Source organism: Mesorhizobium sp. M1169 (assembly GCF_040318345.1).
GTDB lineage: Bacteria > Pseudomonadota > Alphaproteobacteria > Rhizobiales > Rhizobiaceae > Mesorhizobium.
On the sequence record NZ_JAMYME010000045.1, the window covers coordinates 1 to 48,477 of the forward strand.

The 48,477-nt window shown below is 61.8% G+C and carries 41 protein-coding genes and 2 pseudogenes; 17 read left to right on the plus strand and 26 right to left on the minus strand.

All coding sequences use genetic code 11. From position 1 onward, the window contains the following. Window positions 1-921: 921 nt before the first annotated feature. Together NKH41_RS28780 and NKH41_RS28785 are read left to right on the plus strand one after the other, a co-directional pair. Window positions 922-2,127, plus strand: coding sequence for a methyltransferase domain-containing protein (locus NKH41_RS28780; protein WP_352773592.1), 1,206 nt, complete (start codon window positions 922-924; stop codon window positions 2,125-2,127). 7 nt (window positions 2,128-2,134) lie between these two features. Continuing rightward, on the plus strand, window positions 2,135-3,646 hold the full coding sequence (locus NKH41_RS28785) for a hypothetical protein (protein WP_352780038.1): 1,512 nt from the start codon (window positions 2,135-2,137) through the stop codon (window positions 3,644-3,646). Between the two features lie 141 nt (window positions 3,647-3,787). Here NKH41_RS28785 and NKH41_RS28790 read toward each other — a convergent pair whose 3' ends face one another. From NKH41_RS28790 to NKH41_RS28810, 5 genes are all read right to left on the minus strand, one after another. Beyond that, window positions 3,788-4,519, minus strand: coding sequence for a TylF/MycF/NovP-related O-methyltransferase (locus tag NKH41_RS28790; RefSeq protein WP_352935173.1), 732 nt, complete (start codon window positions 4,517-4,519; stop codon window positions 3,788-3,790). A gap of 666 nt (window positions 4,520-5,185) precedes the next feature. Then, the gene (locus NKH41_RS34275; protein WP_352977186.1) at window positions 5,186-5,440 is read right to left on the minus strand and encodes a DUF6894 family protein; all 255 of its coding nucleotides are present in this window, start codon (window positions 5,438-5,440) and stop codon (window positions 5,186-5,188) included. A 215-nt stretch (window positions 5,441-5,655) separates the two neighbouring features. Beyond that, window positions 5,656-5,880: a hypothetical protein gene (locus NKH41_RS28800; RefSeq protein ID WP_352502409.1), complete on the minus strand. Its 225-nt coding sequence runs from the start codon at window positions 5,878-5,880 to the stop codon at window positions 5,656-5,658. Between the two features lie 261 nt (window positions 5,881-6,141). After that, window positions 6,142-6,453, minus strand: coding sequence for a hypothetical protein (locus NKH41_RS28805; RefSeq protein WP_352772213.1), 312 nt, complete (start codon window positions 6,451-6,453; stop codon window positions 6,142-6,144). A gap of 239 nt (window positions 6,454-6,692) precedes the next feature. After that, a complete protein-coding gene (locus NKH41_RS28810) occupies window positions 6,693-7,175 on the minus strand; it encodes a hypothetical protein (protein ID WP_352935176.1) in 483 nt (160 codons plus the stop codon). Window positions 7,176-7,442: 267 nt separating this feature from the next. Between NKH41_RS28810 and NKH41_RS28815 the strand changes: the two genes are divergently transcribed. After that, on the plus strand, window positions 7,443-8,456 hold the full coding sequence (locus NKH41_RS28815) for a methyltransferase family protein (protein WP_352780045.1): 1,014 nt from the start codon (window positions 7,443-7,445) through the stop codon (window positions 8,454-8,456). Between the two features lie 32 nt (window positions 8,457-8,488). Here the strand turns inward: NKH41_RS28815 and NKH41_RS28820 are convergent, their stop codons facing one another. After that, window positions 8,489-8,791 carry a DUF982 domain-containing protein gene (locus tag NKH41_RS28820; protein ID WP_352772218.1) on the minus strand — a complete coding sequence of 101 codons (303 nt, stop codon included), beginning with the start codon at window positions 8,789-8,791 and terminating at the stop codon, window positions 8,489-8,491. A gap of 255 nt (window positions 8,792-9,046) precedes the next feature. Here NKH41_RS28820 and NKH41_RS28825 point away from each other — a divergent pair, with 255 nt between their 5' ends. The 4 genes from NKH41_RS28825 to otsB all read left to right on the plus strand — a co-directional run bounded on the left by NKH41_RS28825 (window position 9,047) and on the right by otsB (window position 15,037). Continuing rightward, window positions 9,047-10,108 carry a glycosyltransferase family 4 protein gene (locus NKH41_RS28825; RefSeq protein WP_352772208.1) on the plus strand — a complete coding sequence of 354 codons (1,062 nt, stop codon included), beginning with the start codon at window positions 9,047-9,049 and terminating at the stop codon, window positions 10,106-10,108. Between the two features lie 47 nt (window positions 10,109-10,155). Beyond that, window positions 10,156-12,318 (plus strand): amylo-alpha-1,6-glucosidase, encoded by a 2,163-nt coding sequence (locus tag NKH41_RS28830; protein ID WP_352540550.1) that lies wholly within the window; start codon window positions 10,156-10,158, stop codon window positions 12,316-12,318. 179 nt (window positions 12,319-12,497) lie between these two features. After that, a complete protein-coding gene (locus NKH41_RS28835) occupies window positions 12,498-14,279 on the plus strand; it encodes an alpha,alpha-trehalose-phosphate synthase (UDP-forming) (RefSeq protein WP_023674969.1) in 1,782 nt (593 codons plus the stop codon). Next, on the plus strand, window positions 14,276-15,037 hold the full coding sequence (otsB, locus tag NKH41_RS28840; protein WP_031211298.1) for a trehalose-phosphatase: 762 nt from the start codon (window positions 14,276-14,278) through the stop codon (window positions 15,035-15,037). Before NKH41_RS28835 ends, otsB begins: the two co-directional genes overlap by 4 nt. Before the next feature lie 17 nt (window positions 15,038-15,054). Here the strand turns inward: otsB and NKH41_RS28845 are convergent. Continuing rightward, window positions 15,055-15,264, minus strand: a pseudogene (locus NKH41_RS28845) (ABC transporter ATP-binding protein); the annotation flags it as partial. Here NKH41_RS28845 and NKH41_RS28850 point away from each other — a divergent pair. Beyond that, window positions 15,260-15,652, plus strand: coding sequence for an MmcQ/YjbR family DNA-binding protein (locus NKH41_RS28850; protein ID WP_352613817.1), 393 nt, complete (start codon window positions 15,260-15,262; stop codon window positions 15,650-15,652). The pseudogene NKH41_RS28845 and the gene NKH41_RS28850 overlap by 5 nt on opposite strands. A gap of 194 nt (window positions 15,653-15,846) precedes the next feature. Then, window positions 15,847-17,305, plus strand: a pseudogene (locus NKH41_RS28855) (NCS1 family nucleobase:cation symporter-1). Window positions 17,306-17,334: 29 nt separating this feature from the next. Here NKH41_RS28855 and NKH41_RS28860 read toward each other — a convergent pair. The 5 genes from NKH41_RS28860 to tpiA all read right to left on the minus strand — a co-directional run bounded on the left by NKH41_RS28860 (window position 17,335) and on the right by tpiA (window position 22,366). Beyond that, entirely contained in the window at window positions 17,335-17,874 is a 540-nt protein-coding gene (locus NKH41_RS28860) for a DUF1697 domain-containing protein (protein WP_352502402.1), read from the minus strand. 11 nt (window positions 17,875-17,885) lie between these two features. Beyond that, window positions 17,886-19,514, minus strand: coding sequence for a CTP synthase (pyrG, locus tag NKH41_RS28865; RefSeq protein ID WP_352448839.1), 1,629 nt, complete (start codon window positions 19,512-19,514; stop codon window positions 17,886-17,888). A 147-nt stretch (window positions 19,515-19,661) separates the two neighbouring features. Beyond that, a complete protein-coding gene (locus tag NKH41_RS28870; RefSeq protein WP_352502401.1) occupies window positions 19,662-20,783 on the minus strand; it encodes a L,D-transpeptidase in 1,122 nt (373 codons plus the stop codon). A 199-nt stretch (window positions 20,784-20,982) separates the two neighbouring features. After that, on the minus strand, window positions 20,983-21,435 hold the full coding sequence (gene secG / locus NKH41_RS28875; protein WP_352540554.1) for a preprotein translocase subunit SecG: 453 nt from the start codon (window positions 21,433-21,435) through the stop codon (window positions 20,983-20,985). Between the two features lie 163 nt (window positions 21,436-21,598). After that, complete coding sequence (gene tpiA, locus NKH41_RS28880) at window positions 21,599-22,366, minus strand: triose-phosphate isomerase (protein ID WP_352613710.1); 768 nt, start codon at window positions 22,364-22,366, stop codon at window positions 21,599-21,601. Between the two features lie 142 nt (window positions 22,367-22,508). Between tpiA and NKH41_RS28885 the strand changes: the two genes are divergently transcribed. Genes NKH41_RS28885 through NKH41_RS28905 form a run of 5 tightly spaced genes read left to right on the plus strand, consistent with a single transcriptional unit; the run spans window position 22,509 to window position 27,939 of the window. Further along, window positions 22,509-24,401, plus strand: a complete 1,893-nt coding sequence (locus tag NKH41_RS28885; RefSeq protein WP_352772201.1) for a SurA N-terminal domain-containing protein — start codon at window positions 22,509-22,511, stop codon at window positions 24,399-24,401. Next, window positions 24,398-25,408, plus strand: coding sequence for an anthranilate phosphoribosyltransferase (gene trpD, locus NKH41_RS28890; protein ID WP_352616138.1), 1,011 nt, complete (start codon window positions 24,398-24,400; stop codon window positions 25,406-25,408). Before NKH41_RS28885 ends, trpD begins: the two co-directional genes overlap by 4 nt. A 4-nt stretch (window positions 25,409-25,412) precedes the next feature. Next, on the plus strand, window positions 25,413-26,225 hold the full coding sequence (trpC, locus tag NKH41_RS28895) for an indole-3-glycerol phosphate synthase TrpC (protein WP_352772199.1): 813 nt from the start codon (window positions 25,413-25,415) through the stop codon (window positions 26,223-26,225). Window positions 26,226-26,227: 2 nt separating this feature from the next. Further along, window positions 26,228-26,734, plus strand: coding sequence for a cyclic pyranopterin monophosphate synthase MoaC (gene moaC, locus NKH41_RS28900; protein ID WP_352474267.1), 507 nt, complete (start codon window positions 26,228-26,230; stop codon window positions 26,732-26,734). After that, on the plus strand, window positions 26,734-27,939 hold the full coding sequence (locus tag NKH41_RS28905) for a molybdopterin molybdotransferase MoeA (protein WP_352772198.1): 1,206 nt from the start codon (window positions 26,734-26,736) through the stop codon (window positions 27,937-27,939). The genes moaC and NKH41_RS28905 overlap by 1 nt, the downstream gene beginning before the upstream one ends. Window positions 27,940-27,946: 7 nt before the next feature. Here NKH41_RS28905 and NKH41_RS28910 read toward each other — a convergent pair whose 3' ends face one another. Further along, window positions 27,947-28,777 (minus strand): hormone-sensitive lipase, encoded by an 831-nt coding sequence (locus NKH41_RS28910; RefSeq protein ID WP_352540558.1) that lies wholly within the window; start codon window positions 28,775-28,777, stop codon window positions 27,947-27,949. Window positions 28,778-28,872: 95 nt separating this feature from the next. Then, entirely contained in the window at window positions 28,873-30,120 is a 1,248-nt protein-coding gene (gene kynU / locus NKH41_RS28915; RefSeq protein WP_352540559.1) for a kynureninase, read from the minus strand. Between the two features lie 447 nt (window positions 30,121-30,567). Between kynU and lexA the strand changes: the two genes are divergently transcribed. After that, window positions 30,568-31,302 (plus strand): transcriptional repressor LexA, encoded by a 735-nt coding sequence (gene lexA, locus NKH41_RS28920; RefSeq protein ID WP_023674949.1) that lies wholly within the window; start codon window positions 30,568-30,570, stop codon window positions 31,300-31,302. On the opposite strand, the gene NKH41_RS28925 is transcribed toward lexA, so the two are convergent. After that, a complete protein-coding gene (locus NKH41_RS28925) occupies window positions 31,296-33,761 on the minus strand; it encodes a ComEC/Rec2 family competence protein (protein ID WP_352772193.1) in 2,466 nt (821 codons plus the stop codon). The two genes, lexA and NKH41_RS28925, sit on opposite strands and share 7 nt — an antisense overlap. 96 nt (window positions 33,762-33,857) lie before the next feature. Between NKH41_RS28925 and gltX the strand changes: the two genes are divergently transcribed. Both gltX and gltA read left to right on the plus strand, forming a co-directional pair. Beyond that, window positions 33,858-35,279, plus strand: a complete 1,422-nt coding sequence (gltX, locus tag NKH41_RS28930; RefSeq protein ID WP_352474272.1) for a glutamate--tRNA ligase — start codon at window positions 33,858-33,860, stop codon at window positions 35,277-35,279. Window positions 35,280-35,457: 178 nt separating this feature from the next. Next, window positions 35,458-36,786, plus strand: a complete 1,329-nt coding sequence (gltA, locus tag NKH41_RS28935) for a citrate synthase (RefSeq protein WP_023674946.1) — start codon at window positions 35,458-35,460, stop codon at window positions 36,784-36,786. A gap of 104 nt (window positions 36,787-36,890) precedes the next feature. Here the strand turns inward: gltA and lpxB are convergent, their stop codons facing one another. From lpxB to pyrH, 11 genes are all read right to left on the minus strand, one after another. Continuing rightward, complete coding sequence (gene lpxB, locus NKH41_RS28940; protein WP_352935184.1) at window positions 36,891-38,057, minus strand: lipid-A-disaccharide synthase; 1,167 nt, start codon at window positions 38,055-38,057, stop codon at window positions 36,891-36,893. After that, window positions 38,047-38,949 carry an LpxI family protein gene (locus NKH41_RS28945; RefSeq protein WP_352772188.1) on the minus strand — a complete coding sequence of 301 codons (903 nt, stop codon included), beginning with the start codon at window positions 38,947-38,949 and terminating at the stop codon, window positions 38,047-38,049. Before NKH41_RS28945 ends, lpxB begins: the two co-directional genes overlap by 11 nt. Window positions 38,950-38,955: 6 nt before the next feature. Beyond that, window positions 38,956-39,789: an acyl-ACP--UDP-N-acetylglucosamine O-acyltransferase gene (gene lpxA, locus NKH41_RS28950; protein ID WP_352474276.1), complete on the minus strand. Its 834-nt coding sequence runs from the start codon at window positions 39,787-39,789 to the stop codon at window positions 38,956-38,958. Window positions 39,790-39,802: 13 nt separating this feature from the next. Next, entirely contained in the window at window positions 39,803-40,267 is a 465-nt protein-coding gene (gene fabZ, locus NKH41_RS28955) for a 3-hydroxyacyl-ACP dehydratase FabZ (protein ID WP_352502391.1), read from the minus strand. After that, window positions 40,260-41,318, minus strand: a complete 1,059-nt coding sequence (gene lpxD / locus NKH41_RS28960) for a UDP-3-O-(3-hydroxymyristoyl)glucosamine N-acyltransferase (RefSeq protein WP_352772185.1) — start codon at window positions 41,316-41,318, stop codon at window positions 40,260-40,262. Before lpxD ends, fabZ begins: the two co-directional genes overlap by 8 nt. Before the next feature lie 179 nt (window positions 41,319-41,497). Next, the gene (gene bamA, locus NKH41_RS28965) at window positions 41,498-43,861 is read right to left on the minus strand and encodes an outer membrane protein assembly factor BamA (protein ID WP_352474279.1); all 2,364 of its coding nucleotides are present in this window, start codon (window positions 43,859-43,861) and stop codon (window positions 41,498-41,500) included. A gap of 217 nt (window positions 43,862-44,078) precedes the next feature. Next, the gene (gene rseP / locus NKH41_RS28970; RefSeq protein ID WP_352772183.1) at window positions 44,079-45,221 is read right to left on the minus strand and encodes an RIP metalloprotease RseP; all 1,143 of its coding nucleotides are present in this window, start codon (window positions 45,219-45,221) and stop codon (window positions 44,079-44,081) included. A 104-nt stretch (window positions 45,222-45,325) separates the two neighbouring features. Further along, window positions 45,326-46,159, minus strand: a complete 834-nt coding sequence (locus NKH41_RS28975) for a phosphatidate cytidylyltransferase (RefSeq protein ID WP_352772181.1) — start codon at window positions 46,157-46,159, stop codon at window positions 45,326-45,328. A 3-nt stretch (window positions 46,160-46,162) separates the two neighbouring features. Then, window positions 46,163-46,885, minus strand: coding sequence for an isoprenyl transferase (locus NKH41_RS28980; RefSeq protein ID WP_023674936.1), 723 nt, complete (start codon window positions 46,883-46,885; stop codon window positions 46,163-46,165). A 32-nt stretch (window positions 46,886-46,917) separates the two neighbouring features. Further along, complete coding sequence (frr, locus tag NKH41_RS28985) at window positions 46,918-47,472, minus strand: ribosome recycling factor (protein WP_084640965.1); 555 nt, start codon at window positions 47,470-47,472, stop codon at window positions 46,918-46,920. Window positions 47,473-47,564: 92 nt separating this feature from the next. Next, window positions 47,565-48,287 carry a UMP kinase gene (pyrH, locus tag NKH41_RS28990; protein ID WP_023674934.1) on the minus strand — a complete coding sequence of 241 codons (723 nt, stop codon included), beginning with the start codon at window positions 48,285-48,287 and terminating at the stop codon, window positions 47,565-47,567. Between the last annotated feature and the right edge of the window lie 190 nt (window positions 48,288-48,477).

Sequence of the window (48,477 nt, forward strand, 5' to 3'; positions counted from 1 at the left end):
CACAAGAAGGAGAGCCTGAGGGCCTTGGCCGCCTGAGCACCGTCATGTGTCCGCCGCTCCGCTAAACACGGGGGCTGCGCGGCGGCCACGCCGACGTCACCGCAATGCCACGCCATTTTGCAGAACTTGACGCACACAACTAGGCCACCCCATGTATCAGGGTATGGCGAGAGGCTGGACGCTCCGATCTGCATGTCCAAAGCTTGCAGTTTCTGGTTCTGAGATGGGGTGGTGTGGCAGGGGACGTGGAGATAATCTCCACGCCCCTATGCCGATTCGGCGATTCGATGAATGACTGCATTGGGAAAATACGCCAGAACAGGGCTACGGCACCCTTCATGATCGAGTTCGCTTCCGCCAAACGGATCGATGTGACGTAGACCCCATCGATGCGAAAGTGCCGAAATAACATCTGTTGAAACGATTGCAGCGTTTGTGAAAGCAATTCGGGCCTTCTGCCGCATATCAGAGTTACGTCGATGGCAGGCGATTTTCTGAGAACATGAACCACAACTTTTTTTCACTAGCCGCGCGGGTCTGGCTTCCTTGACGGGGAGCGGGCGCTGGTCTTGGGCCGGGCAGATATCCGCCCAAAATTGACACTGCCCAGAAAACCCTGAAAACGCAATCGCGAGAAAGGAACAGAAAGGAACTCCCATGGACCGCAACTTCACTCGCGCTCGTTCCAAAGCCTGAAGGCAGATGGTCCAACGGCCCCGGTCGCGAAGTTTCTCGCATCCTAACCCAGATACTCAGGACCAATGTCGCCCGTATTGCTAAAAACCGCTTCCTGTGTCGGTTCTGCACGAGTTCGTTAGCCGGCCTGTTGCGAAATTGCTATTTTAGTGGAACATTCACTTCGGCAATTGGCAATTGGGGGGCCGAACCCGTTTTCCAAGTTCGCGGCGGCCGGTGGGGCAAATGCATGTCACGCAGTTTCTGATCGAGATGCTTACCGTGTTGGGTGCTGCACGGCAGGATGCCGACTATGCCGACTTCCGCAACGATAGCGTCTTCAACGACAAGATAGCGGGTAAGACCTTTATTGATATTGGCAGTCACCATGGCGAACTGTGTCTCGAGGCGCTTCGCCGCGGCGCGACGCGGGCTGTCGGAGTTGAACTCATTCGTGAGAATGTACTGATTGCTCGGCAAAAAGCAGAGCAGACGGGACTCTCGCCTGAATACCTGGAAGCGGATTTCGAGCGGATCGGAGATCTTGGAAGCTTCGATGTCGTCGCCTGCCTGAACGTCTTGCCACAACTGTTCGACCCGATCCATGCCTTGCGACGAATGGCGGCGATGGCGCGCGAACGTCTGGTTCTCGAATTGCCGAACCAGCCCAGCAAGTTGTTTTCGCGCTTTCGGACGCCCGGTCCCGCTATCGACGTTCCCTGGGCCAGGAGGATGCACGAAGTCGCCGGGCGCACCTTTCTACCGAACGTCGCCGCGATGGAAGGGATCTTCAATCAGCACATGGCGACATTCGAGCCTGTTCAAATTGTCCCGTCGAAGCCGCGAAACAGTTTTCTGGTGGTTGCTACCAAAAGACGTATCAAGCATCTGACCGTTGTGGCCGGACCGACCAGTTCCGGAAAAAGTACGTTCAAGAATCGGCTCATCAGCGATCAAGCGTTTCGTGTGTCCTTGGGTTTGCCCGAGGGAGTAACCGCGCAAGCCGACGCGAACGAGATAAGGCGGCTGCCAGATGGCCGGCTCGATCATGTCGTTTTGCACTATGATTTCTTTCGGCCTTATGATCGCGCGCTTGGAACCTATGAGCGCGATCCGGCGGCGGAATTCATTCGCTGCGCCGAACACCTCTCGATATTCACGATGATGACGCCCAAGGCGCGTATCCGTTCGCAGCTGGCCGTCAATGAGTTGAACAAGAAACGGATGAAACCGGACGCCAAGGTGCGCTACGAAGGCCTTTACGTCCGGTATGATTCCCCTGACTTCCTGGCAAGCTGGTACGACAAATGGTTCCGGTTCTGCGCCACCCTGGACCACAATCGACATCGGCTCGCTCGAAACGACGGAAACTACGAATTTTTCGACAGTGCGGATTGGCAACGGATTCACGCGGCAAATTATGGCGAAATCGACGATCTCAAGCCCGCCTAGAAACCACTTGTTGCCTTCCGACGTCTTCGACAAGAAGAAGGTCGCCATCTTTCTGCCGCGGGACACTGGGCTTGCCGAAGCGATCCGGGGTGCTGGTGCGCGCGATGTCGCAATCTATGGCAACGGTCCGGCATCACCTGACCAACTTCGTCTGACGTATCGAACCGCCAAAGATGTCGGTCGCAACAATGCGGATATCGTGCTGCTCGAGGGCCGGTCCGCCATGGCGCTGCGCTCGAAGGATCTAAAGCATATAGGGGGGGCAAGGCTCTTGCTCGTAAGGGCCAGCGCACGTTCGTTTCTCGCCGGGCTTCTGTTGCTAAATCATTTGCGGCGTGGGCGGCTCGCCTGGCGCGGGCAGGTAATGATGCCACCTGCCGCTAGCTGCCACAGGTCGCGCTGGCTTGTCTTCGAGAACGTCGCGCGCAAGCAGCGTAGCGCCAAATACTATGCCGCGCTTGGCCGCGGTATCGTGGACATGTTCAGTTCCGTCGCGGACCTTCGCTACAGCACGCTGCGGTCGGCGCAAAAGATCAGGGATCCGTCGACTTCAGGCGATATCGATCTGCTGGTCCACAATGACGATGCCGGCGAACTGGTGCGGCGAATGACGGAGCGTTTTGGCACGATCCCCCTCGACGTCTATACGCCGTTTAGCGTGCCGGGCCATTCGGATGGCAATGTCGCTTATCTGCCCCCTGCCCGCGCCCTGGACTTGCTTTCGCGGCGCGAGCGGGGCGAATGGGGCGAATGGCATCCGTGTCCAGCCGACGCGCTGTTGAGCTATTGCTATCATTTGCTTTTTCACAGGCAGCCAGGAGTGCTGGGCAAGGATGAAACCCTACTGCCGAAAACCTGGGACGATGAAGCACGGTTTGCCGAGCTCATGCGGCTTTGCGACAAGGCAGGCGTCGCTCGGGTTCGGACGTTGAGCGACATGGAAGCGCTATTGCGGCGCGAGAAATGGTTCCCCGAAAGCGAAACGATCAATTTCGTGGCAAGATCGAACGAATTCGTCCGGTCGAGATATGCGGTCAGGTCATCCTACTTGCCAGGCCTGGCCGTGTTCATCGTCCGCGAAGCCGCGCTGAAATACGAGCTGGTTGGTCCGATCGAAACGATACTTACCGCGGAAGGCTTCGACATCAAGCTGTCCGAAATGATACCCGTGGAACGGAGGATAGAAATTGCTTCGCTCTTTCGTGGCGGCAACTGGGCATCGTCGCAAGACAGCGAACCGGCTGGCGTGCCAGCCCATTTCATCGTCACGTTTGATCCCAACCCATTGCCGATGCCCGAGCAGGTGGAAATCGGACGCGCCTTTGTCGATAACAAACGTCTTTTGCTGAAGAAAAAATTAAGAAAACGGACCGCGCAACTCGCAGACAAGAAGCGTCTGAACGCTCTGCACTCGAGCGACAATTCGCTGCAGGCGCTCGACTATGTCAGGCTGCTTTGCCCCGATCGCTACGATGAATTCGAAGCGCTGGTTCTAAGTCCGTCCGTGCCGGGACGGTAAGACTGCGATGCGAGTTCGCGGTACGCGCACTGAGGGTTGTCGGCTGAACCGTCCTGCCTCAGTTGGAGCCTCCAATAAACGCGATCCGCGGCCCACAGCCACCGTCAGCAATTGCCGTGACGCAGCCGCGGCCATCCAGCGCTAGCTTGCCTTTACGACAATTGCCTGTCCCGTCGGAAGTTCGATGATGCCTTCCGGGCGATTTTCGAAGAATTGGTCAAAGGCCTTTCGGGCTCCAGGACAGAGCGCAGAGCCGTAGTCATCGCATATGATCAGGCCATGCGCGCACACTCGATCGTAGAAGAAGGCAAGCGCATCACGTGTCGGCTCGTATAGATCGACGTCGATATGGACCAGGGCGAAACGCCGGTCGGCGACGCCTGAAAGAGTTTCCGGTATCCATCCAACATGAACCGTGGTGTTGCCGAAGCCTGAAATATTCTCTCTGGCTACCTTCTCGTCGGTGATGAGATCGCCGGACTTCCATGACGTTCGGCCGTTTCGCTTGCGATCCTCTGCGGTCGGTTCCGAGAGGCCGGCGAACGAGTCGAAAAGGTGGTATTGCCGTGGCCGAAGATCGCTCATCAGCATGAATATCGTCGATCGGCCTTGTCTTACGCCGCATTCGGCCACATCGCCGTCGATACGTTCGATCGAGCGCAAGCAGCTTTGCAGGACGAAAGCTCGCGGATCTGGAATCCCGCGGATATTTTTGACCCGCTCTAGCGCCTTGCGGAAAAATGGCTGGTCCTTCCAGACCATATGGCTGGAATAGACATAAAAGCCGTATTTGTCGGCCTTCTTCTGAGATATCTTGTACCAAGCCACGCCTCTACGTTTTTTTGAAATAAAGGCAAGTGCCGCGTCTCTCAATTTCATCTGTATCCTCCAGCATTCGGTATGTGTTCATGAGACGGCAGAGAGAAACTCTGCCGTCATCAGTCGTGAAATGAAGTCGAGTTCCGGCTGAAGGACGTGGTCTTATCCCGCAACGAAGCGCTTCCGGTGCTCGTAATAAGCCAAGATCGTGAATGGAACTCCCATGCGCTGCGACTCAAGATCACGGCCACGTGCCTAGGCCAGTCTGGACATTGGCCGATTGCCTGCGGGAGTTAGCACACTGCCCAACTCGATCTGCGCGCCGCGAAGGATGCGCGGCACTTCCTCATCAGATATTTGCCCACAGCAAGGCAACGCCCTGCAGCAGATGCACCGCAAAAAGCCTTGTCGCAGTTAGAGCTGCAGAAAGCCCGACTAGGAGCCTCAGTCATCGTGATCGGGATCAGTCTCGCCGCGCCGCATTGGTCAGTCCCTGCCCCCGAGCTCCTGGAACGCTACGGTGGTCCCTGGGCCGACACACGGGTGCATAAATCGTGCCCCGTCGGCAAGGCAAGCCATATTTGTTCTTGCTTTGTGCCGGCAGCTATGCTACTAATTTGGCTATGGTGCTGATTTGCACCAACGACCGTCTTGCCGCGACATGCGGTTTTTCAGCCAGGCTCGATCAAAGCTCGCCCGCATCGCGGGGCCTTCGGCGAATCACGGCCGAGTGCCGGCCTTTTCGGCAGCTTCCGAGAATGGAAATCGGAAAAGCAGCTTCCGGTTCTCGTCGCAGATTTCGAAGGAAAGACCTGTCAGGACCGGGCTGCCGCTGAGCAGGCCCTCGGCCAGGATTTCCTTGGCCGAGGCCATTGCGTTATCCTGAGCCGCGGACAAACCGTCCAACTCCTGACCCTCGAAATCTTCCGTCAAGCGGCCCTCATTGTTTCGGAAATGGAAAAAATATCTCGGCATGGCTGCTCCGGTCGGTCGGTTTCTCTAATGCATGTCGCGCAAAACTGTGCAGCGGTTTTGCGGCAACGACATGCACAAAAACAGGCACTTACAGCGCATCGCATGAGGCCGATCGACGCGATGCGCTTTAGTGGCGAGCGCCTCAGGAACAGCGTCGGATTTGTGCACGACAGCACCGTGCGATTTTGGCGTTGGGATTCATGGCGTTTAGGCCTTCATGCGTCAGGTCGATCGAACAGCACCCCCAGCCCGTGTTCGAACGCACATGCCGCAATCATGTCGTCCAGGACTTTTCCGGAGGCCGGGCAATTCGGCATGACAGCCCTGATCGCGATCTCAGCCGCTGCGGTGGAAACCGCATCGTGGCGCCTCTTCCTGGTCTCCATGTATTGCTCGAGCAGAATTTTCAGGCGCCGCGCGGCAATCTCGTCAACGACCATCGTTCTCCCTCGATTCGGCACAATCCGTCTTCCGGGTCTGTCCTCCGGATGAAGGTCCGCTGCCATTGGGTAGCAGCGGACCACTCGGCTGGGTGAGCCAATGACCCGAGGCGGGGGTGTCTCGGACCGACACCACAATAGCTTCGGCAGGCCACTCGTTCCACAGACCGCTGTCGTTGGTAATTTTCGTACACTGAGCATTGCCGCAGACAGTCTGCGACCGTGGGATTTTTGCGTTATGCCCGTAGCCTGATAACCGGATCAGCTTCGGCTTCGATCGACATAGCTGTAGATGCCCGCGCCGATCGCGACCGCTCCTACAGTGATCAGAATCGATGGCACACCCATTAACGTGGCGATGATCCCCCAGACAATGGCGACGGCAATTGCGCCGGCCGTTCCCAGCACCAGTCTAAGCCGTTTCGACATTTTCCGTTTCCCCCAAAGTGCATCTTCCTTTTTCTGGTCGAAATACCGCAATGCGGCAGCATTGTCTGCGCTTTGTTCAACTTTTTTCGCCGCCCTGAGCCCGACCGCTGAGGCGTAAGCGATCCGTATGCGGCCTTGTTGCAAATACCCGCTCGACAATCAGGAAGCTTGGGCGCGAGCCCGAGAAGCGAGGCGTCAGAAAGCGAGGTATCTATGCAAAATTTTCGGAATTTACTCCGGTTCTCGATCATGGCCATGGCGGCCACGACAACCGCAATAGTGATCACCGGCCTTACCCCCGAGACGACCGAAGCGAATTTGATTTGCCATAGGTTGGTCTGCAAGAAGGCGAGCAATGAACACAGTGCTTTCGGCACCAAATATCAGCGCAAATGCACCTGCGAAAATACAAACGAGGGCGCCAACAACCATCGCTCGCCACACAACCTCAACAACAGGCCCATCGGTGGCTCAAGCAGCAGCAGTGGTTCGAGCGGCACCAGCAGTTCGAGCGGCAGCAGCGGTTCGAGCGGTAGCAGCGGATCGAGCGGCACCAGCGGTTCCAGCGGCACCAGCGGTTCGAGCGGAAGCAGCGGTTCGAGAGGCACCAGCAGTTCAAGCGGCAGCAGCGGTTCGAGCGGCAGCAGCGGTTCGAGTGGCACCAGCTGTTCAAGCGGCGTCATTGACGGAACAAGCAGCGGCGGCTCAAGCGGATCGAGCAGTAGCAGCGGATCCAGCGGCGGCAACGACGGGACAAGCAGCAGCGGATCCAACGGCAGCGGTGGAGTGTAGCGGCTGCTCAAGTGGCACCAGCGGCGGCGGGTGGGCACACTACGTGACCCGTCGCGGCCGCCGACGACGATCAACCCTCATGCAACGGGAGTAGCAGCTTGACGCTCCAACCGAAATCCGCGACCGCGCCCCTCACCGGCCTTGCAGGACTGTTTGGTCTTGCGCTGGCCGTCGGAGTGCTCGTCAACAGAAGCTGGCCTGTACATTTGCAGGCCATGACTGTCATTGCAGCTACCGCGGCAGCGATGATCGCGGTCGACACGGCCTATTTCCAGACGTTCCGGAGGCGTTCGACGGGATTGCAGGCGAAGCCGATGCGAGTGCTTGAAGTCGAGCGCGTCGTGCGCAAGCTCATCGGCTTCATCGTCACGCTCACGACCATTGCCGCAGTCTACTGGATAGCGCCGGAATACCGGCGCGGGTTTTACGCCCCCTACTGGGCGGCGCTTTACGACACCTTGCCGGCGCTGCTCGTCGCCGCGCCGTTTTATGTTGCCTATGTCGACCGCCGGCAGACCGATCCGGAAGATTCATATGCCGAAATCGGTGCATTCGTCCTCAGCGGCGCCGTGCCGCAAAGGACCGAGCAGATACGCCAGCACGTGCGGGGCTGGATCGTCAAAGGCTTCTTCCTGCCGCTGATGTTCGTCTATCTGTGCTCCACACTGGGTTCGATCCTTGCCGGGCTGGAACAACCGTATCGATTCGACATCATGCGCTGGCACGCTTTTGCAATCGATCTCCTGTTCATGGTGGATGTTCTTGTCGCGGTCGTCGGCTACGTCTTCACGCTGCGCGTCCTCGACAATCATATCCGCACCGTCGAGCCCACCGTATTCGGCTGGCTGGTCTGTCTTGCCTGTTATGAACCCATCAACGCCGCCACCCGTGCCTACCTGAACTACGAAACGGGCGCCAACTGGACGGCGGTGATGCCCTCACCGGCGCTCCAGGTTTTCTGGGGATCGGCGATCCTCTTCTGCATCTTGATTTTTGTCTGGTCCACCGTGAGCTTTGGCCTGAGATTTTCCAATCTCACCAATCGCGGAATCATCACCTGCGGACCGTATCGCTGGATCAAGCATCCGGCCTATGTTTCGAAAAACCTGTCGTGGTGGCTGGTCTCCCTACCTTTCCTCACCGCCGCAGGACCCGCTGAAGCGCTGCGGCACTCCGCCATCCTGCTCGCGCTCAATGCCATCTACGCACTCCGCGCCATCACCGAGGAATGCCATCTGTCACGCGACCCCGATTACGTCGCCTATCGCGATTACATCAGCGAAAACGGCGCCGTTGCTCAGCTCAAACGACTGTTCGCGAAAGCGAGTCGGTCGCCGATCAGGCGCTCAGGCTGAATGCCCTTGCTCGGACATCTGCGGCAGCTGGCCTATCGCCTCAAGGCGTGATCGCGATGCCGATCCTCGCCGCTCATCGGCAACGGCCGATCGCCCTCGAGCAGGCGGGTGATCCGGGCGAAGCCGGCAAAAGCCTTTCTCGCTTCCTCGGTCGACATCCGGCCGGCCATGGCCGCAGCGCAGCAATTCACGGCGCACTGGTAAACCGGCCCGCGCCGCCCGGCCGGCCATTTTCGCAAGAATGCCATCGCTTCGGCAACGCTGTCGATCTCCTCCACGGGCTGTCCCTGTCCGCGCAAAATCCGCACGGGCGAAAAGAATTGCAAGCGGTCCATCATTTCCTCCCCGTCGACCGGATGCGTGCGATCGAACCCCACTAAACTCGCGAACCCGACTTTGGTTCCCGGCAAAACATGGCTTGGCCTGAAAAATGTTTGCTGGACGAGACGAGCAGCGGTGGACGCGCCCGGCAGCTCCAATTGGGTGACATCTTGCCCCAATTGGGTGACATCTTGCCATTGTACGGGAACGTTAGGGCGGCTGATGCATTTCGATGCCACGAGCAGTCTTTTTGAGGGAAATGCCAAAACATGAGAATAGCCCATGTGGCGCCGCTCCATGAATCCGTGCCACCCCGGTTCTATGGAGGGACGGAGCGCATCGTCTCCTATCTGACCGAAGGATTGGTCGAGCTTGGCCATGACGTGACCCTGTTCGCCAGCGGCGATACCAAGACATCGGCGAAATTGGTGGCGTGTCGCGAGCGCGCGCTCCGTCTCGATCCGCGCCCGCACAAATCCGAAACCGCGGCGCATCTCTCGATGCTCGCCGAGGTGAGGAGCCGTGCGCAACAGTTCGACATCATCCATTTCCATCTCAGCCACTTCCTGCATTTTCCTTTCTTCGAACACATGCCCGACCGGACGGTGACGACACCGCATGGCAGGCTCGACTATGTCGACCTGGCCCCGGCCTACGAACATTTTCCGCGCTTTCCGATGATCTCGATTTCGCGCAGCCAGAGAACGGGGCTACCCAGAGCAAATTGGCTGGCGACCATCCATCACGGGCTACCGATCAATATGTACGAGCCGACTTTCGAGACGGAGGTGGACGAGCCGTATCTGGCCTTTCTGGGCCGGCTGTCGCGCGACAAGCGCCCGGATCGTGCCATTGAGATCGCCTTGCGCTCCGGGCTGAAACTGAAGCTTGCGGCAAAGATCGGCGACGACGACCGCCCTTTTTTCCACGACACGGTCGAGCCGCTGATCGACGGCGACCGTGTCGACTATATCGGCGAGATCGAAGAGGACAGAAAAGTGGAATTCCTCGGCAAGGCGGCCGGCCTGCTGTTTCCGATCGATTGGCCGGAGCCGTTCGGTCTTGCCGCGATAGAGGCTATGGCCTGTGGCACGCCGGTAATCGCCTGGAAATGCGGTGCCCTGCCGGAGATCATCGACCACGGCGTGACCGGTTTCCTTGTCGATACGGTCGATGCCGCAGTCGCCTCGATACCGGAATTGCTGCGCCTCGACAGGCGACAGGTGAGAGCCGTGTTCGAAAACCGTTTTTCTGCCACGAGAATGGCCCACGACTATGTGGCTGCCTATGCGCGCCTGATCGGTACTCCCGGTGAAGCGAGAGCGTCCTGATCGGCGTCATTGTGGACGTTGGAACGAAACGACAGAGCTTGTGACGTATGAATCAACTCGACGAGCGTAAGCTTGATCCCGCCGTAGCCCTTGCCTCCCTCGACGAGGTTGCGCCCCGGGAGCCGCACCGGCTGTTCGCCCTCAAGCAAGCCGACTGCTTCGCGGTGGCCGACGCCTATGGCGACATCCGCGGCGCCGGCGATGGCTTTTTCCGAGACGACACGCGTGTGCTTTCGGAATTCCGGCTGACGGTCGGTGGCCGGCAAATGTCGTTGCTCGGCGCCTCGCTCAGCCAGGACAATGTGCTTTTCACCTCGAACCTGACCAATCTGCCGATCCAGAGTGTCGGTGGTCGCGACATTCCGCAGGGCGCGATCCACATAGAACGCGTCAGGCTGCTTTGGCAGGACCGGCTGTTCGAGCGCATCACCCTTTCCAACTACAGCCAGGAATCGTCGGCCATTCGGGTTTCCTTGCATTTCGCAGCAGATTTCCGCGACATGTTCGAGGTGCGCGGTTCGACCCGGCTCAAGCGCGGAATAGCCCACGCCGCCGAGACCAGTCCGACATCCGTGGTGCTTCGATATGACGGGCTGGACCAACTCGTGCGGCTGTCGGCGATCTCGTTCTCGCAGGCGCCGGACAATTTGACCGCCAGCCGCGCGGATTTCCTGGTTGCGGTGACGAAGCGCAGCAGCGAGGTCCTCTATATCGAGGTCGGCCCGGAAGTGGCGGAGACACCCGACCGCGACCGTTTTCGGGCTGCAGCCGCCCGCGCTCGCTTCGGCATGCGCGCCAAACGCCGCCACGGCGCGACGGTGCACAGTTCTGGCCGCGTCTTCAACGACTGGATCGAACGCGCGCGCGCGGACGTGGCGCTGCTGACCACCGAGCTTGCAACCGGACCTTACCCCTATGCCGGCATACCCTGGTTCTCGACGGCATTTGGCCGTGACGGGGTGATTTCCGCATTGCAGATGCTGTGGTTGAATCCTGGGCTGGCGCGCGGCGTACTCGCCTTTCTCGCCCAGCATCAGGCGACCGAAACGTCGCCGTTCAGCGATTCGCAGCCCGGCAAGATCATGCACGAGACCCGCAAGGGCGAGATGGCGGCACTGCGGGAGCTCCCGTTCGGCCGCTATTACGGCGGCGTCGATACCACGCCGCTCTATATTCATCTCGCTTGCGCCTATGCGGATCGTACCGGCGACATGGCGTTCGTCGACAGCCTGTGGCCATCGCTCTGTGCAGCGGCCGAATGGACGGAGGAGACAAGCCGCGCGACCGGCTTCGTTACCTACCAGCGCGGCGCCGAGACCGGCCTTGCCAACCAGGGCTGGAAGGACAGTTTCGATTCCGTCTTCCATGCCGATGGCCGCATGCCCAAGGGGCCGATCGCCCTGGTCGAGGTGCAAGGCTACGTCTTTGCCGCGTTCCGTGGGCTGGCGGCGCTCGCCCGCCGCCGCGGCGAGGACGACAAGGCCGATCATTGGGAGGAACGCGCCGAAACCATGCGCGCCGCGGTGGAACGCCATTTCTGGATGGACGATCTCAATTTCTATGCACTGGCGATCGATGGTGCAGGCGAGCTCTGCAAGGTACGGACGTCGAATGCCGGCCATCTTCTCTTTGTCGGGCTGCCCGAGCCGGAACGGGCGCAGATGGTCGCCGATCAGCTGCTCTCCGCGTCGTTCCACTCTGGTTGGGGCGTGAGGACGCTGGCCGACGATGCGATATTCTTCAATCCGATGTCCTACCACAATGGTTCGATCTGGCCGCACGACACCGCCATGTGCGGTGCGGGCCTGGCACGTTATGGCGTGCGCGACAGCGTGGTTCGGCTGATGAGCGGCACGTTCGAATCGGCTGTCCATTTCAACATGCGTCTGCCGGAACTGTTCTGCGGCTTTACCCGGTCGCCGGGCGAAGCGCCCATCGCCTATCCCGTCGCGTGCCTGCCGCAAGCCTGGTCAGCGGGATCGGCCTTCATGCTGATGCAGGCCTGCCTTGGGCTCGAAATCGACGGCTGGAACAGCGAAATCCGGGTCACCCGCCCAAGGCTGCCGATCGGCATCGACACGCTGACATTGCGGCATCTGGGTGTCGGCTCGACAGTGGTCGACCTCACATTCCAGCGTGTCGGCGACCGGGTCGTCGCCTTTCTTGCCGACCGGTATGAGGGGATGGTGCCGCTCATCGTGCGCACTTGATGCCGCCGCGCTGCGGCGCATCGAAAATGACGCGCGCGTTGCAATCGTCCGGAACCGATAGCCTCTTTGTGCGTTGCAAAAATGGGCGGGGTGGGGACGCTGTCGTTGTCATACGGCGGCGAACCAGAAAACAAATAAAAAAAACGGCTATCGGCCGGCCGGAGGCGAGATCACATTCCATGTCAGATTATACTGTAAACCTGCTCTGGGTTTTGCTGATTGCAAGTTTTGGCTTTTCCGCTTTTGCCATTCTCCTGTCGATATCCCGCCAGCGCCGCGGTCGCGCAACGGCCGCCGCATACACGCCGAGCGAGGATGTCGCCTCGGAAGCGGCACGCAAGGTGCTGCGCGAGTTCGAAAAGAACGGCCAGTCCGCCGATGCGGCACTGGTCACGTGGTCGCCCGACACGTTGCGCAAGATCCTGGCCGACGACCTGCCGGACGCACAGGTCATCGTGGTGTCCAACCGCGAACCCTACATCCACAACATCAAGGACGACGGGGTCCAACTTTTGGTGCCGGCCAGCGGCCTGGTTTCGGCACTCGAGCCCATCACCCGCGCCTGTGCCGGCACCTGGATCGCCTATGGCGGCGGCACGGCAGACCGTCTCACCGTCGACAAGGACGACCGGGTGCAGGTGCCGCCAGGCAATCCGTCCTACACGCTGCGCAGGGTCTGGCTGACGGAGGAGGAATATCAGGGCTACTATCTGGGCTTCGCTAATGAGGGCCTATGGCCGCTTTGCCATATCGCCTTCACCCGCCCCGTGTTTCGCGCCTCGGACTGGGACGCCTACGAGGCCGTCAACCGCAAATTCGCCGATACGGTGGTTGCCGAAGCCCGCAACGAACGGCCGATCGTGCTGGTGCAGGACTATCATTTCGCGCTGCTGCCGCGCATGATCCGCCAGCGCCTGCCGGACGCGATAGTCATCACCTTCTGGCATATCCCGTGGCCTAATTCGGAAGTATTCAGCATCTGTCCGTGGCGTGAGCGGATCCTGGAAGGACTGCTCGGCAGTTCGATCATCGGCTTTCATACCCAATTCCATGCCAACAACTTCACCGAAAGTGTCGACCGCTTTCTGGAGAGCCGGATCGAACGGGCAGACGCGGCAATCTCCTATGGTGGGCAGACCACATTGGTCCACGCCTATCCCATTTCCATAGAATGGCCGGCCCAATTGCTGGCAAAACTGCCGTCTGTGGAGGAGTGCCGCGCCAGCGTGCGCGACAGATTCGGCCTGTCTGCGGATACCAAACTATGCGTTGGCGTCGAGCGCCTCGACTACACGAAAGGCATTCTCGATCGCTTCCATGCCTTGGACGAATTGTTCACGAGATATCCCGAATGGATAGGCAAGGTGGTTTTCCTGCAGATCGCCGCGCCGAGCCGGGGGACATTGCCCGCCTACCAGCAACTCCACGACGAATGCCGCCGCTGTGCCGAGGAGCTCAACCGGCGCTATGGCAGCGAGACATACAGCCCTATCCTGATGGTCGCCGAACATCATCGGCAGGAGCAGGTCTACGAGGTCTATCGTGCCGCCGACATCTGTATGGTCACCAGTCTGCATGACGGCATGAACCTTGTCGCCAAGGAATTCGTCGCAGCGCGCGACGACGAACAGGGCGTGCTTTTGCTCAGCACCTTCGCCGGTGCCTCGCGCGAATTGCTGGAAGCACTGATCGTCAACCCCTACGATGCGGCGATGATGAGCGAGGCGCTGTTGCAGGCGCTGACGATGACGCCGGAAGAGCAGCGCGAACGTTTGCGGCCGATGCGCGAGATGGTCCGCGACAACAATGTCTACCGCTGGGCCGGCAGCATGCTGCTGGACGCCGCGCGCCTGCGCAAACGCGGCGATCTCGACAGGGTGACCGGAACCGGCGAGCGCCCGCCATCGAACACCAACAACGTCATCTCGATGTTCGAGCGGGCTCGGAAGGCAGCGTCGTGAAAAGCTTTGAACAACCACCGGCGTTGAACCTGTCGGAAGGGCAATGGGCGCTCTTCCTCGACATCGACGGAACCCTGCTGGAACACGCTGCCCATCCCGACGCGGTGTTCGTCGGCGAGGAATTGCGCAATCTGCTCGAACGCATCGAGCGGCGGCTGGATGGTGCGGTCGCCTTCATCACCGGCCGATCGATTCCCGCCGTGGACAAGCTGTTCCACCCGCTGAAGCTGCGGATTGCCGGACTGTATGGGCTGGAGCACCGGCTGACGCCGAGCGGTCCGATCGATGCCGCCGACGCGCCGGCCGACATCGCCGCCCTTGCGGACGAGATCGAGGCCGAACTGGGCAGCGGCAAGGTCTATGTCGAGCGCAAGGGGCCGGTCCTTGCCGTTCATACAAGAGCAGCACCGCAACTGCTTGCACCCGCAATCCAGCTCGTCGAACAGGCATTGGCCCGGCTTCCGAAGGGTTATCGGGTGCTTCCGGGAAACGCCGGCGTCGAGCTCATGCCTTTGGAAGCCGTCAAAGGTGCTGCCATCCGGCGTTTCATGGACATTCCGCCCTTTGTTGGCCGGCGGCCGATATTCCTCGGAGACGATACATCGGACGAACACGGGTTCGAGGCGATCAATGAAATTGGCGGCATCTCCATCCGCGTGAAGCCGAACGGACCGACGGCCGCAACCTATGTCCTCGACGACGTGACGGGCGCAATAGCCTGGCTCGAGGCCAGTTTCGAGACGTCGGCGGTGGCCTGATCGCGCCGTGGCCCGGTTCAGCTGATCTTCCCGTCCACCATGTGAATGCGGCGATCCATGCGTGCGGCCATGTCGACGTCATGCGTGACTGCCACGACCGTCTTGCCGCGTTCGCGCACCAGATTCTGCAGGATTGTGAACACCTGCTCCGAGCCCTTGCTGTCGAGGCTCCCCGTCGGCTCGTCTGCCAGGATAGCCACCGACAGCGATGGAGGAGAGTTGATGAGTAGGAAATCGCGTGCTTCGACCGATGCTGTTCTCAAGGAACTGCGCGCCTTCGGCCTCACCTATCCAGGCGCCGAGACAAAGAGTCCGTGGCCTGGTCACGACGATCTCGCGGTGAAAGGCAAGACCTTTGCTTATTTGAGCCTTGAAGGCGAACGGTTCAGCATCTCCCTCAAACTCCCCTACAGCGGCGACGAGGCGAGAAAGCTCCACTATGCGTCGCCGACGGAGTACGGCCTTGGCAAGAGCGGATGGGTGACGTTCGAACCAGCACCGGACGAACTGCCACCGATGGGACAACTGAAGTCATGGCTCGATGAGAGTTATCGCGCACAAGCGCCCAAAAAGCTTGCCGCCCTGATCACTCACAAGGTGGACTCTGGAGCTTAGGTCGAGCGATCGGTGTCACCCCACCGAATCGCCGGCGCTAGAAGCTCAACGACGCCACGCCGATAAGCGCGTTTCTCATTGAATGACTTTAAGCCCAAAGCCGGCAAATCGTCTGCTTGCCGGTTCCCCTGCGTCAGGCTTAACCTGCGTGCCATGCGTGGAGGCGCGTGCGGTTGCAAGGGGAGGACATAGCAATGACAATACAAGGCGCATCACCGGACCTGTACAATGAGGATCTCGCTCCGGCGAAGGTTCGAAACTGGGGACCGTTCTCGATCTTCAACGTCTGGACGTCGGACGTCCACAGCCTGTGGGGCTACTATCTCGCTGCCAGCCTGTTCCTGTTCTGCGGCGGCTTCGTCAACTTCATCATCGCCATCGGTATCGGTTCGCTGATCATCTATGCGTTGATGAACATGGTCGGCTATGCCGGCGTGAAGACCGGGGTGCCCTACCCGGTCCTGGCGCGTGCCTCCTTCGGCATCTGGGGCGCCAACATACCGGCGCTGGTGCGCGCCATCGTCGCCTGCTTCTGGTACGGCGCGCAGACGGCGGCCGCCTCCGGGGCGATCGTAGCCCTGCTGATCCGCTCGCAATGGTTCGCCGACTTCAACCAGAGCACACATTTCCTCGGCCATTCCGGGCTCGAGGTGATCTGCTTCGCCGTCATCTGGGCGCTGCAACTCCTGATCATCCAGAAAGGCATGGAAACGGTGCGCCGCTTCCAGGATTGGGCCGGACCGGCGGTGTGGGTGATGATGCTGATCCTGGCGATCTATCTTTGCATCAAGGCAGGCACCTTCGCTTTCACCAGCGACATCCCGATGGATGTGCTGCTGGAAAAGACAAAGGACGCGGGCGTGCCGGGCACGCCGGGCTCCTGGACCTCGCTGTTTGCGGTGGCCGCGATCTGGGTGACCTATTTCTCCGCGCTCTATCTCAACTTCTGCGATTTCGCGCGCTACGCCCCCGACAAGGCATCGCTGCGCAAGGGCAACATCTGGGGCCTGCCGGTCAATCTTATCCTGTTCTCGCTGGTCGCCGGCGTTACGACGATCGCCGCCTTCGACGTCTATGGCGAGGTGCTGCTGCATCCCGACCAGATTTCGGCGAAATTCGACAGCTGGTTCCTGGCGGCGCTCGCAGCCCTGACCTTTGCGGTGGCGACGCTCGGCATTAATGTGGTGGCGAACTTCGTGTCGCCGGCCTTCGACTTCTCCAATGTCTTTCCACGCCAGATCGACTTCAAGAAGGGCGGCTACATCGCGGCGCTGATCGCGCTGGTGCTCTATCCATTCGCGCCCTGGGAAGGCAGTGCCGCCTCCTTCGTCAACATCATTGGCGCAACGATGGGGCCGATCTTCGGCGTGATGATGGTCGACTACTATCTGATCCGGAAGGGCGAGGTCGACGTCGATGCGCTCTACAGGGAGAATGGCGAATTCCGCTTTCAGGGCGGCTGGCATGTCAACGCCTTCATCGCCGCCGGTATCGGCGCGGTCTTCTCCTCGATCCTGCCCAACTTCACCAGCCTGCTGCCGTCATGGTGGGGCGTCTATGGCTGGTTCTTCGGCGTGGCAATTGCCGGCGTTATCTACTACAATGCTGCGCACGATGGCACTCGGTGCCGGAGCCAGGATAGCCAAAGCTTGAGCGATTCGGGGCGGCGCGAGCCGCCCCGTTCATTCTGCGACCATCTCGGCCAGGCGGCGCACCGTATTCCAGTTGCGCGAGGTGCCGATGCCCAGGCGTTTGTGACTGACCGCCGCAAGCAGCCGCGAACTCGGCGTCTCGCGCGAAAAGGCGATCCAGATGTCGCCGCCCACCGCCTGCAGCTTTTCATTCCTGCCGATATAGGCCCGCAGCGCAGCGACCGCATCAGGGGGAACAGGCGACCGCATCACGCGCACCGCCACCTGGTCCGCGGCCTCAGCCGATTCGGCTGGGAACGGATTGCCGGCCGCCAGCTTCAGCCAGCCGTCGGCGCGGCGCACGATGATGTCGACGTGGCGGCCGAAAGTCTTTGCGAACGCCGCCTCCAGCCGCTGCTCCAACGCCGCAAGTTCTGTTTCTTGCGCCTCGAAGACCAGATTGCCGGTCGCTACCAGTGTGCGCGGGTTATTCAGACCCAGGCCCTCGGCCATCGCCTTCAGATCGGACATGACGACCCGCCGCCCCTCGCCCAGGACAATGCTGTAGAGCAGCGCGACGTAAGTTTGCATGGGCGGCTAGTTTAGACCAGCCGCGACTGCTCTACCGCCGCCTCGATGAAGCTGGCAAACAGCGGGTGCGGATCGAGCGGCCGGCTTTTCAACTCGGGATGGTACTGCACGCCGATGAACCAGGGGTGGTCGGGATATTCGACCGTTTCCGGTAGCACGCCGTCCGGCGACATGCCGGCAAACACCAGGCCGCAATCCTCGAGCCGCTCCTTATAGTCGACATTGACCTCGTAGCGGTGGCGATGGCGTTCGGAAATCTGGGTATCGCCATAGATCTCGGCGATCTTCGATCCCTTGGCGAGGTCGGCCTGGTAGGCACCGAGCCGCATGGTACCACCAAGGTCGCCGGTTTCCCTGCGCTTTTCCAGCATGTTGCCCTTCAGCCATTCGGTCATCAAGCCGACAACCGGCTCCTCGGTTGGACCGAACTCGGTCGATGATGCGTGCTCGACGCCGGCCAGCGAACGCGCCGCCTCGATGCAGGCCATCTGCATGCCGAAGCAGATGCCGAAATACGGCACCTTGCGTTCGCGCGCGAACTTCGCCGCCAGGATCTTGCCCTCCGAGCCGCGCTCGCCAAAACCGCCGGGGACGAGAATGCCATGGACCTTCTCCAGCCACGGCGCCGGGTCTTCCTTCTCGAATATCTCGCTTTCGATCCAGTCGAGCTTGACCTTGACCCGGTTGGCGAGGCCGCCATGCGACAGCGCCTCGATCAGCGATTTGTAGGCGTCCTTGAGGCCGGTATATTTGCCGACGACGGCAATGGTCACTTCGCCTTCTGGATTGTGGATGCGGTTGGACACCGCTTGCCACCGTTCCATGCGCGGCTTCGGCGCCGGATCGATGCCGAAGGCCGCCAGCACTTCCGAATCCAGCCCTTCATTGTGATAGGCCATCGGCACGTCGTAGATATGCGGGACGTCGAGCGCCTGGATGACGGCGCTTTCGCGGACATTGCAGAACAGCGACAGCTTTCTGCGCTCTTCCTTGGGGATCGGCCGGTCGGCGCGGACCAGCAGTATGTCGGGTGCAATGCCGATGCCGCGCAACTCCTTGACCGAATGCTGCGTCGGCTTGGTCTTCAGTTCGCCTGCCGTCGGAATGTAAGGCATCAAGGTCAGGTGGACGTAGACGGCGTTGTTGCGCGGCAGGTCGTTGCCGAGCTGGCGGATCGCCTCCAGGAACGGCATCGCTTCGATGTCGCCGACGGTGCCGCCGATCTCGCACAGCACGAAATCGTAGTCGTCATTGCCGTTGAGGACGAAATTCTTGATCTCGTCGGTGACGTGCGGAATGACCTGCACGGTAGCGCCGAGATAGTCGCCGCGCCGCTCGCGCTCGATGATGTTCTTATAGATGCGGCCGGTGGTGATGTTGTCCTGCTGGTTGGCCGAGCGGCCGGTGAAGCGCTCATAATGGCCAAGATCGAGATCGGTCTCGGCCCCGTCATCGGTCACGAAGACTTCGCCGTGCTGATAGGGCGACATCGTGCCGGGATCGACATTGAGATAGGGATCGAGCTTTTTGATGCGTGCGCGATAGCCCCGCGCCTGCAAGAGAGCCCCAAGGGCCGCTGCAGCAATGCCTTTTCCAAGTGAGGAAACCACGCCGCCTGTGATGAATACATATCGCGCCATGGGAGTCATCGCTTAACGCGGCCGAATTGATTCCGCCAGAGAAAAAACCGCCGCGAAGGCTTTTTCCCAAGAAGGCGCTCTGGTCGTTGGCGTATCAAAACAAAAGGGCCGGCGAGGCCGGCCCTTTTGGCACGATCTGTCAAAGCGTCAGATGATGACGACTTTGGTGCCTACTTTCACCCGGCGGTAAAGGTCCATGACGTGCTCGTTGATCATACGGAAGCAGCCATTGGAGGCGCTGGTTCCGATTGACTGCGGCGCGATGGTGCCGTGAATGCGCAGGTGGGTATCTTTCTTGCCGTCGTAAAGATAGATGGCGCGCGCACCGAGCGGATTGTCGCCGCCGCCGGGCATGCCGTCCTTGTACTGGCCATAGTGCTTGGGTTCGCGCTTTTGCATATCCAGCGTCGGAATCCAGCGCGGCCATTCCTGCTTGTCGCCGACGGCAACCGTACCCTTGAACTGCAGGCCTTCCCGGCCGACCGCGATGGCATAACGGCGGGCGGTTGACGATGATTCGACGAGGTAGAGACGACGGGCGCTGGTATCGATGACGATGGTGCCGGGGTTGTAGCCGGTGAATTCGACCTCCTGCGGCACGAATTCCGGCTTGACCTTGAACTGCCGCTTGGCCTGCTTCCTTTCGAGCGCGGCGTCGAGCGCGCGTGTTTCCGGAAGCAGCGACATCGACGAAGAGGATGTGCCGCCGAACAGTCCCGCGAACAGCCCGACGCTCTGCGGCTTCTGCCCGACCGGTTCGCTGCGCAACTCGCCATTGTTGCCGGTCAGCGCAACGTTCATGGCCTCGGCCGGGATCGGCTCGGCCGACTGGATCGGCGCAATGGGCGTAATCGGTTCGATGATGTTGACGGTCTTCTTCTTGGCCGGCGTGGCGTCAGCCACCTTGGCCGTTGCGAGCGGCTGGCTCTTCTTGGCAAGGAACGCCTGCCGTTCCGCATCGGCTTTGCCTTTCGCCGCCTCGCGCATCGCCAGCTTCCTAGCTTCGAGTGCCTTGGCGCGAGCGGCGTCCTTGTCGGCTGCGATCTTGGCTTCGATCTTGCGGATCTGCGCAAGGTCGTCCGGCGTCGGATCTTTCTTCTTCTTGAGAAGCTTCAATTGCGCTGCATCGCTTTTGGCAGCGACCTTGACGACGTCGGTTGTTGTTGCGGCTTTGTGGGCCGAGTTTGCCGTCGGCATGGCCGCGAAAGCGGGCGCACCTAGGCTGAGCACGGCACAAAGGCCGGCAAAAATGAAGCTGCGAAGCTGCATGGGGAAGATCCGATCGTTCAATGCTTGTTGCCCACGGCGTCGCCCGGCGCCCCCCAAGGACGCCGAGAATGCCGCGTGCAACGTATAATCGATTAGCCGGAAGCGCCTCAAGCGTGAGGCGCAGTCGAATCTTCATGATCGTGCGGCATTTGCCGCGACTGTGTTCAAACGACAACAGATCGCGGCATAAGTTGCCCTATTACTGGTTGGGGACCTGCGGCGTGGCCGGCGCGGCGGCGCCGTTTGTCGCTGGCGGCGTCGCCGGAGCGGTTGCCGGCGGCGTCGTTGCCGCGCCATTGCCGGACGGCGGGGTCGGCGCCGTGGTGCCTGAAGGCGGCGTCGGCGTCGTGGTTCCAGGCAATTGGTTGAGTACGCCCTTGCCTGCTCCGTCCGAGGTCGCCGGCACGCGATCGAGAATGTCGATCGGCTTCTCGCCATAGCGCGCAACGATCGACAGTGTCAGCGAGGTGACGAAGAAAGCGGCAGCCAGGATCGCCGTCGCCCGCGTCAGCGCATTGGCGGCGCCACGCGCGGTCATGAAGCCCGATCCGCCGCCGATGCCGAGGCCGCCGCCTTCGGAGCGCTGCAGCAGCACCACGCCGACAAGCGCGAGCACGACCATGAGGTGGACGACGATCAGTACGGTTTCCATAATTTACCCTGGCAAGGCCTTGTGCGGCCGCTGATTTGGAGGCGGCTCAATACAATGCTTTGACGGCATTTCCAAGCCCGTGGCCGGAATATGGGAAGCAATGCGTCCTTTGCAACGATTTCGACGTCGGCCGTCCGCTCAAATGCAGCAACCAGCCCTTGTATCAAGCGATGTTTCGATAGGCTTCCGCGATGCCGAGGAAGTCCGCCGCCTTTAGGCTGGCGCCGCCGACCAGCGCGCCATCGACATTCCTGACGCCGAGCAACTCGATGGCGTTGGACGGCTTGACCGAGCCGCCGTAGAGAATGCGCATCTTGGCCGCCGTATTGCCGAGCTTCCGTGCCAGTTCTTCGCGGATATGCGCATGTGCCTCGGCGACGTCGGCGGCGGTCGGGGTCAAGCCGGTCCCAATCGCCCATATTGGCTCATAGGCAATGACGGTGTTGGAAGCCGTGGCGTTTGGCGGGACCGAGCCAGCGACCTGGCGCGACAGCACGTCGAGCGTGGCTCCTGCTTCTCGTTCGGCTCTTGTCTCACCAATGCAGATGATGGCCACCAGCCCGGCGCGCCATGCGGCGGAGGCCTTGGCCTGGACCAAGGCATCGTCCTCCTTGCGATCGGCGCGGCATTCGGAATGGCCGACGATGACATGGCTGGCACCTGCATCCTTCAGCATCTCGGCCGAAATGCAGCCGGTATAGGCGCCGCTTTCCTCGGTGTGGCAATCCTCTCCGCCGGCCCGCACCGGCGTGCGCGACAGAATCTCGGCGGCGTGCGCAAGCAAGGTCGCCGGCACGCAGACCACCGCTTCGGTCTCGGCGTCTAGCCCACTCATGAAGCCGTTGCCGATCATCCTGAGCTCGTTGAGCGAGGCGCTGGTGCCGTTCATTTTCCAATTGCCTGCGACGAGCGGGCGGATTCCAGTGGTCATGGGATTTGTTTCTCCGGGCAATTTCCAGCTGGCCCTCACTATCAAAATCAGGCCACAAAGCAATCGACAGTGGGCAGGAAGGGCGCTATTGCGCTTGTTTCAGACTCGGCGCATGCGAAATGCGCAAAAATCGGAAGTACTCATGCTTGGTATGTTGAGAAGCGCGGCGGGGACCTGGGTCGCGAAACTGCTGCTGTCATTGTTGGTGTTGAGCTTCGCCATCTGGGGCATCTCGGGGCGGCTGATGGGCGGTCTTGCCGGCCATGACGCCGTGATTACGGCCGGAGGCACCAAGGTCTCGATCAACGAATACCGCCTCGCCTACGATCGCCAGCTCAGCGTCATGTCGCAGCAATTCGGCCAGCGCATCAGCCGTGAGCAAGCGACGGCGCTCGGCATCGACAACCAGGTGCTGGCGCAACTCGTGTCGGGTGCCGTCCTCGACGAGCAGGCCCGCAAGCTCGGCCTCGGCCTGTCCAAGGACCGGCTCGCCGAACTGACGCGTGAAGACCCGGCGTTCAAAGGGCCTGCCGGAACGTTCGACAGGAGAACCTTCGAGTACCTGCTTCGGCAGGTCGGCATGCGGCCGGAAGACTATTTGAAGAACCGCGCCCAGGTCGCGGTCCGCCAGCAGATCGTCGAGGCGGTTTCGGACGGCCTCAAGGCCCCGGATACATTCTTCAAGGCGGTCGCGCTCTATCGCGGCGAAGATCGCACCATCGACTACCTGACCTTGCCGAAATCGCTGGTCGAACCGATAGAAGCGCCGTCCGACAGCGCGCTTTCGGCCTATTTCGAGGAAAACAAGAAAACCTACGCCGCTCCCGAATACCGTAAGTTCTCCTATGTCAGGCTCGAACCGGAGGACATCATGGATTTGAGCGCGGTGACCGACCAACAGGTCAGCGACGACTACAATAAGAACAAGGCGCGCTACACCACGCCGGAGATGCGCACCATCGAGCAGCTTGTGTTCAAGACACCTGATGCCGCAAAGGCGACGCTCGATTCGCTCAGGACCGGCGCGACCTTCGACAAGATCGTCGCTGCCGAAGGCAAGACGCCGGCAGACACGCTGCTCGGCACGCTGGCCAAGGACAAGATCGCCGACAAGGCGGTCGCCGATGCTGCCTTCAAACTGAACGTCAATGAGGTCAGCCCGGTCGTACAGGGCGCCTTTGGTCCCGTTCTGCTGCGCGTCACCGAGATCAAGCCCGAAGTGGTGAAGCCGCTGGCCGAAGTGTCCGAGCAGATCCGCAAGGACCTGGCACTGGGCGAGGCAAGCCGCATCTTGCTGGACGTGCACGACAATTACGAGGATACCCGCGCCTCGGGCAGTTCGCTCGCCGAGGCAGCCGCCAAATTGAAGCTGAAGGTCGTCACCATCGATGCCATCGACCGCACCGGCCAACGGCCGGATGGAAGTATCGTCAAAGACCTGCCGGAATCGCCGGCACTCATCAAGGCGGTGTTCGAATCCGAACCCGGAACCGACAATGAAGGCCTCACCACCGCCGATAACGGCTTCGTCTTCTACGACGTGAGCGCGATCACGCCTGCCCGCGACCGCACATTGGACGAAGTCCGCCAGAAGGTCGTGGCCGACTGGACCGCGGCGGAGACCACCAAACGGCTCACCGCAAAAGCACAGGAGCTCGAGAAGCGTCTCAAGGCTGGCGTCACGCTCGAGGTGATCGCCGGTGAGCTCAAGCTCGAAAAGCAGACCAAGCGCGGCGTCAAGCGCGATGCGGACGACGTCGATTTCGGCAAGGAAGGCGCCGCCGCGATGTTCGGCGTCGGCGAAGGCGGCACCGGGTTGATCCCCTCGCCCACGGGCGACGGACAGATCCTGTTCAAGGTTGCCGAGGTATTCGAGCCTGCCGGGGCCGATGCCAGCTCAGTGCCCCAGGACGCACAGAAGTCCTTCACCTCCGGCATGTCCGACGACCTGCTCGACCAGTTGGTCGCGCAGTTGCAGACGCAATATGACGTCCGCATCGATCAGGCGGCCGTAACCCAAGCCCTGGCCAGATGAGCGCGCTGAAGATCCACATCGCCAAGGTCGCCGCCGGCAGCGCTCTTTCCTTCGAGGAGGCGCGCGAGGCCTTCGACATCATCATGTCCGGCGATGCTACCCCCGGCCAGATCGGCGGCTTCCTGATGGCATTGCGCGTGCGCGGTGAGACCGTCAGCGAGATCGCCGGCGCCGTCGCCACCATGCGCGCCAAGATGCTGCGCGTCGAAGCTCCCGAGGGTGCCATCGACATTGTCGGCACCGGCGGCGACAATTCGCACAGCGTCAACATTTCGACCGCATCCGCTTTCGTCATCGCCGGCAGCGGCGTGCCCGTCGCCAAGCACGGCAATCGCGGGCTGTCCTCGCTGACCGGCGCCGCCGATGTGCTGATCGCATTGGGCGTCAAGATCGACATCCCTCCGGAGACGATCGGCCGCTGCATCCACGAGGCCGGCGTTGGCTTCATGTTCGCGCCGGCGCATCACCCGGCGATGAAGCATGTCGGCCCGACCCGGGTCGAGCTCGGAACCCGCACCATCTTCAACCTGCTGGGCCCGCTTTCCAATCCGGCGAGTGTCAGACGGCAGATGGTCGGCGTGTTCCTGCCCGAATGGATCATGCCGGTGGCAGAAACGTTGAAGGAACTTGGTGCCGACCATGCCTGGATCGTCCATGGCGACGGCTATGACGAGATCACCACCACCGGCGAGACACTTGTCGCCGAATTGGCCGGCGGCGAGATCCGCAGCTTTACGCTGACCCCGGAAGCCGTCGGACTGAAGCGGCACACCAAGGACGAGTTGCGCGGCGGCGACGCCGCCCACAACGCCCAGGCACTGCGCGACATGCTGGGCGGCGCCGCCGGCGCCTTTCGCGATACGGTGCTGATGAATGCCGGCGCCGGGCTGGTGGTGGCCGGCAAAGCGACGACCCTCGCCGACGGCATGGTAACGGCGGCGCAGGCCATCGACAGCGGCCGCGCGCTGAAAGTGCTCGACAGGCTGATCGAGATTTCGAACGGTTAAAACCATGTCCGACATCCTGCGCAAGATCGAGGCTTACAAGCGCGACGAGATCACGGCGGCCAAGGCGCGCGTCCCGCTGGCCGAGATCAAGGCACGGGCGACGGATGCCGACGCGCCGCGCGGCTTTCTTTCCGCCCTTGAAGCAAAGCGCAAATCCGGCAGGTTCGCGCTGATTGCCGAAATCAAGAAGGCTAGCCCATCCAAAGGCCTGATCCGCGCCGATTTTGATCCGCCGGCGCTGGCCAGGGCCTATGCGAAGGGCGGTGCCGCCTGCCTTTCGGTGCTGACCGACGCACCCTCCTTCCAAGGCGCGCCCGAATTCCTCACCACTGCGCGCGCTGCCGTCGAGCTGCCTGCCCTGCGCAAGGATTTCCTGTTCGACCCCTATCAGGTCTACGAGGCCAGGGCATGGGGCGCCGATGCCATCCTGATCATCATGGCCAGCGTCGACGACGCGTTGGCAAGAGAACTCGAAGCGACAGCGTTCGGGCTCGGCATGGACGGGCTGGTCGAAGTGCATGACGAGGCTGAAATGGAACGCGCGCTGCAGCTGTCGTCGCGACTGATCGGTATCAACAACCGCAATCTCCGGACCTTCGAAACCAGCCTGCAGACCTCGGAGCGGCTGGCAGCGATGGTGCCGGCCGACCGCCATCTGGTCAGCGAGAGCGGTATCTTTTCGCACGACGATTGCCGCCGGCTGGAGCAGAGCGGAATTGCGACTTTCCTGGTCGGCGAGAGCCTGATGCGCCAGCAGGACGTGGCCGCGGCAACGCGCCTGCTGTTGACGGGCAAGGCGCCGGCAGAGGCCGTTTGAGGATGGCGGCCACCCTCACCCATCTTGGCGCGCAGGGCGAAGCCAACATGGTCGATGTCGGCGACAAGGCTGTGACGGTGCGCACGGCAGTCGCAGAAGGCTTTGTCGCGATGCGGCCCGAGACGCTGGACATGATCCTCGCCGGCGACGCCAAGAAGGGCGACGTGCTGGGCACCGCGCGCATTGCCGGCATCATGGCGGCCAAGAAGACGCATGAACTGATCCCGCTTTGCCATCCGCTGCTGCTGACCAGGATATCTGTCGATATCGAGGCGGACGCCGCGCTGCCCGGCCTGAAGGTGACAGCATTGACCCGCGTCACCGGTAAGACCGGCGTTGAGATGGAGGCTCTGAGTGCCGTCTCGGTCGCTTGCCTGACCATCTACGACATGGCCAAGGCGGTCGACCGCGCCATGGTCATCTCCGGCATAAGGCTGGTTGAAAAGACCGGCGGCAAATCCGGCGACTACAAGATCACCGGAGACGGGGCCACCGAGGCAGGCCGATAATGGTGCTGGTCCCAGTTGCCGAGGCGCTCGAGCGCCTGCTGGACGGCGCAGCAGCGCTGCCGGGCGAACGCGTCGCACTGCTGGATGCCGCCGACCGCGTGCTGGCGGAGCCGGTTGTGGCGCTCCGCACCCAGCCGCCGTTCAACGCCTCCGCCATGGACGGCTATGCCGTGCGGGCGGCCGATATCGCGTCCGTACCGGCAAGGCTTTCGGTGGTCGGCATGGCGCCGGCCGGACGCGGCTTTGCCGGAACGGTGCAGCAGCGGCAGGCCGTGCGCATCTTTACCGGCGCGCCGCTTCCCGAAGGCGCCGACACTATCGTCATCCAGGAGAACGTCCGCGATCTCGGTGGCGGCAGGGTCGAAGTGACGGAACGGACGGTGCAGGGGCGCAACATCCGCCGCCTCGGGCTCGATTTCGCCAAGGGCGATGTCCTGCTGCCCAAAGGCCGCCTGCTCGACCCGGCGGCCTTGTCGCTGGCGGCATCGGCCAATCACCCCGAGGTGCGCGTGGTCAAACGGCCGCTGGTCGCCATCATCGCCACCGGCGACGAATTACTGCCGCCGGGCAGCGATCTTGGCCCCGACCAGATCATCTCCTCCAACGCCTATGGTGTCGCCGCTGCCGCACAGTCGGTCGGTGCGCGCGCGCTCGACCTTGGCATCGCGCCGGACCGCAGGGAGGCGATCGCTGCGCTGGTTGAAAAGGCCGTGAAGGCTGGCGCGAACGTCATCGTCACGCTGGGCGGTGCCTCGGTCGGTGACCACGACTTCGTCCATGAGGTGCTGACCGGGCAAGGCATGACGCTCGATTTCTGGAAGATCGCCATGCGGCCGGGCAAGCCACTGATGTTCGGGCGGCTGGGAGACATTCGCTGCATCGGCCTGCCCGGCAATCCGGTGGCAAGCCTGGTCTGCACTCAGCTCTTCCTGAAGCCGCTGCTGGCGCGGCTCGGCGGCCGCGCCTTTCAGCAGGATATACGTCGGGCACGGCTCGGTGCCGCCATGCCGGCCAACGATCTCAGGCAAGATTATGTGCGGGCTGTTGTCATTGATGACGCCGGTACGCTCGTGGCGACGCCGTTCGGCATCCAGGACTCCTCGATGCTGAAAATGCTGGCCGATGCCGACGGGCTGATCGTTCGCGCGCCGTTCGCGCCTGCCGCGGCGGCGGGCTCCCCCTGCGACGTACTGATGCTACGCTGAACCTGCCTCACTCCGAAATCAAGGTCCGGGTCAGCGGATGGTCTGGATCGGCCAAACCGTCGATGATGTTGAAATGATGCCGGTCAGGCTCGACCACCGAGCTGGTCGCGGTACCCAGGCCGATCCAGATGTTGGCCAGCAACGCGCTCTGACGCAGGAATTCAGCGCGCTCGCCGCCGCCGGCCCAGCAGGTCAGGCGGGCCTTGTCCATCGGGCGCAGCAGCACCGGGCTTTCGGCCTGCGCCTCGGCCTCATCGATCGCCAGCGTCTCGTTCATGCCGGTGCGCATGATCGGGCGCAAATCGTGCACCCCCGAGATCGACACTACATGACGAACGCGCCGGACGACTTCGGGCGCCAGCGGCGTCGTCGCCGTAACCATCCGGCTAACAAGATGGCCGCCGGCCGAGTGCCCGGTCAGCATCAGCGGCCCTGCAACGATCGCCGCCGCCTTGCCGATCGCCGCGCCGACTTCCTTGACGATGCCGCCAATGCGTATCTGCGGACAGAGCGTGTAGGACGGCATCGCCACCGCATAGCCGCGATCAACAGGGCCAGCGGCAAGATGCGACCAGAAATTCTTGTCGAATTCCATCCAGTAGCCGCCATGAACGAACACCACGAGTCCCTTGGGCTTGATGGCCGGCAGGAAAAGATCGAGCCGGTTGCGTGGATTGTCGCCATAGGCCATGTCGAGCCGCGCCCTGCCCTCGGTCGAAAGCACGTCGCGGAAAACCCGCGCGGGCTCGATCCAGGCCGCCGGCCAGCGATCGCTGCCGGCTATGTTGGCGCTGTTGGCATAGGCGTTGTCCCAATCGGCAATGTGACGTTCGAACACCCTGCGCCCTCCCTGGCATATGGCCCTGCAGCGTAGCCGTAAGCATCGCGCGGCGCGTCGTCGCCAGCCTCACGATTCCAGCTCTCGCATCAATCTCAAGTGACAGCTGCTTTGATGGCGAAGCGCGCATCCTTCCACGCACCGGTGTGCAGGATGTCCTCAAGCACTTTGGCGGCCTGCCAGACATCGGCATAGCCGACATAGAGCGGGGTGAAGCCGAAGCGCATGGTCGATGGCGCGCGAAAATCGCCGATCACGCCACGTTCGATCAGCGCGCGCATGACCTGGTAGCCATGCTCATGCATGAATGAAATCTGGCTGCCGCGTTTTTCCCCATCGCGCGTGCTTTCGAGCGTGAGCCCGTAAGTGCCGCACTTTGCCTCGACAAGCTCGATGAACAGATCCGCCAGCGCGATGCTCTTCTTGCGCACCGCCGTCATGTCGACATCGTTCCAGATGTCGAGCGCGCCCTTCAGCGTGCGCATCGACAGGACCGGCTGTGTGCCGCACAGAAACCGGCGGATGCCGGTGCCGGCCGCATAGCCTGGCTCGAAGGCGAAGGGCCGTGCATGGCCCCACCAGCCGGTGAGCGGCTGCTGGATGTCGGAAAGATGCCGCTCAGCCGCATAGATGAAGGCAGGCGCGCCCGGGCCGCCATTCAGATATTTGTAGGTGCAGCCAACGGCAAAATCGGCGTTTGCCTTGTCGAGTTCGACTGGCATCGCGCCGGCGGTGTGGCAGAGATCCCAGACGATCATCGCCCCGGCTTCCTGAGCCCTGCGCGTCAGCGCCGGCATGTCGCGCAGTTCGCCCGACTTATAGTTGACGTGGTTGACCAGCACCACAGCGGTGCGTTCGTCGATCAGCTCTTCGATGGTCGGCGCGTCGACCCCCGAGAGGCGCAGCAGCGTATCTTTTCGCGTCGAAACCACACCCTCGGCCATGTAGAGGTCCGTCGGAAAACTATCGCCCTCGGCGACGATGACCTGCCGCTCCGGTCGCATGGCCATGGCGGCGTGCAGCAGCTTGTAGATGTTGACCGATGTCGTGTCGCAGACCACCGTCTGGCCGGCCGCGGCACCGATCAGGCGCCCGAGCTGGTCGCCAAGTTCAAGCGGCATGTTGAACCAGCCGGCCGTGTTCCATGCGCGGATGAGATCATGCGACCATTCTTCGGTCGCGGCCTTGTGCAGTTCATCGAAAGCGGCACGTGAAGCAGCTCCTAGCGAATTGCCGTCGAGATAGATCACTCCTTGCGGCAACACAAAGCGGTCGCGCATCGCGCGCAGCGGATCCGCGGCATCCATCGCCTTTATGGCCACGAGATCGGGAATTCCTGTCATGATTTGTCTGCTCCCCCAAGATCCAACGCAACGCCGGACACGCATCGACTGTTCTTCCATTACCTGGTTGCGCGCAGCAAGGCTCCACCGGCGAGAAGCAGCCTGACCAGGCGGTGGAAACTGGGACTTAACCCGAGGTTGGCGTTTTGAGTTCGTTTCGTTCACGGTGCATCGACCAAACCGCACAGTCGATAAGGGTTCAATTCCGTGCCTTTTACCGACCGACGGCCGATGCCAGCGCCGCCTTCTAGGAGGCCAGAAGGGCGCAAACGAAAGCAGAATCAAGGCGATGAGGCTCGCGGCGGTGAAAATGCGGTACGCCGGTAGGGGACGTCGTTTGTTTCCCGAGCCTTAACGCATTCATTAAACTTTAAACAGTTGCGGAACACAACTGGAACAGATAGTGTTTGTTCTGGGTTTGTTTTTCTGATTCTGTTGGGGGTCGCTATGCTGACACGCAAACAACACGAACTGCTTATGTTCATCCACGAAAGGTTGAAGGAAAGCGGTATCCCGCCTTCATTCGACGAGATGAAGGAAGCGCTCGACCTGGCTTCCAAATCCGGAATCCACCGGCTGATTACGGCGCTGGAGGAGCGCGGCTTCATTCGCCGTTTGCCCAACCGGGCCCGTGCGCTGGAGGTGCTACGCCTGCCTGACTCGATCGCCCCCGGCCTCAATGCGGCACGCAAGTTCTCGCCGAGTGTCATCCAGGGCAGTCTTGGGCAAGGCGCCCCTCGGCAAGGCAAGCCGACATCGTCGCGCGTGCCCGCAGCCGGAAATGACGACGATGTCGTCGCCGCCGTTTCGATCCCGGTGATGGGCCGCATCGCTGCCGGTGTGCCGATCGACGCCATCCAGCACCAGACGCATTCGATTTCGGTGCCGCCGGATATGATCATGGGCGGCGAGCATTATGCGCTTGAGGTCAAAGGCGATTCGATGATCGAGGCCGGCATTTTCGACGGCGACACGGTGATCATCCGCAATGCCGATACGGCGAGCCCCGGTGAGATCGTGGTGGCACTGGTCGACGAGGAGGAAGCGACGCTGAAGCGGTTCCGCCGCAAGGGCGCCTCGATCGCCCTGGAAGCCGCCAATCCGGCCTACGAGACGCGCATCTTCGGACCAGACAGGGTCAAGGTGCAGGGCAAGCTCGTCGGACTGATCCGCCGCTACTGAGCTCCGCCCTTGGCGCCGGCTTTGGGGTTGTCGGCCCGGCGGTATGGCGGCAGGCCCCGTGCCGCGCGTGAAAATTTCCGCTGCACGTGCCAGGGCCGGTATGATTTTTCGACGGCGAAGCGGATCTCGGCGCGTGTTGCCGCTTGTGGATCGAAATAGACGGCGGCACTTCCCGCGCGCGCCAGTTGCCGTTTGGTGACGACGAGGACCAGCCGGTCGTAGTAGCAGGGGTTATGGGCGGTGGCGTCGTCGATGACGATCAAGCTGGCAAAGGCGCAGGCTGGCCGCGCAGTATCGCGGTCCTTGGCTTGCGCGATGATCGCGCCGGATGGATGCCTGGCAAGGCAGAGGCCGTCCGTGCAAATGAACGGCATGCCCGGCGGTAGGTCGGCCGGATCGGCAATGTCGAATTGCGGGTCGTTCTTTCCAGGTGTTTCCGGCGCGACGATAGCCTCTGATGTGAGCGCGCGTTTCCAGTTGTCGATGGTGAACTCATTCGGGCGTGCCCGGTTGACCGCGAGTTCACCGCTGCCGATCGGCAGCGCGACCAGCCGTGCGTCCTCCGAGACCAATACGTCGGGTATGCGTGTCTGCGTTGTCGTCAGCAAGCCGGCGAGCGCAAAAGGAAGTGCCGCCAGCCGCAACCACGTCGTCGCCATGCTGGCAATGACGAGGGCGATCGTCACCAGAAGGACGGATCTCAGCGAAATCAGCCCGACCGCATCGATCGGCGAGCGCTCCGAGATCCACCCGGACAGGGCGATCATCGCCGTCAGCCCCTTGCCCATGACATAGAGAAAAGGGCCATCCGCACCGAACGGCATCGCCAGCGCGCTGAGAACGGCGAAGGGCATGACGACCAGTGACACGATGGGCATGATGGCCAGATTGGCGAACAGGCTGAGCGGCGCCACGCGCTGGAAATGCCATATGGCGAAAAGCGCCGTGGCGCTCCCTGCAATGATCGAGGTCATCGCCAGACCGCACATGCCCAGCAGGACCTTTCGAGTGGCAAAGCGTAGCGGCGACTGCCGCGGCGGCGGCGTGGTGGCCCTGCCGGCGCGGTAATCGGACCAGCCTGCATAGGCGCCGACAAGGGCCGCCGTCGCGGCGAAGGACATCTGGAAACTCGGACCGACCACCTCGTGCGGCGACACCAGGATGACCGCGATGGCCGAGATCGCCAGGTTGCGCATGGTGAGCGCGGCCCGGTCGAACAGCACGGCGATAAGCATCACCGCCAGCATGATGAAGCTGCGTTCGGCCGCCACGACAATGCCGGAAAAGACGAGGTAGGCCGCAATCGAAAAAAGCGCGGCGGCCGCGGCATATTTCTTGACCGGCCGTCGCGATGAGAAATCGGGAAACAGCGCGAAGGCACCCCGCAGCAGCGCCATGATGGTGCCGGCGACCAACGCCATATGCAGCCCCGAGATGGAGATGATGTGGTAGATGCCGGTGCGCCGCATCGCTTCGTTGATCTCCTCGGGAATGCCGGCGCGCACGCCGACGATCAGCGCAGTAGCAATCTCGCCCTCGGCACCGCCGATGCGGCTGCGGATATGGTCGGCGATGGATTCACGCGCGTCTTCGATCGCGGAAGAAAGCTGCGCGGCAAGCGGCATGCTGTCCGACGACACGATTTTCGGATTGCCGAGAAAAAAGCCGCTGCCGCCGATACCGGCGAAATAGCTGTCGAAGGAGAAATCATAGCTGTCGGGCCGCACCGGGCCGGTCGGCGGCAGCAGCCGCACATAGCCGGTGATCTCGGAACCGGCGGTCAGCTCAGCCGGTATCTTCATCGCCGAAACGCGGACCCGTTCCGGCATGTAGCGCAGTGTCGGCCTGGCGGTTGAGATCACATCGATTGTCAGCCTGATGCGGCCGCTCGCCATGGACTCGTACGATACGACGCGACCCGTCAGCCGCGTCGAGATTTCGGAGCCGAGCATATGCGTTCCGACACGCCATGTTTCGAACTTGGCGGCAAGTACGCCAAGCGCGCAGAGCAGCGCCACCATGAAGCACAGGCGCGTCCTGGGCCATGACCGCGAGACGACGGCACAAAGGGTCGCGAGGAGCGCGATTGCGATCGGCTGTGGAAAGGCCGGCTCCACCGACAGCCCGAAATAAACGACCACCCCGCATGCGAGGAACACCGGCACCAGCAGGAAGGCGATGCCGCGGTCGAGTTCCAGACCGGCCGCTGTGGTTACGCTGTTGCGGATACGGGACGGTGACGGGAGGCGGAAACGCCTGCGCAGGCGTACGATAGGCTCGCCCGCGGGCACGAGAACCGTTGCTGGGTCGCTGGCCGGCAGCGACGGAGCATCGAAGCGCGGAGCAGGTAGCAATGCCGGTGCCGGCAGGACAGGCGGGGGAGCGGCAAACAGCAAGCGTTCGCTGACGTCGCTGCCAACGTCCTCGCCCTCGCCCGCACCACGGCCTCGCACAGCCATCGGGTCTGCCCCTTGCGCCCTCGACCTCCTATGCTACATGAACGCGCAACGCGCGAAAGTCCGCAAACCCACTTCCTTCGCCCGCCTGAGAGTTCCATGCCCGATAAGGTCGTCACCCGTTTTGCCCCCTCGCCCACCGGCTATCTGCACATTGGCGGCGCGCGCACGGCGCTGTTCAACTGGCTGTACGCCAAGCACACGGGCGGCACGATGCTGCTGCGTATAGAGGATACCGACCGTGAGCGGTCGACGGATGCGGCGACGGCAGCCATTCTCGACGGGCTTTCCTGGCTCGGACTCACCTGGGACGGCGCGCCTGTCTCGCAGTTCGAGCGCGCGCCGCGCCATCGCGAGGTGGCCGAGGAGCTGGTGCGCGTGGGCAAGGCCTATTACTGCTACGCGACGCCGGCGGAGCTGGAGGCGATGCGCGAGGCAGCGCGAGCCAAGGGGCTTCCGCCCCGCTATGATGGGCGCTGGCGCGACCGCGACCCGTCGGAGGCGCCGCCCGGCGCCAAGGGGGCGATCCGCATCAAGGCGCCGACAGACGGCGAGACGGTGGTGCATGACCGCGTCCAGGGCGACGTGCGCTTTCCCAACAAGGATCTCGACGATTTCATTATTCTGCGCTCGGACGGCAATCCCACCTACATGCATGCCGTCGTCGTCGACGATCACGACATGGGCATCACCCACATCATCCGCGGCGACGATCATTTGACCAACGCCGCACGCCAGACCGTAATCTATCACGCCATGGGCTGGGAGGTGCCGTCGATGTCGCATATCCCGTTGATCCACGGTGCCGACGGCGCCAAGCTGTCGAAGCGGCACGGTGCGCTTGGCGTCGAAGCCTATCGCGCCATGGGCTACCTGCCGGAGGCGCTGCTCAACTATCTGGCGAGGCTTGGCTGGAGCCACGGCGACGATGAGATCATGTCGATCGCCGACATGATTACATGGTTCGACATTGGCGACGTCAACAAGGGCGCCGCCCGTTTCGACTTCGCCAAGCTCGAGGCGCTTAACGGCGTGCATATGCGCCGGATGAACGACGCGGCGCTGCTCGACATCTTCATCGCCACTCTGCCCTATCTAGAAGGCGGCCCGGCAATCGCCGCTCGCCTCGACGACAGACGCAGGGCGCAACTGCTTGCCGCGTTGCCGGGCCTGAAGGAGCGCGCCAAAACGCTGGTCGAACTTGTTGAAGGGGCTGCATTCCTTTTCGTCGAACGGCCGCTGCCGGTCGACGAGAAGGCGGCGGCGCTGCTCAGCGGTGAGGCGCGCGCGATCCTGCGGGGCGCTCATGCGGCACTAGCCACGGTTTCGGAGTGGTCTGCCGCCTCAGCCGAAGCCGCGATCCGCGACTATGCGCAGGCCGCCGGCCATAAACTCGGCGCCGTGGCCCAACCTTTGCGCGCCGCGCTCACCGGCAAAAGTACCTCGCCAGGTGTCTTTGATGTGCTTGCCGTGCTTGGCCGCGAGGAAAGCCTGGCGCGGATCGCTGATCAAATCGATTAGCAAACTGGCCCAAGAAGATTGGCATTGAAAGGTGTGTTTCGCAGTGCAACATTGGGTCTTGGCCTAATCTGCCGCGCAGATTCAATTGCGGCGCAAATGTGCGTACTCCGATGCTTTTGACGTGTTGGGTTCAGATATTTTGCCTTTGCCGGCCTGAGGAAACAAAAAGGAGTTTGCTATGACCGAACCTGCGACAAAAATGGAATTTGGCGGCAAAACCCAGGCATCGACGGCCAAGCTGGAACTCGGCGGCAAAACCCATGAATTCAAGATACGAAGTGGTTCGGTAGGACCTGACGTCATCGATATCGGTTCGCTCTACAACACCGCCGGCGTCTTTACCTACGATCCCGGTTTTACGTCGACGGCGAGCTGCGAATCGGAAATCACCTTCATCGATGGCGATGCCGGCATTCTTTTGCACCGCGGCTACCCGATCGACCAATTGGCCGAGCACGGCGACTTCCTCGAAGTCTGCTATCTCTTGCTCTATGGTGAACTCCCGACCAAGGCGCAGAAGGACGATTTCGACTACCGGGTGACGCGCCACACTATGGTGCATGAGCAGATGTCGCGCTTTTTCACCGGCTTCCGCCGTGATGCGCATCCGATGGCGGTGATGTGCGGCGTGGTCGGCGCGCTGTCGGCCTTCTATCACGATTCCACCGATATCTCGGACCCCTATCAACGCATGGTCGCGTCAATGCGGCTGATCGCCAAGATGCCGACGATCGCGGCGATGGCCTATAAATACCACATCGGCCAGCCATTCATTTACCCGAAGAACGAGCTGAATTTCGCAGCCAATTTCCTGCATATGTGCTTCGCCGTGCCTTGCGAGGAATACAAGATCAATCCGGTGCTGGCCCGCGCGATGGAGCGCATCTTCATCCTGCACGCCGATCACGAACAGAACGCCTCGACTTCGACCGTCCGCCTGGCCGGCTCGTCGGGCGCCAATCCTTTTGCCTGTATCGCTGCCGGCATCGCCTGCCTGTGGGGTCCCGCACATGGCGGCGCCAACGAGGCAGCCCTGAACATGCTGGGCGAGATCGGTCATGTCGATCACATCCCGGAATTCATTGCGCGCGCCAAGGATAAGAACGATCCGTTCCGATTGATGGGATTTGGCCACCGCGTTTACAAGAATTACGATCCGCGCGCCAAGATCATGCAGAAGACCGCGCACGAGGTCCTGGGCGAGCTCGGCATCAAGGACGATCCACTGCTCGACATCGCCATGGAGCTGGAAAGGATCGCACTGACCGATTCCTATTTCATCGAGAAGAAGCTCTATCCGAACGTCGATTTCTATTCCGGCATCACGCTGAAGGCGCTGGGCTTTCCCACCACCATGTTCACCGTGCTGTTCGCGGTCGCCCGCACCGTCGGCTGGATCGCGCAGTGGAAGGAGATGATCGAGGACCCGCACCAGAAGATCGGTCGCCCGCGCCAGCTCTATACCGGCGCGCCGGAACGGGACTACGTACCAATCGCGAAGCGGTGAATGGTGAATGGTGAATGGTGAATGGTGAATGGTGAATGGGAGTAGCGAAGCGTCGCTCCCTGTCCATAGAAACCGCTATTCACAATTCACAATTCATAATTCACTCACTTCCTCACCATGCCCATCACCACACCCGCGGCAATCTCGCCTGACGGCTTGGCGGTTGCCATACGCCCGGCAATGTCGGCAAAACCGTGCTTCTGCCAGGTGCGGTAGGCGGTATCGGAGCACAGCGCTTCCAACTGCCGCGCCAGATAATGCGGCCGCACATATTGATTGTAGTGTTCCGGCACAACCGGCCGGTCGGCAATGAGATTGGGCAAGGCTGCGCTCCATACTTTGATCAGCGGCTGCGCCATGCGCATGACCGGATCGAGCCGGTAGCAGGAGATCATCGGCACACTCGCCAGTGCCAGTTCCAGCGATACCGTCCCCGACGCGATCAGCGCCGCATCGGCCTTGCCGAAGGCCTGCCATTTGCGTTCGGCATCAAGTATGATCTCCGGCTTCTCGTCCCAGCTCGCGACCGAGGTCCTGACCAGGTCGGCGACGTGCGGCACCGTCGGCAACAGCAGGCGCAAGCGGTGCCCGCGCGCCCGCAGGATCGACACCGTCTCGCCGAACGGCCCGACCATGCGTCGCACCTCACCACGACGCGAACCTGGCAGTACAAGCAACGTTTTGACGTGATCTGCGGACAGGTCACGCGGCTGCGCCTGCGCCCTTGCGGCACTGATTATGCCCGGATCGTGTGCAAGGCGATGCCCGACATAGGTGCCGGGCGGCCCGCCCAGGCGAGCGAGTTCCTTCACCTCGAACGGCAGGATGCAAAGAATGTGATCGACATATGGCTTCATCGCCGCCGCCCTGCCCGGCCGCCAAGCCCACACGCTCGGGCAGACATAGTGGACGATCGGGATAGTCGGATCGGCGGCACGCACCTTCTTGGCGACGCGCAGCGAGAAATCCGGACTGTCGATGGTGATAAGGCAATCGGGCTTTTCACCGTCAATCGCGTTTGCCGTCTGGCCGATCCGCCGCATCAGGCGCGGCAGGTCGCGCAGGATGGCGCTAAGCCCCATCAGTGCGATCTCGCTGCCGTCGAACAATGGCGCCAGGTCGAGCGCCTGCAAATGGCGGCCGCCGATGCCGACAAGCCGAACCTCGCGCCCGGTCATGCGCTTGAGCGCCTGCACAAGGTCGGCGCCAAGCAGGTCGCCGGACTCCTCGCCGGCGACGACGGCTATCTTCAACGGCCGCTCATTCGCCATGCGCCGGCTCCGCAGCAGGCAGGCCGATTACGAACAGGCCGAGCGCATTGGCACGTCCGATGGTGGCGGGACCTTCGAGCACTAGCGAGCGACCGGCTTCGACGGCAATGCCGGCCAGTCCGGCGGCATGCGCCGCCTCGACGGTCAGCGGGCCGATGGAGGGCAGATCGGCACGCAGTTCCTGACCGGGCTTGGCGCATTTGACCAGAACACCGCGGCTCCCGCCGGCCAGCCTGCCGTGCCCGCGCAACTCCCTTGTCCGCTCGAGCAGCCCGTCGGTGCCTTCGACGCCTTCCAACGCAATGGCGCGGCCGCCGACCGCAACAGCCGCTTGGCCGATATCCAGCGCGCCGATGGCTTTTGCCGCCGCGTGCGCCGCCTCGATGTCGCGCCAGTCGGATTTGCGTGGCGCCGTCTTGGTCAGCAGGCCTTCGGCGGCGACCAGCTCCGGCACGATCTCGTGAGCACCGACGACCTTGATGCCGCTGCGCTCGATCCTGCGCACGAACAGTTTCAGCACCGTATCGTCCCCCCGGGTTACACCGACGAAGAGGCTGGGTAGCCACGCGAGCAGGCCCAAATTGAGGCGCATGGCGCTCAGCCTGGGGCGGCGCGTGATATGACCCGCGGTTACGAGATGCGTGACGTGGTGCCGCTTAAGGATCGGCAGCAGCGAGCCGACGTCTTCCAGCCTCAAGGTTGCCTGCTCATAGGGCTCGAAATCGGCTATGCGATCGACCTCGCCGGCCGCCATCACGACGAAGGGCAATTTGCCTTGCCGGGCGAGCGCTCGGGCAATTTCGACCGGGAGACTGCCGCCGCCGGCGATGATGCCGACCTTGGCATCTGGCGCGAGATCAAGGCCCTTTCCGGCAGCCTCAATCTTCGTCATCTGCCCTCAGTCTTCATCATCGGTGTCGTCGCCGTCGCTACCCTTGAGGGACGGCACGGCGTAGTGCCGCTTGCCGCGACCGGCGATGAAGTCGACGATCTTCATGGCAGTCGGCGACGAGGCGAATTCCGCCTTGGCAAATTCGATGTTTTCGCCGACGGTCCGGGAGCGATCGAAGATCGTCTTGTAGGCTTTGCGCAGCAAGTGGATCTCCGAACGCGGCAGGCCGGCGCGCTTCAGGCCAATGATGTTGAGGCCGCGAAGGCTGGCACGGTTGCCAACGGCGATGGCGTAAGGAATGACGTCGCCGACGATCGCCGAGCAACCGCCGAGAAAGGCGTTATCGCCGATGCGGACAAACTGATGAACTGCGGTAAGGCCGCCGATGTAGACATTGTCACCGACTTCGCAATGCCCGCCTAACGTCGCTTGATTGGCGAAGGTGGCGTTCTTGCCGACCACGCAGTCATGGGCAATATGGGCATAGGCAAGGAAATTGCCGTTGTCGCCGATCGTCGTCTCGCCGCGGCTGGAATCGGTGCCGACATGCATGGTGACACCTTCGCGGATCGTGCAGTTCTCGCCGATCACCAGCGTGGTACGGCCGCCCTTGTGCTTGGTGTTCTGCGGCGGCCCGCCCAGTATCGCCATCGGATAGACCTTGGTCGATGCACCGATGGTGGTCGCGCCAATCACCGAGACATGGCTGACCAGTTCGACGCGGTCGCCGATCACGGCGTCGGGGCCGACGTGACAGAAGGGCCCGATGCGGGCGCCTTCGCCGATTTGGGCGCCTGCCTCGATGACCGAGGATGGATGGATGACTGTCTGGATTTTCATTAGCATTCGTTTGTCAGCCGCTTGCGACCATCATCGCCGAGATCTCGGCTTCCGCCGCCTTGGCGCCATCGACGAGGGCCTCGCAAGCGAATTTGAGAAGATTGCCGCGTTTCTTGATTTTCTTCACATGAATTTTCAGCTGGTCGCCTGGAACGACCGGCTTGCGGAACTTGGCATTGTCGATGGTCAGGAAATAAACCAGCGACGGCTTTTCCGTACCAAGGCTGCGGATGCAGATGGCGCCGGCCGTCTGCGCCATCGCCTCGATGATCAGCACGCCGGGCATGACCGGCTGGTCGGGGAAATGACCTTGGAAATGCGGCTCGTTTATGGTGACGTTCTTGATGCCGACGGCGGATTCGTCGCCATCTATGTCGACAATACGGTCGATCATCAAGAACGGATAGCGGTGCGGCAGGAGCTTCATCAGCCGCATTATGTCAACCGCTTCGAGCGTCGCCGCTGCGATGTCAGCCATTTCCCCCCTCACCCTGTTTGCGCGTCCGTGCAAGTCTGCGCAAGGCCGCTATCTCGCGCATGGCTTCCGCCATCGGCTGCGCCGGATATCCTCCCCAAATCTCACCGGCAGGCACATTGCTCATAAACCCGCTTCTTGCCGCAAGCTTGGCCCCGGACCCGATGGTCAAATGATCCGCAAGGCCGACACCGCCACCCATGGTGACGTTGTCGCCTACCGTCACGGAACCGGAAATACCCGAAAGCCCGGCTATAATGCAATTGCGGCCGATGCGAACGTTGTGCGCGATCTGCACCAGATTGTCGATCTTGGTGCCCTGGCCGATGATCGTGTCGGACATGGCGCCGCGATCGACGGTCGTATTCGACCCGATCTCGACGTCGTCCTGGATGATGACACGGCCGATCTGCGGAACCCGCTCCGGACCCTTGGCGCCGGCCACGAAACCGAAGCCATCCTGGCCGATCCTGGCACCGCCATGGATGATGACGCGATTGCCAATCAACGCATATTGCACGCTGGCACCTGGACCGACATAGCCGTCACGGCCAATCTGCGAGGACGGACCGATGACCGCATGCGGGGCAATGACGGTCCCGCTGCCAATGGCAGCGCGAGGTCCGATGACCGCACCCGCTTCGATGATCGCACCGGACTCGACATGGGCGGTCGCATCGATATGGGCGTGCGGCGAGATACCGGTTTCGCCGGTCATCGGTCCAGGCGTTGCAGCCGCCGGAAAAAGCAGACGCCCGACCATTGCGAAGGCCTGCTGCGGGCGCGGATGCACCAGCACCGCGATGCCCGCCGGCGCCTTGCCGGCAAATTCGGCAGGGCAGAGAACCGCCGCCGCCCGCAGTGACTGCATCAAGGCGAAATTGCGCCTGCCATCGACGAAGACAAGGGCGTTCTCGCCGCCTTCGTTGGCGGGCGCCAGAGCCTCGATCGATACATCGGAGAGACCGGAATCAACAAGCGTCGAGCCGGTCAGATTCGCGACTTCGCCGGCCGTATACCGGCGTGAGGGCGCGAAGAACACCGGATCGGTCATTCCAGAAGCAATATCCAGCTAGCGTATGACCCGAAAATCGGAAATCGACCCTCGGAAAGGATCATGCGCAAATCAAAGTGCTACAACGTCCTTTGCGCGTCCGATAGGACGCGCTGCGCTGTAGTATCGGATCACTGCCATCCGGATCCAAACGAGCCGGAAGCATCATTGCCCGCACATCAGAAGCGGGTCGATATGCCGAAGTTGAATTCCTGCACGTCGTCGGTCTTTTCCTTCTTGACCGGGATCGCATAGTCAATGCGGATCGGGCCGAAAGGCGATGCCCACATCAAACCGACACCGACGGAAGCGCGCCATTCCATGCCGGTTGTCGAAGAATTGACAAGGCCACTTGCGATTTTGCTGCCGTAGAGCGTTGCCGCATCGGCGAACACAGCGCCACGCAAACCGAAGCTTTCGGGGATGACCGGCAGCGGGAACTGAGCTTCCGCCGAGGCATTGAAGTAGGTGGTGCCGCCGAGATGGTCATTGCTGTTGTCCGAAGCAACCGGGCCGATGCCGCCGTATTCGAAACCGCGGATCATACGGTCGCTGCTCTGGAAATGGTCGAAGACGCGAAGATCGCCGTTGCCATAGCCTTGGACATGGCCGGCGCCGCCCGAAATGAGGCCCACCAGGTCCAATTGTTCGGACAGCGTCTGATAAATGCTGCCGCGCGCCGTGACCTTGATGAACTTGGCATCGCCGCCGACGCCAGCCACTTCGGTGCCGACATTGGCATAAATACCGTCATGCGGGTTCTTCATGTCGTCGATGGTATTGTAGATCAGGCCGAGGCTGACCGAGGACTTGAGCCATGGGCTCTCTTCAACGCCGTTTACGATCGCCTGGGAGACGTCGCAGGTGCCACCATTGATAACGGGAACGCAGCCCTCGTCGAACTCGTACTTCTCTTGCGCAATATTATAAGCCAGCTGCGTTGAGATATTGTCGGTGATCGGCAGACCGAAGCGGACGGTCGCGCCTGTCGTGTCGCTGTCGTAATGGTCGTAGTTTCGGCTCTGCTTGTAGATGTCGAAGCCGGCCGCGATCCGGCGGCCGAGGAAATAGGGTTCGGTGAAAGAGAAGCTGTAGTCGCGCGAGTTCTTGCCACCGCCCGCCGCCACCTTGATGAATTGGCCGCGACCGAGGAAGTTGCGCTCACTGACGGAACCTTCGACGGACGGACCTGACGTTTCACCGCCGCTCGAATAACCGGCGCCGACCGTGAACTCACCGGTCGATTTCTCGACCACATCTACCACCAGCACAACCTGGTCCGGCTCAGAACCCGGAACGGTGGAAATTTCGACTTTTTCAAAATAATCGAGCGCTTCCAGCCGCCTCTTCGCGCGCTGGATGAGCACCTGATTGAAAGCATCGCCTTCGCTGACATCGAACTCGCGGCGAATGACGTAGTCGCGCGTCCGATCGTTGCCGCGAATCTCGATGCGCTCGATATAGGCCTTGGTCCCCTGATCGACCGTATAGACGACCGAGATCGTGTGGTTCTCGAAGTTGCGGTCGCCGCGCGGCGTCACCTGGGCGAAGGCATAGCCGGATCCAGCGACCTTTTCGGTCAAGGCGATGATCGTGTCCTCGACGTTCTTGGCGTTGTAGACATCGCCCTTGTGGGTCTCGACCACCGATTCAAGTGACTTGGCGTCGACCTCGGGGATCGTGCTTTCGACGCTGACATCCCCGAACGTATAACGCTCGCCCTCCTGTACCGTGATGGTGACGGTGTATTTGTTGGTGGTGTCGTCGAGTTCGCCGACAGCCGAGACGACCTGGAAGTCGGCATAGCCGTGATTATAATAGAAGCGGCGCAGCAGCTCCTGGTCGGCGCGCAGCTTGTCCTCGTCATAAACGTCGTCGCGCAGCACGAACGACAGGAAGGACGAACGCTTGGTGGAGATGATGTCCGACAGCCGGCGGCTCGAATAGGCGCTGTTGCCGACGAAATTGATCGCTGCGATCTGGGTGCGGCCGCCTTCGTTGATGTTGAAGACCACGTTTACCCGGTTGTCGCCGAGATCCATGATCTGGGTGGTCACGGCGGCATCGTCGCGGCCGATACGCCGGTATGCGGCCTTGACCGCCTCGACATCGGCATCGAGCTGCTGTTGCGAGAAGGTGCCGCGCGGCTTCAATTGCACCGCGGCCTCAAGCGCGTTGTCCTTGAGCTTCTTGTTGCCCTGGAACAGCACCTGGTTGACGACCTGGTATTCGGACACCTTGATGACCAGCGTCGATCCGACCTGGTTGATCTGCACATCCGAAAACAGCCCGGTGCCAAACAGCGCCTTGACCGCATCGTCGATATCCGAACTGGAAAACGCCTTGCCGGGCTTGATCGTCACGTAATTGCGGATGGTGTCCGCGTCGACACGCTGATTGCCGGTGACTTCGACTCTGGAGACGACAGCCGCCTCGGCGGCCGATGTGGCAACGAACTGCACTGCGAGCGCGCCTGGTACAACCAGAGCGGCGGACATAGCCACCGCGGACGCGGCGCTCAGAAACTTGGATGCTGCCTTCATCGGGCTTTTGTACCTTTTCTCGAAGTCCCCACGGCGAGAAAACCGGACGTGCGGTAATTTCCCCTACCGTATTAACCGGATTTTCCCTACACGCAAGGCTTCTGGTTAATTTGTATTTACTTAACCCTGCGGCGTGGCTTTCGCGTCACGCATATCCCCACGCATGGTAAACGGCGTCTCAACATTGCTCGTGCCGAAGCCAAATTCCTTCATGATTTCAGCACCCAAACAGATCGTTCCAGAAAACAAAGCCCATGAACCCGAGCACCAATATGAGGCCGCTTCGGTAAGCCATTTCCATCATGCGTTCGGACACCGGCCGCCGGATGACAGCCTCCACGCCGTAGAACAGAAGATGCCCTCCGTCGAGGGGGGGAATCGGCAAAAGGTTGAGAATCCCTATCCCGACTGACAGGAATGCAACAAGCTGCACGAGCCATTCAAAGCCGAGCTTTGCCGCCTGACCCGACATCTTGGCGATCTTGATGGGGCCGCCCAGCTGGCACTTGTCCTCGCGACCGACAACGAAACGTTGCAGGAACTGGCCGGTACGCTGGATGACGTGTCCGGTTTCCTGGACCGCTGCCCCGACCGCCCCGGCCGGACTATAGGTGATCAGCCGCGGCTGGCCGAGTTCCTTGTTGTTGACGACACCGATCACGGCTACCTGGACCTTGTTGCCCAGTGCGTCTTGTTGTTCCATCGAGCGCGGCGTCGCCGTGACGGTAATTTCCTTGCCGGCGCGTAGCATGACGAAGGTGATGCTGTCGCCGGCGCGGCCAGAGACCAGACGCTGGACGTCGGCAAAGGTCTCGACCTTGCTGCCGTCGACGCTGACGAATCGGTCGCCGGGCATGATGCCGGCCGCGGCGGCCGGACTGCCGACGGTGACCTCAGCCACCATCGGCTCCAGCACGGGCCGGCCGTGGACGGAAAACAGCACGGCAAAGACGGCGATCGTCAGCAGGAAGTTGAACAGCGGCCCCGCCACGACGGTCGCCGCCCGCTTCCAGATCGGCTGCGTGTGGAAGGCAACCTTGCGTTCTTCGTCGCTCAGCGCCTCGATCTCCTCCGAGCTGGGCTGGCTCGACGTCGCGTTCATGTCGCCGACGAACTTGACGTAGCCGCCGAGCGGTATGGCGCAAAGCTTCCAGCGCGTGCCGCGGCTATCGTTGAAGCCGATGATCTCTGGGCCGAAACCGATCGAAAAGGCTTTTGCGCCGATACCGCACCAGCGCCCGACGAGGTAATGGCCCATTTCGTGGACAAAAACGACCACGGTCAGCACGAACAGGAAAGGCACCAGCGTGCCGAGGACAAAGCCCTCTGTGCTGAAAACCGCGTGAAAAATCTCGTTCAATTCATGCCCTCAAATTCATCCACGGCACAGATCACGCCGCGACTGTGACATCAATCCAGGCGAATCCATGACGCAGCCCCGCGCCGGCCCACCGACGATGCCGTTCAAACCGGAAACAGACCCTGTGCCGGATGGTCGGCGGTCGCGGAAATCCAGCCGATGACGTATAGGGCGAAAGCCGCCGCGACAAGCCCATCTACCCGATCCATGATGCCGCCATGGCCGGGTATCAGCGTGCCGGAATCTTTACGGCCGTGGCGTCGCTTGACCCATGATTCGAACAGGTCGCCGGCCTGCGCGACAATCGAAAGCACCAGTGCGACCACGCCAAGCACGACGAGGTTGCCCGTTCCGGCCACGGCGGCCAGAAGCAGCCCGGCCACTACGCCGCCGACCACCCCACCGAGCGCCCCGCTCCGCGTCTTGCCCGGCGAGATCGACGGCGCCAGCCTTGGACCACCGATGGAGCGGCCGACGAAATAGGCAAAGATATCGGTCGCCCAAACCACGGCGAATAGGAACAGAATGGCCAGCAGCCCTGAATGGTCGCCGTCACGCAGGAAGGCCAGCGACAAGCCGGACACGGCCGCATAGGCAAGGCCGGATGCTTCCCACGGTCCTGCCCTGCGCATGGAAGAAGCGACCGCAGTGACAGTAATCAGGGCCGCGACGAGCGGCAGCAGCAAAGACGCAGGCAGGCCGGCGACGAGGGCACCAATAAAGACCCCGATCAGCGCCTCGGGCAGAAAGCCGAGACCTGCCGTAGCACCAGCACCTGCCGGGGCAATGGGGCGGCTCATCCGCGTCCACTCGTAGAAGATCACCGCCGCCATGGCAGCGCAAAGCAACCGGAAGGACAGTCCGCCGAGCCAGGTCAGGGCAAGCGTGACGATGGCAAGCACGACGGCCGAAATGACCCGGAGTTGGAGGTTGCTCATTCCTCAGCCTGAGGCGACATCTTGGGCGGCAAGTCCGCCGAAGCGGCGCTCGCGGCCGGCGAAATCGCGCAGTGCATCGGACAGGTGCTCGCGACTGAAGTCGGGCCAGTAGCAAGGCAGGAAAACGAGTTCGCTATAGGCGGCCTGCCATAACAGGAAGTTGGACAGCCGAAGCTCGCCGCTGGTGCGGATGACCAGTTCCGGGTCTGGAATGCCCTCTGTATCGAGCGAGCTGGCAAAGGAATCGGCCGTGATCGCCTCGCTCTCGATCTCACCGCGCGCCACCGCCGCTGCGAGCTTGCGCGCGGTGCGCACGATCTCGTCGCGCCCGCCGTAATTGAAGGCAATGACCAGTGTCAGCGCCTCGTTGCTGAGAGTGAGCGTTTCGGCTTCCTCGAGCAGCCCCCTTATGTCGGGCTGCAGGCCTGCCCTGTCACCGATGACCCTGATCCGCACCCCACTCTGGTGCAGCTCGGCGAGGTCACGTCGGATGAAAAGCTTCAGCAGGCCCATGAGGTCGCTGACTTCGGATTTCGGCCGTGACCAGTTTTCCGACGAAAAAGCGTAGACGGTCAGGAAGGAGATGCCGAGGCCGGGGGCGGCGCGCACTGTCTTGCGCAGCGCCTCGACGCCGGCGCGGTGACCGGCCAGCCGCGGCAAGCCGCGCGCCTTGGCCCAGCGTCCGTTTCCGTCCATGATGATCGCGACATGCGCGGGCGTTGCCATATTCTCGCTTCCGGGCCAGGCGTGGCCAGACCCTAGACCTGCATGATTTCCGCTTCCTTGTCGGAAAGCAGGTGGTCGATGGTGCTGATTGTCTCGTCGGTCAGTTTCTGAACCTGGTCGGCCCGTTTGCGATGGTCGTCCTCACTGATGTCGCCGTCCTTTTCCGCCTTTTTCAGAAAGTCCATGCCGTCGCGGCGAACGTGGCGTGCGGCGACGCGGGCATTCTCGGCATAACCGTGCGAGATCTTGACCAGCTCCTTGCGGCGCTGTTCGTTGAGCTCGGGCAGCGGAATCCTGAGATTGGTACCGTCGACGATAGGATTGAAGCCGAGATTGGCTTCACGGATGGCGCGGTCCACTGCGCTGACCATCGACTTGTCCCAGACCGAAACCGAAATCATGCGCGGTTCCGGCACCGACACTGTTGCCACCTGGTTGATCGGCATGGTGGTGCCATAGGCCTGCACCTGGACGGCATCGAGCAGGTTGCTCGACGCGCGGCCGGTGCGCAGCGAAGCCAGATCATGCTTGAACGCGGCGATCGCCCCGTCCATGCGCCGTTTGAGATCGTCGTACTCGCCACTCATCATCGTCTCCTCGACCCGTTAACCCGGGTTCACTGCTTAGGCCCCTGTTCGAGCCTCATCCGCAACCGGTCCCTTTCGGGTTCATGGTCCGGTCAATCGTCTGCGACAACCGTGCAACGGCCGCCGCCCCTCAGGATATCGCCGAAGCCACCCTTCTCGTGGATCGAATAGACGATTATCGGAATGTTGTTTTCGCGCGCAAGTGCAATCGCCGCCGTATCCATGATCGAAAGCCCGCGTTTGATGACTTCATCATGGCTGATCCGCTCGAAACGTGTCGCATGCGGGTCCTTCTTGGGATCAGCCGAATAGACACCATCGACCTGGGTACCCTTGAACAGAGCATCGGCGCCGATCTCGGCGGCGCGAAGGGCTGCAGCCGAATCGGTGGTGAAGAACGGATTGCCGGTGCCGCCGGCGAAGATGACGACCTTGCCCTGGTTCATGTAGGCGGTCGCCTGACGCTGCGAAAAACTTTCGCAAAGCTCGGGCATGGCGATCGCCGACAGCACCACGGCGTCGACGCCGATCTTGTTGAGCGAGGTGCGCAACGCCAGCGAATTGATAACCGTGGCAAGCATGCCCATATGGTCGCCGGTGACGCGGTCTCCGCCTTTTGACGCAACCGCGACGCCACGGAAGATGTTGCCGCCGCCTATGACGACACCGACTTCGATGCCCAATGCGCGGGCCTCGGCGATGTCGGCGGCGATGCGGTCGACCACCGATACGTCGATGCCGAAATGCTGCTCGCCCATCAACGCTTCGCCCGACGCTTTCAGCAAGACACGTCGGTAGAGGGGCTTCACCGTCATCTGGTCCTCGTCATCGTGCGTGTGACGCGTTTCGGTGCGCCCCGAAACACTGGGCGTTCCGATACACGAAGGGGGGCCCCCGGGACCCCCGCCGCCCCCCCCGGATGTGAAGAAGGGGTCCAGGGATAGCCGCAGCAACCCCCGGCAAAAAATACTACCCAGCTCAAAAACCGCCGGAATGATTCCGGCG

What these genes read in the sequence shown, in the direction of transcription:
- moaC (WP_352474267.1), top strand. Translation starts at nt 26,228, where the DNA reads ATGGCGGCCACCCTCACCCATCTTGGCGCGCAGGGCGAAGCCAACATG.
- frr (WP_084640965.1), bottom strand. Translation starts at nt 47,472, where the DNA reads ATGAGTGGCGAGTACGACGATCTCAAACGGCGCATGGACGGGGCGATC.
- gltA (WP_023674946.1), top strand. Translation starts at nt 35,458, where the DNA reads ATGACCGAACCTGCGACAAAAATGGAATTTGGCGGCAAAACCCAGGCA.
- NKH41_RS28905 (WP_352772198.1), top strand. Translation starts at nt 26,734, where the DNA reads ATGGTGCTGGTCCCAGTTGCCGAGGCGCTCGAGCGCCTGCTGGACGGC.
- NKH41_RS28825 (WP_352772208.1), top strand. Translation starts at nt 9,047, where the DNA reads ATGAGAATAGCCCATGTGGCGCCGCTCCATGAATCCGTGCCACCCCGG.
- fabZ (WP_352502391.1), bottom strand. Translation starts at nt 40,267, where the DNA reads ATGGCTGACATCGCAGCGGCGACGCTCGAAGCGGTTGACATAATGCGG.
- NKH41_RS28830 (WP_352540550.1), top strand. Translation starts at nt 10,156, where the DNA reads ATGAATCAACTCGACGAGCGTAAGCTTGATCCCGCCGTAGCCCTTGCC.
- NKH41_RS28885 (WP_352772201.1), top strand. Translation starts at nt 22,509, where the DNA reads ATGCTTGGTATGTTGAGAAGCGCGGCGGGGACCTGGGTCGCGAAACTG.
- trpC (WP_352772199.1), top strand. Translation starts at nt 25,413, where the DNA reads ATGTCCGACATCCTGCGCAAGATCGAGGCTTACAAGCGCGACGAGATC.
- NKH41_RS28820 (WP_352772218.1), bottom strand. Translation starts at nt 8,791, where the DNA reads ATGGACCGCTTGCAATTCTTTTCGCCCGTGCGGATTTTGCGCGGACAG.
- NKH41_RS34275 (WP_352977186.1), bottom strand. Translation starts at nt 5,440, where the DNA reads ATGCCGAGATATTTTTTCCATTTCCGAAACAATGAGGGCCGCTTGACG.
- lpxA (WP_352474276.1), bottom strand. Translation starts at nt 39,789, where the DNA reads ATGAAAATCCAGACAGTCATCCATCCATCCTCGGTCATCGAGGCAGGC.
- pyrG (WP_352448839.1), bottom strand. Translation starts at nt 19,514, where the DNA reads ATGGCGCGATATGTATTCATCACAGGCGGCGTGGTTTCCTCACTTGGA.
- NKH41_RS28870 (WP_352502401.1), bottom strand. Translation starts at nt 20,783, where the DNA reads ATGCAGCTTCGCAGCTTCATTTTTGCCGGCCTTTGTGCCGTGCTCAGC.
- lpxB (WP_352935184.1), bottom strand. Translation starts at nt 38,057, where the DNA reads ATGGCGAATGAGCGGCCGTTGAAGATAGCCGTCGTCGCCGGCGAGGAG.
- NKH41_RS28975 (WP_352772181.1), bottom strand. Translation starts at nt 46,159, where the DNA reads ATGAGCAACCTCCAACTCCGGGTCATTTCGGCCGTCGTGCTTGCCATC.
- NKH41_RS28780 (WP_352773592.1), top strand. Translation starts at nt 922, where the DNA reads ATGCATGTCACGCAGTTTCTGATCGAGATGCTTACCGTGTTGGGTGCT.
- gltX (WP_352474272.1), top strand. Translation starts at nt 33,858, where the DNA reads ATGCCCGATAAGGTCGTCACCCGTTTTGCCCCCTCGCCCACCGGCTAT.
- NKH41_RS28850 (WP_352613817.1), top strand. Translation starts at nt 15,260, where the DNA reads ATGAGTAGGAAATCGCGTGCTTCGACCGATGCTGTTCTCAAGGAACTG.
- NKH41_RS28925 (WP_352772193.1), bottom strand. Translation starts at nt 33,761, where the DNA reads ATGGCTGTGCGAGGCCGTGGTGCGGGCGAGGGCGAGGACGTTGGCAGC.
- secG (WP_352540554.1), bottom strand. Translation starts at nt 21,435, where the DNA reads ATGGAAACCGTACTGATCGTCGTCCACCTCATGGTCGTGCTCGCGCTT.
- bamA (WP_352474279.1), bottom strand. Translation starts at nt 43,861, where the DNA reads ATGAAGGCAGCATCCAAGTTTCTGAGCGCCGCGTCCGCGGTGGCTATG.
- kynU (WP_352540559.1), bottom strand. Translation starts at nt 30,120, where the DNA reads ATGACAGGAATTCCCGATCTCGTGGCCATAAAGGCGATGGATGCCGCG.
- lpxD (WP_352772185.1), bottom strand. Translation starts at nt 41,318, where the DNA reads ATGACCGATCCGGTGTTCTTCGCGCCCTCACGCCGGTATACGGCCGGC.
- trpD (WP_352616138.1), top strand. Translation starts at nt 24,398, where the DNA reads ATGAGCGCGCTGAAGATCCACATCGCCAAGGTCGCCGCCGGCAGCGCT.
- NKH41_RS28980 (WP_023674936.1), bottom strand. Translation starts at nt 46,885, where the DNA reads ATGGCAACGCCCGCGCATGTCGCGATCATCATGGACGGAAACGGACGC.
- NKH41_RS28835 (WP_023674969.1), top strand. Translation starts at nt 12,498, where the DNA reads ATGTCAGATTATACTGTAAACCTGCTCTGGGTTTTGCTGATTGCAAGT.
- NKH41_RS28860 (WP_352502402.1), bottom strand. Translation starts at nt 17,874, where the DNA reads ATGCAAACTTACGTCGCGCTGCTCTACAGCATTGTCCTGGGCGAGGGG.
- NKH41_RS28800 (WP_352502409.1), bottom strand. Translation starts at nt 5,880, where the DNA reads ATGGTCGTTGACGAGATTGCCGCGCGGCGCCTGAAAATTCTGCTCGAG.
- lexA (WP_023674949.1), top strand. Translation starts at nt 30,568, where the DNA reads ATGCTGACACGCAAACAACACGAACTGCTTATGTTCATCCACGAAAGG.
- pyrH (WP_023674934.1), bottom strand. Translation starts at nt 48,287, where the DNA reads ATGACGGTGAAGCCCCTCTACCGACGTGTCTTGCTGAAAGCGTCGGGC.
- tpiA (WP_352613710.1), bottom strand. Translation starts at nt 22,366, where the DNA reads ATGACCACTGGAATCCGCCCGCTCGTCGCAGGCAATTGGAAAATGAAC.
- NKH41_RS28945 (WP_352772188.1), bottom strand. Translation starts at nt 38,949, where the DNA reads ATGACGAAGATTGAGGCTGCCGGAAAGGGCCTTGATCTCGCGCCAGAT.